Origin of the sequence: Deinococcus aerophilus (genome assembly GCF_014647075.1) — a bacterium.
GTDB lineage: Bacteria > Deinococcota > Deinococci > Deinococcales > Deinococcaceae > Deinococcus > Deinococcus aerophilus.
Genome location: NZ_BMOM01000020.1, coordinates 1 through 56,873 on the forward strand (window position 1 = coordinate 1; position 56,873 = coordinate 56,873).

A 56,873-nucleotide genomic window follows, 5' to 3' on the forward strand; every position below is an offset into this window, starting at 1 on the left:
GTGATCCGAAGATCACGTTTCGCGAATCTGGAGACTCTTCCGGGGGGAAGCGTCCGCTCGCTCGTCCTGTCGGACGATCCTGTCATCATCATCAACACCAGATTTTCATGCGTCCCAGCGAGGCCTTTCGGCTTTTCGCTTTCGCCCCTCTTCTCGGGCGAAGGGAACTATATGCTTCCCCGGCAGTTCTGTCAACACCTGTCGCCCGCATTCCCTGCCGGCCCTGCCAGAACCGCCTCAGCGCCAGCGTTCCGGCAGGCCATAGACCGGCCACAGCGCGTCGACCCGGTCGGCCACCGCCGCGTCCATCTCGATCTTGGGGGGCCAGGGACGGACAAAACCTTCCTCGGGCAACTTGCGTGCGCCGTCCCAGGCAAGCAGAGCGCCGAACTGGACCACGTCCCGTTCCGGGTCAACGTTGTTCAGGACGGTCCACCACACGTCCTGAATGTTCTGGACGTCGGTGTGCTCGTCACAGATCAGCAGATGCCGGATGCCTTCAGCGGCGGGGTGGGCCGCAAAAGCCTGGGCCAATTCGTGTGCCTGACCGGGGCGGGTCTTGTGCAGGGCCACCAGCCAGTAGCCGTCGTCGGTCTGCCGCTGGGCCACCACACCCTCGAAATTGGGCAATTCAGCGGAGGCGTACGGCCTGAACATCTCCTCATGCGCCGGGTCATCAAGCTGAAGGTCCCGGCTGGACTCGGCCCCCCCGGTCTCCTCGGGCTTCTTGGTGGTGGCATCGATGATCAGCTTGCCGCCGTACCCCCAGCCCCGGCTGCTGTGGTCCAGCACGTCGGTGGGTCCGCGCGTGGTCAGGGTGTCGCGCCCCGGCACGGCCCGGACGGCGACCTCCCGCCACACGGCATCAAAGTCGTTGACTGGAACGTTCTCATCCACCACCACGATCACCTTGGCGAACATCATCTGGCCCAGCCCGAACAGCCCGTTGGCCACCTTGTAGGCCTGACCCGGGTACCCCTTCTGGATGCCCACGAATACCAAGTTGTGCGCCACCCCGGCGGGCGGCATGTGGTAATCGACGATCTCGGGCAGGATCAGCTGTGCGGCGGGCAGGAACAGACGCTCGGAGGCCTCGATCAGGTAGGCGTCCTCCATCGGCGGGCGACCCACGATGGTCGCCGGGTACACCGGACTGCGGCGCATGGTCACGGCAGTAACGTGAAACAGCGGGTACAGATCCGGCAGCGTGTAGAAGCCGGTGTGATCGCCGAACGGCCCCTCGGTCACCCAGTCCTCGGCGGGGTCCACATACCCTTCCAGAATGAATTCGGCGTTGGCCGGTACGTCCAGGTCTACCGTGATTCCCTTCGTGACCGGGTAGCGCTGTCCACGCAGATAGCCCGCCAGCGCGAACTCGTCCAGACCCGGGATGGGGGGCAGCGGCGCGGTGGCCGCATAGATCAGGGCGGGGTCTCCGCCAATGGCGACCGCCACCTCCAGCCGTTGCCCGAGCCGCTTGGCCTTCTCCAGATGCCGAGTGCCCGTCTTGTGGCGCTGCCAGTGCATGCCTGTGGTGTTCTTGCCCATCACCTGCATGCGGTACATCCCCATGTTGCGCTCGCCGGTCTCGGGGTCCCGCGTGATCACCAGCGGCAGGGTCACGAAGGGACCGCCGTCCAGCGGCCAGCACTTCAGGATGGGCAGGCGCGAGAGGTCCACTTCATCCCCACGCCACACGACCTCCTGTACCGGGCCGGTCCGGACCCGCCGGGGCGGCAGGTTCATGGCGTCTCGGAGCTTGGTCACGTTGCCCAGCAGGCCAAGCTTGCCACCCCCCCCTTTGAGGTCGATCAGGGCGCGGACCTTGGCGGCGAGGTCGTCCAGATCATCGACTCCCAGGGCCAGGGCGGTGCGCTCCCGGGTGCCCATCAGGCCAATGGCGACCGGAAAGTCGCTGCCCCGCACGTTCTCGAACAGCAGCGCCGGTCCTCCCTTCTTCACCAGACGGTCGGCGATCTCGGTGATTTCCAGATCGTGGCTGACGGGAACGGAGACGCGCAGCAGTTCGCCACGGTCTTCGAGCAGGCGCATAAAACTCTGAATGTCCGGAAAGGCCATGGCTGGAGCATAGGCCGGGAAGCGCGGGGCAACCGTACCGGGGGTTGAGTTGCCGGGCGCAACCATGACGCTTCGCTCAAGACCATTTGAAAGGCAGACCGCACTCTTAGTTGATCTTTTTTGTAAGCTTGGCGCTGATCCGGGCCGGGCCTCCCGTGCCCATCCACCTCCCCCCGCCCCCGTGCCCTTTAAGGAGTTCCATGAAACACCTGTTCCTGATGACCGCCCTGACCCTCGCGGGCAGCAGTCTCGCCGCGACCGCGCCCACCACCCTGAACAAAGGCGTGCTGAAAATTGGTATGGAGGGCACCTATCCGCCGTTTACCTACAAGGACGAGAAGGGCAACCTGACCGGCTTTGATGTGGAGCTCGCCCGCGCGGTGGCCGCCAAACTGGGGCTGAAGCCCGAGTTCGTGCTGACCGAATGGAGCGGCATCCTCGCCGGTTTGCAGGCGAACAAATACGACGTGATCGTCAACCAGGTGGGCATCAACCCCGAGCGGCAGAAGAGCATCGGCTTCAGCGCACCCTACGCATACTCCTCGCCGCAGATCATCGTGAAGAAGACGGGCAGCTTCTCGCCCAAGACGCTCGCCGACCTGAAGGGCAAGCGCGTGGGCGTGGGCCTGGGCAGCAACTTCGAGAAGCAGCTGCGCGAGGCGGGGGGCATCAATGTGGTGACCTATCCCGGGGCACCGGAGTACCTCGCCGATCTCGCCGCCGGACGGCTGGATGCGGCCTTCAACGACCGCCTGCTCGTGGGCTACCTGATCCAGAAAGAAGGGCTGCCAGTGCGCGGCGCGGGCGTGGTAGGCGCTCCTGAGCCGGTGGGCATCGCCGTCAAGAAGACCAATACGGGCCTCAAGGCGGCCATCGACCGGGCGCTGCTGCAACTCAAGGCCGACGGCACCTACGCCCAGCTCAGCCGCAAGTGGTTCGGGCAGGACGTCAGCAAACCCTGAACCCGGTCTGAACGGACCCCGCGCCCCCTCCCTGCACACTGGGGAGGGGGCCGCGCTGCGCCCCACGGCCACGCGTAAGGAGCCCCATGAACACCGAACAATTGCATCTGGTGCTGCAAAGCGCATGGAACGCGCTGCCCACCCTGCTCGCCGCCGCCCCGGTGACGCTGGGCTTCGCGCTGGCGGCCATGCTGCTGGGGCTGCCGCTGGGCTTTGCGGTTGCGCTGGCCCGCCTGTCGGGGGTGGGAGCGCTGCGGGGCGTCAGCAGCGTGTTCGTGTCGTTCATTCGCGGAACGCCGCTGCTTGTCCAGATCTTCGTCATCTATTACGGCCTGCCCAGCCTGGGCATCACGCTCAGTCCGGTGGTGGGCGGGGTGATCGCCCTCACGCTGAATGCCGCAGCCTACCTCTCGGAAACCATCCGGGCCGCCATCCTGAGCATTCCCAGGGGTCAGCGCGAGGCCGCCACCAGTCTGGGCCTCACGGGCGCACAGACCATGCGCCTGATCGTGCTGCCCCAGGCCGCGCGGGTGGCGCTGCCCAGCCTGAGCAACACCCTGATCGGGCTGGTCAAGGACACCTCGCTGGTCTCGGTGATCACGGTGGTGGAACTTCTGCGCTCGGCGCAGCTCGTCATCGCCCGCACCTTTGAGCCCTTCGGTCCCTACCTGACGGCCGCCCTGATGTACTGGGCCATCAGCAGCGCGCTGGAAGTGGTGCAGCGCGGACTGGAACGCCGGTTTTCGCGCGGAACCTGACGCGGGCGCAGACAGGCCCTACCCTGAGTCCATGCCCGCTCCCCAGCCCCGGCCCGCGCCAGCGCCCCTCGACGACGAGCTGAAATCGGCCCGCCTGACCACCCTGGCCCAGCTGGACGCCCTGCTGGACCGGCCCATGATCGTCCTGAGCTTCGCGTGGCTGGGCCTGCTCGTGCTGGACCTGATGCGGGGCCTCCCGCCGCTGCTGCAGGTGGTCAGCAACGTGATCTGGGGGCTGTTCGTGCTGGACTTTCTGCTGTCGGTGACCCTGGCCCCCGACAAGTCCGAGTATTTCCGGCGCAACTGGCTGACCGCCCTGAGCCTGCTGCTGCCGGCGCTGCGCATCCTGCGGGCCTTCCGGGGACTGCGGGCGCTGCGGATCTTGAGGGCCACGCGCGGCACCAACCTGCTGCGGATTCTGACCAGCCTGAACCGGGGCCTGCACACGCTGCGCCGCACCCTGCAGCGCCGGGGGCTGGGATTTGTGGTGGGGGCCACCGCGCTGGTGGCGCTGGCCGGCGCGGCGGGCATGGCCTCGTTTGAGGCGGGCGAGGCCGGAGCGCCCGGCGGCTTCGGGGCGTGGCTGTACTGGGTGGGCATGCTCCTGACCAGCCTGGGCTCGGAGTACTGGCCGGTGACTCCCGAGGGCCGCGCCCTGACCTTCCTGCTCGCGGTGTACGGTTTTGCGGTCTTCGGCTACCTGACGGCGGCGCTGGCCAGCCTGTTTATCGGCGCAGATCAGGCGTATCCGCCCGACGATGACAGCGACGTCAACAACGAGGCCCTGCGGCTGGAGCTGCGCGAGGTGCGCGGCGAGCTCGCGGCGCTGCGCGGTATGTTGGGCGGTGCGTTGGACCGCAGCCGGTGAGCGGGTTTACCCTACGGCCATGACCTCTGCTCCGCCCGACCTGGCCCGGACCTCGCCCGTGGACCGCCTGCGCGCCACACTGCAGCCCACCGAACTGGACGGCTGGCTGATCTACGACTTCCAGGGCCTCAACCCGCACGCGCGGCGGGTGCTGGACCTGCCCGCGGGCGCGTTCCTGACGCGCCGGTTTTTTGTGTACGTGCCGCGCCAGGGCCGGGCGGTGCTGCTGCACAACCACATCGAGGGCGGCACCTGGAGCGAGATCACGCGCGGCTGGGACATTGAGCGCCGGGCCTTCGGCTCGCATCAGGAACTCGACGCCGCGCTGGGAGCGGTGGTCGCCGGACAGCGGGTGGCGATGGAATACAGCCCGGACGGGGCCGTGCCCTATGTCAGCCGGGTGGACGCCGGTACCGTGGAACGGGTGCGGGCGGCGGGAGCCCGCGAAATTACGAGCAGCGCCGACCTGCTGCAGTCCTTTCTGGCGTGGTCGCCGGAGGATCTGACAGCCCACCAGCGCGCCGCCGCCGTCCTTATGCGGGCCAAGGACGACGCCTTCTGGCTGATTCATGAACGCCTGAAGGTGGGCGAGAGCATCAGCGAACTGGAGGTGCAGGCCAAGATCATGGACGCCATCGCGGGAGCGGGCATGTCCGCCGGGCACCCGGTCAACGTGAGCTTCGGGGTGAACGCCGCCGACTCGCACTATGAACCCGGTGGAGACAAGAACGCCGTGCTGCAGCCGGGCCAGTGCGTGTTGATCGACCTGTGGGCGCAGGAACCGGGCCGCCCCTTTGCCGATGTGACCTGGGTGGGCTATGCGGGCGAGCCGTCTGCCGCCTACCTGGAGGCCTGGACGGCGGTCTGCGCGGCGCGGGATACGGCCCTGAAGCTGCTGCAGGAGCGTTTTGACACCGAAGGCTGGGGCCAGTTGCAGGGCTGGGAACCCGACCGGGCTGCGCGGGACGCGATGGGCCCGGTGTGGGGCCCCCACTTCCTGCACCGCACCGGCCACGACCTGGGCGTGCAGATTCACGGCGCGGGCGCCAATCTGGACGACTACGAGACCCGCGACACCCGCCGGCTGACCCTCGGACTGGCCGTGACCGTGGAACCCGGCACCTACCCCGCCGCGCAGGGCTTTGGCATCCGTACCGAGGTGGACGTGTATCTGTCGGCGCAGGGCCCCCACATCACCACCGATCTGCAGCGCCGGCCGTTCGTGCTGGGACAGGGCGAGTGGGCCGCGGTGCGGGCGGCGGGGTACGGGGAGGGATAAGCGGGGTGGCAGGTGGGAACGGGGCGACTTCCTTTTTCTCCGCCCCACCCCTCCCCTTAGCGTTCACACAAGCCTGTTCGTGCGCCCAGCGGTTAGGCTGAGGGTATGGCGAACCTCGGCTCCTCTACGGTCATGCTCACGGGAGCAGGCGGCGCACTTGCGACGGCCATTGCTCAGGAACTCGACGACGCGGGCGCACAGATGGTCCTGGTCGGGCGCGGCGAGGCCCTGGCCCGCGCCGCCGACCGCTTTCCTGCCACCGAGGTGATCGACACCGACCTGTCCGACCCGGCGAGCGTGGCCGAGCTGAAGAAGGTCAAGGTGGACATCCTGGTCCACACGGCGGGTGCGTACACCATGCAGCCGGTGCAGAAGGCGACCACCGACGATCTGCGGGCGATGCTCGACGCCAACCTGCTGACCCTGTTCCACGCTGTTCAGGGCGTGCTGCCGCACATGCTCCGGCAGAAAGACGGCATCATTCTGGGCGTGAGTGCGGCGCAGGCCGCGCGCATGAGCGGCCCCGGCGCGGCGCTGTACACCGCGAGCAAGGCGGCCGTGAGCGCCTACATCTACAGCCTGAACGACGAACTCAAGGCGCGGGGCGTGCGCGGCTGCGTGCTGTACCCGATGGGAGCCATCGACACCCCAGCCAACCGGGACGCCGGCCTCAAGTGGGAGACCATGATTGACGTCCGCGGGCTGGCCAAGAGTGTGGCCCACCTGCTGACCCGCCCCGACCGCGCCCACCTGACCGAGCTGAAGGTGTACCCGGATGTGGAGGAGTAGCCCAGGCCTCTGAGCACTCAGACACAGAGAAGTGGGGCCCTGAAGCTGTTCCTCAGCCCTCCCCCACCCGGGTGAGCACGTAGAACACCCGGTCGCCGTCGGCGGCCAGATCGCCCACCATATAGCCCTGCCCCAGGTAATGGCCCAGCACCTCGCGCAGGGCGAGCCGCCACAACCGCCGCAGGGGATCGTTCATCAGTTCGGCGCGGCGCGGCACCTCGGCAAGCAGCTGCCGCCCCCGCAGGGTCAGGTCCGGCCGGTCCGGTTCCTCGGTGTCGTCGGGCCGCGCTGCCAGCGCCACTTCACCGTGGGGGGCCGGCGGGGGCCGCTCGGCGTGGGGGCGGGTCAGGTCCCACTCGATCATCAGGCGGTCGGCGGGAAAGGCCCGCTCGCGGTCGTCGTCCAGAGCGTACCAGTCGGCGTGATAGCTGATGGCCCGCGCCCCCAGCTTGCCCAGGTTCAGCCGGGCGTTGCGCGCCACCAGGGGATCGAAGGTCCAGGTCATGCGCGCGATGCCCTGGGCGAGCACCCGATCACGCTGGCGCAGCTTGAGGGCCACCGCCAGGCCGCTGCCGCGCCAGTCGGGATGCACCGCGAGCAGGTGCGAGTGGTGCCACAGCCGGCCGCCCACCAGCGCCGGAAACCCGAACGCCAGCCCGTAAGGAACCTCTCCCTGCGGGTCATCCGGGGGCAGTGCCGGATACGCGCCCAGCACCACGCCGCCGCACACCGAGCTGATGCGCATCATGCTGCTGGGCAGCACCTCGCGGTCGGGGTAGCCCCATGCCGCCACCTGCACCGCCTCCAGCGCGCGCATGGCCCACGGATCGGTCACGTCCCGGATCACGTAGGGACGCGCGGGAAGCGTGGAGGGCCGGATGCCCTCCCCCGACCCGGACGGCGCGCTCAAGGGCGGTGCTCCTCCATCACCTCGGCCACACTCTCGATGAATTCGCGGTTGAGGCTGACTCCGGTGCCCGGGCCCTCCGGCACCGGCATCAGGCCGTCTGCGGCCTCCAGCGGCTCATTGATGATGTCGGTGTCCCAGTAGCGGCTGGCGCTGGACGTGTCGCCCGGCAGCGTGAAATTCGGCAGCGTGGAGAGGTGGATGTTGTGCGCGCGCCCCACCCCGCCTTCGAGCATGCCGCCGCACCACACCGGCGCACCGAAAGCCTGCGCCACGTCATGCACCCGGCGGGCCTCGGCGTGGCCGCCCACCCGCGCCACCTTCAGGTTGATGACCCCGCCCGCGCCGATTGCCAGCGCCTTGCGGGCGTCCGCCGCGCTGGCGACGCTCTCATCCAGACACAGCGGGGTCTGCAGGCGGCCCTGCAGCGCCGCGTGGTCCACCAGATCGTCCCAGGCCAGCGGCTGCTCGATGTAGGTGAGGTCAAAGGCGTCCAGCGCCCGCAGCCGCGCCGTGTCGGCCAGCGTGTAGGCGCTGTTGGCATCCACGGTGAGGCGGATGTCCGGAAAGGCCTCGCGGGTGGCCCGCACCGGTTGCAGGTCCCAGCCGGGTTTGATCTTGAGCTTGATGCGCCGGTAGCCCTGCTCGACGTGGCGGCGCACCGCGTCCACCGTGGCGGCCTCGTCGGCCTGAATCCCCAGACTGACGCCGACCTCCACCTGGGTCTTGCGCCCGCCCAGCAGGGTCGCCAGCGGCACCCCCAGCATCCGGGCCCACAGGTCCCACGCGGCCATCTCGACCATGGCGCGTGCCATGCGGTTGCCCCGGAAACTGCCCAGGGCATCGTTCAGTTCCTCGGGATTGGCAAAGGTCTTGCCCAGCACACGCGGCAAGAAGACCTCGCGCAGCAGGCCCAGCGCGCCCGCCACCGTTTCCTCGCGGTACATCGGGGCGACCTCCATGGTCCCCTCCGAGACGCCCTGCACGCCGTCTCCGTGCAGGACCAGCAGCGGCAGGGTGCGCGCGGTCTGCACGCCAAAACTGGTCTCGAAACGGAACCGCAGAGGCAGGCGGACAACCATCAATTCGGCGGCATCAATGCGTAGCATGCCCCCCAGTATGCCGGGTACAGCAGTGTTCAGGCCCTCAGCGGCGCGGCGCGGTCTGGGCAGCCGCTTCCTGCTCCTGCCACACCCGCAGCGCACTCACCGCCAGCACCACCCCCAGCAGCAGCGGCGTTTCACCCAGGATCATCCGAAGGTCCGTGCCGTCGGTGTATCCACCAAAACGGCCCCGGACCTCATCGCCGTAGTGCCGCAGATGGATGTCCAGGCCACGGGTAAAGCCTCCGTACCGGCCCACCACGCTGCCCGGCGTAAAGGCCAGCCGGGCGTCCACACCATCGGTCACGCCTCCCAGGTGCAGGTGCAGTTCCCCGGCCTGGACGCCGGCCCGCACGTCCCAGCCCGTGATGACCCCGCCCAGCCGGCCCCGCAGACCGTCCTCGACCACCTCCATCCTGAGGTCCTGCCCGGTTACAAAACTGCCGATGCGGCCCGTGAGACACTGTCCATCCCACCCGGCACTGAGGTCCAGTCCCCGGCTGACCCCGCCCAGTCGTCCCCGCAACGCGCTTTCCGGTACCACGGTCATGGCACCCAGCGTAGGCCGGGCCCTCTCTCAAGACCCTGACAGGATTCGCCGGAACACGAGGAGACTGCCCGGCATGTGGCCGCCGGGCAGTCTCCTGAACACACCCGGGAAAGAAGTCCCGGAAAGCAGGCTTACAGTTCCAGCAGCATCCGCGCCGGGTCTTCCAGCAGGTTCTTGATCATCACCAGGAACTGCACAGCTTCCTTGCCGTCGATGATGCGGTGGTCGTAACTCAGGGCCAGGTACATCATCGGGGCGATCACGACCTGACCGTTCTGGGCGATGGGCCGCTCGATGATGTTGTGCATGCCCAGGATGGCGCTCTGAGGCGCGTTAATGATAGGCGTGCTCATCATGGAGCCGAAGGTGCCCCCGTTCGTGATGGAAAAGGTGCCGCCGCTCATGTCCTCCATCGTCAGCTTGCCGTTTCTGGCCTTGCCGGCGAAGGCCGCGATCTCCTTCTCGATGGTCGCCAGGCTCATCTGCTCGGTATCGCGCAGAATCGGCACGACCAGACCGCGGTCGCTGGCAACCGCGATGCCGATGTCGTAGAAGCCGTGGTACACGATGTCCTTGCCGTCAATGCTCGCGTTGACCAGCGGGAAGGCCTTGAGGGCCTCGGTGGCGGCACGCACGAACAGGCTCATGAAGCCCAGCTTGACGCCGTGCTTGGCCACGAACTGGTCCTGGTACTTCTTGCGCAGGTCCATGCTCGGCTGCATGTTGACCTCGTTGAAGGTGGTCAGCAGCGCGGCCGTGTTCTGCACTTCCTTGAGGCGCTCGGCGATGCGCGCGCGGATGCGGGTCATGGGAACCCGCTGCTCGGCACGCGGGCCGCTGGGCACCGCGGAGGCGGAGGATGGAGCCGCAGATGCAGGAGCCGCCTGCACGCCGGCCGGAGCCGAGGCCGCCTGGGGGCCCTGGTCCGTGCCGCCGCCCTGGGCCGCCGTTACGGCGTCCTGCTTGGTGATGTTGCCGCGCGGACCGCTGGCCGGAATCTGTGCGGGGTTGAGGTTGTTCTCAGCCACGACCTTGCGAACGGCGGGCGAGAGGTCCTCGCGGCGCGGCGCACCTCCCGTCTGGGCAGCCGGCTGGGTTCCCGCGCTGTCGGGGTGAACGGCGGTGCCGCCCGCGCTCGCCTCGTCAGGAATGGGGCCGCTGGTCTCCTCAGCAGTGGGGGCCGGAGCGCTGCCCGCGTCGCCGAGCACCCCCAGCACTTCCTCGCTGAGAACGGTGTCGCCCTCATTCTTGGCGACGCTCTGAAGGACGCCGTCGGCCTGCGCCGTGACCTCCAACACCACCTTATCGGTCTCGATCTCGGCAAGCACCTCGCCGCGCTTCACGGCCTCGCCGGGCTTTTTGTGCCATGTCAGCAGCGTACCCTCGCTCACCGACTCGGAAAAAACAGGAACTTTAATGTCCGCCATAACGTCCCCTGTTATACCCCTCCGCACCTGTGACCGCACCGGGGACGCCGGAATGGATCAGACCTTGCTCAGGGCCTGGGCCGTGTGGGCCACCTGCTGTCCGTCCTCCAGTTCCACGATGTAGCGCGGATCGTCGCGGCTGGCCCGGTAGGCAAACCCGCTGACCTCGCCGTCCTCGTGCACCACCCACACCACCCGGCCACGCGCCTCGCCGCCGTGGCTGTTCCACTTCACCGCGTCTCCGACCTTGAACGTCATGGGCCTCACCTCGCCCGGCAGCGTGTCATGCCGGGGACCACTTCCCTGTTGACACGGCCACACCATGAAGGAACGCTCTGGAGAGCCGGGGCCTCGAAAACGGCCGACTCAGGCGTCTGCGCCGACCACCTCACTCAGGTGACGCACGCCGTCGCGGGCGAGCAGCGCCGAGAGGCCACGGTTCAGGCCTCGCACCACCCCCGGCCCGCCGTAGATCAGGGCGGTATACAGCTCGATCAGGCTGGCTCCGGCACGGAGCTTGGCGTAGGCGTCCTCGGCACCGAACACCCCGCCGACCCCCACGATGGGCAGGTGGCCTCCGGTCAGGCGGTAGGCCTCCCGCACCAGCGCGGTGGACTTCGCGGCCAGCGGCTGCCCGCTGAGACCGCCCGCCTCCGCGCGGTGGAGACTGCCCAGGCCGCTGCGGTCCAGGGTGGTGTTGCTGATGATCAGACCCTGTGCGCCCGCTCTGCGCACAGCCTCCACGCTCGCCTCGAAGTCGGCGGGGTGCAGGTCGGGCGCGAGCTTGACGAGTACGGGTGGTCGGCGCAGGTGCCGCACCCGGCCCGCCTCGACCTGCTGCGCCACGGCGCGGACAAGTTCCTCCAGGTCGCCGGCAGCCTGCAACGCGCGCAGCCCCGGCGTGTTGGGACTGCTGACATTGACGACAAAGGCGTCGGCCACGTCGCCCAGCGCCTCCACGCAGCGCCGGTAGTCGGCGGCGGCGTCCTCATTCGGCGTGTCCTTGTTCTTGCCAATGTTGACCCACAGCGGCGTGGGGTGGGCGGCCCGCGCCCCCAGGCGGGCGTGCAGGGCCTGGGTGCCCGCATTGTTAAAGCCCATGCGGTTGATCAGCGCGTGGTCCTGCGGCAGCCGGAACAGCCGGGGCCGCTCGTTGCCAGGCTGGGGACGGGGAGTGACGGTTCCGACCTCCAGAAAGCCGAAGCCCAGCGCCGCAAAGGCGGGCAGCGCCACCCCGTTCTTGTCCAGGCCCGCCGCGAGACCCACCGGCCCGTCGTAGCGGTGGCCCCACAGCGTCTGCGTCAGCGCGGGATCGGCGGGCGCGGTCCAGCGCCGGGCCAGCCCCGGCCACGCGGGCACGCGTGAGGCGGCCTCCAGCAGGTTCAGGGTCAGGTGGTGGGCATCCTCCGCCTCCAGGCGAAAGAGCATCGGTTTTAGCACTCGGCGGTACATCGCCCCCAGCATACGGAACCGGGGGCGTGCCTTCTGACCCGCGCGGGCCGGCTTGGGGGACCTATCTGCTCAGACCGGGGGGCCGGCGTAACTCGCTTCCAGCTGCACCAGCCGGGCGTGCTGCTGCCGTTCGCTGTCCACGATCAGGTCAGCCAGGGTGGTGCCGCCCAGCACGTCGCGCAGGGCGGCGTCCACGCGGTGCCACAGGTCCTGGGTGCCGCAGACGTTCTGGCTCTCGCAGGTGTGGTCGTCCTCGACGCACTGCACCGGGGCAATGCTGCCCTCCATGGCGGTGACCACGTCGTACACGTTGATCTCGGCGGCGGCGCGCGACAGACGGTAACCGCCGTGCGCGCCCCGGACGCTGCGGATGAATCCGGCGCGGCGCAGGTTGCTCGCGATCTGCTCCAGGTAGTGCTGGCTGATGCCCTGGCGCTCGGAGACGTCTTTGAGGGGCACGGCGTCACCGCCGCGGCGCCCGATCTCGATCAGGGCGCGCAGGCCGTACTGGGCTTTGGTAGAGACCCACATGCCCTACAGTTTAGCGCTTAATTCCGGGTAAAGTGTAAGGAATTGGGGAGTGGGGGCCTTTCCGGTCCGCCCGGCGCGCAACTTGCCTACAATCGGCGCGTGTCGTCCGCGCTTTCCGTTCCGTCTCCGGCAGACGTTCTGCTGCGCCTGCGGGCGGTGGGGGCCCCTGGCTCCGTGCTGCTGGAATCGCTGGGGCCCGTGACCGGGTATGGACGCTTTTCGTTTCTCAGCGCGTGGCCGCAGCAGGTCCAGCACCACCTGCCCCCGCGCCCCCCCGGCGCAGAGCTGTTTCCGGCGTGGCTGGGCGGGCTGAAATACGAGGCGGCGCGGGATTTTGGTCTGCCGGCCCACCCGCCGCAGGGCGAGGCACAGTGGTGGGGGCTGTACCCGTCGGGCCTGGTGTGGGACCGCGCGGCGGGCACCCTGACGGTGGTGGGCGAGCCACATGCGGACTGGGCTGGACTGCTGGGCAGCGCCGCCCCCACCGCTCCTGTGGCGGAATTGCGGGTGGGTGCTTTCGGCGCGGATGACGTGGACTACCCGGCGGGCGTGCGGGCCCTGCAGGCCCTTATCCGGGCCGGCGAGGTCTATCAGGTCAACCTTTCGCGCGGGGTACGCGCTCCGGCGCACGGCGACCCGCTGGCAGCGTACCTGCGGCTGCGCGAGGTCAATCCCAGCCCGTTCATGGCGTTCGTGGACATGGGCGGCGAGGTGGTGGTGTCGTGCAGTCCCGAGCGGCTGGTGTGCTGGCAGGGTGGGGAGGTCAGCGCCCGGCCCATTGCCGGCACCCGGCGGCGCGGCGACACGGCCGACGAGGACGCAGCGCTGGAAACCGAGTTGCGTGACAGCCCCAAGGAGATCGCCGAGCACCTGATGCTCGTGGACCTGCTGCGCCACGACCTGGGCCGGGTGTCGGCCCCCGGCAGCGTGACGGTCCCCGAACTGATGCTGGTCGAGCGCTACAGCCATGTCATGCATCTGGTCTCGGAGGTGCGGGGCCGGGCGGCGGACCAGCTCACGCTGCCGCAGGTGGTGGCCGCCACCTTCCCCGGCGGCACCATTACGGGCGCACCGAAGGAACGGGTGATGCAGGCCATCTATGACCATGAGCCGGGGCCACGCGGCTGGTATACCGGCGGGGTGGGCATTGTCAGCGGAGCGCGGGTGGACCTCAACATCCTGATCCGCACGGCGGCCTTTACCCGCGCCGGGGCGGGGCCGCAGGACTGGACGGTGGAGGTCCGCGCCGGCGGCGGCACGGTCATCGACGCGGACCCGGCCCACGAGGCCCGTGAGACGGTCCACAAGGCCCAGGCCCTGCTGAGCGTGCTGGCCGGCGCGGCCGGACGCCCCCCCCGGCCACCGGCGCCGCCCACGCCGGGGAGTTTCTGGTCCCCGCCTACCCCGCCCGGCACCCCGGGGACCGGGCTACGGGTGCATCTGCTCGACAACCGCGACTCGTTCACCTGGAATCTGGTGCATGACCTGCGGGCCCTGGGCGCGGCGGTGGAGGTCTATGCGCCCGGTCAGGCGGACGCGCTGCTGCGGCACGCGCCGGACGCCGTCCTGACCGGACCGGGACCAGGAACTCCGGACACCGCGGGCGACCTGCTGCAGGTCACGCGCGAGTGCCTGAGCGGGGGCGTGCCGCTGCTGGGCGTGTGCCTGGGACATCAGGCGCTGGGACAGGTTCTGGGCGGCCGGGTGGAACGCGCCGCACCGGTTCATGGCCGTCCGGAACGTGTGCGCCATGCCGGGACCGGTCTGTTTCAGGACGTGCCGCCCGGGGCGCCGTTCGGGCGCTACCACTCGCTGGTGGTGCGCGGCCTGCCCGCCGGCCACGCCAGCGCGTGGGGCGCGGGCGGCGAGGTCATGGCCCTGGGCGCGCCCGACCGCCCCGCGTGGGGCGTGCAGTTTCACCCCGAGAGCGTGCTGAGTCCGGCTGGCCGTCTGCTGCTGGGCAACTGGCTGCGCCTGAGCCGGGACTGGAGCTCCGGGCACCGCAGCGCGGAGGTGCGCCGGTGAAACCCCTGCCCCCCCACCTCGATGCTCCGGCATGGCTGCACGGGGCCACGGCCTTTACCACCGTCCGCACCCACCGCGGCGCGGCGCGGCTGTGGCCGCAGCATCTGGCGCGGCTGCGGGCCACCTGCGCCTTTCTGGACCTACCCGGTCCAGACCCCGCGCTGCCTCCGCTGGAGCCGTGGTCCTGGGGCCTGCTGCGCGTCACGGTGGCCGGAGGCGGCACCTTCTGGTCCCACCGCCCGTTGCAGCCGGGCCCACGGCCCGCCGGAGGAGTGAACGTCCGCCTGACCGGGGTGCGGGTGCATCCGCAGCTCGCGGCGCACAAGACCGGCAACTACCTGCCCTCCCGGCTCGCGGCGCGGCAGAGCGGAGACGCCTTTGAGGGCTGGCTGCGCGGCGAGGACGACACCCTTGCCGACGGCACCCGGACCTCCCCGTTGCTGGAACTGGACGGCACGCTGGTGCTGCCGGCCGGCGGCCTGCCGGGTGTGACGCGCGCCGCTTTCGTGCAGGGGCTTGGAGTGGCGGACCGGGCGACCGAGCGCCCCGTCCTGCTGGCCGAGCTGAGCCGTGTCACCCGGGCATGGGTGTGCGGCAGCGGTGTGGGCGTCGTACCGGTTCGCCGGATCATGGGCGAGGACTGGACCCGGGACCTGAAGGTATCGTGGCCCGAGACAGAGGCTCCCGCGCTGGTGTGGCCGGACGACCCCACCCGGACACAAGCAAACCCCTAAAGATCACTGACGCCGGACTTCCTGTGAGGAAATCCGGCGCCTTGGCGATCTATAAAATCAGAGAGGCCGGGCCGTCCACCCGGGTACGGGTCTAGTGGCCGTCCTGCCCGAGCCGCTCGCTCTGCAGGCGCCCGCGTCCGCTGACCTCATCGAGCTTGACCGCACCGTGGCGGCGCATCAGGCTCAGGGCCTCGTCGGCACGGGCACTGTTGGGGTCACGGGCGATCACGATCACGTGGCCGCTCTTGAGGCTCGCGTTGAACTTCTCGGCCTGCACCGCCGGCACGCCCATGCGCCGCAACAGCTGAACGTAGTCGCCGTGGTCACTGCCGGCGAGCGCGCCGAACAGGCCGCCCAACGCCAGCCCCCCGATGAAGCCGAACAGCACGCCGTACAGCCCGCCCACCTGATAGATGCGCGTGACCGGGAACAGCAGCAGCAGCAGCCAGATGGGCACGGTCAGGGCCACCCCGGCCAGGGCGCCCACAAGCGCTCCGCGAATCACGCTGGCCGAACCGGCGGGCGCGCCCGCTTCCGGGCTGATGCCGGTGGACTGGGCCAGGTCATCCTCGGCAATGGCGTCATTGAGGGCAAATCCAAGGTGATCACGGTCAAAACCACGGGCCTTGAGGGCCTCCAGGACCACTTGGGCCTGTTTCGGCTCGCGGAAGAGGGCAACGACGCTTTCCATACCCTGTTTTTTACCATGAGAACGCGCCCCCTGGGGAGGGACAAGCGCCTGAAATCCTTTACCTCCCGCCCGGCCGGTCCGCGCCCCAGCGCTGCAGGGCAGGTTCCAGGCGGCCTAATACCCCTGCCGCCTGTGCCCGCGCGCCTCACCCGCCGGGGGTGGGGCCCCTTGCGCGCTGCGGTACGTTTTGCCCCCCCACCCTTCCCTATACTGCGGGGCATGACCGGTGTCGTGGCGCTCAGCACTCCTGATCTGGCCTTTGAGGGCCGTCTGCGGGAGGTGCTGCGGTCCCGGGTGGAATTCATTGAACTGATCGGTGAGGACCTGATCGCGGCGGGAGGCAAACGGACCCGTCCGCTGCTCACCTTCCTGACCGCGCAGCTGCTCGGCGCCGGACCCGGGCAGCCGGGGTGGGCCGACGTGGTGGACCTCGCGGTGTGCGTGGAGCTGCTGCACTCGGCCTCCCTGCTGCACGACGACCTGATCGATGACGCCGACACCCGCCGCGGCCAGCAGGCGGCCTTCCGGCGCTTCGGCAACGTGGTCAGCGTAATGAGCGGCGATTTCATGCTCGCCCGGCTGCTCACCCTGCTCTCGGGCATGAGCGGGGGCGCGGCGCTCACACGGGCCTTCGGCGAGACCGCCAGCGTGGTCTGCGAGGGCGAGGTCCTGCAATTTCAGGTCGCCGCATACCAGGACTACGCGCTGGACCACTACCTCAATGTGATTCACGGCAAGACCGCCGCGCTGACTGAGCTCGCGGCCAGTGCGCCCGCCACCCTGCTGGGCGCAGGCGCGGCGCAGCGGGACGCCCTGCAGGTCTTCGGGCGCGAATACGGCCTGGCCTTTCAGATGCAAGACGATCTGCTGGACCTGGCCGGGGAGGAAGCCGTGATCGGCAAGCCGGTGGGCGGCGACCTGCGCGAGGGCAAAGCGACGTATCCGTCCCTGCTGCTGCTGCAGGGACCGCACGCCGCAGAAGCCCGCGCCATTCTGGAGCGCCGCGCCGGGCAGGCGGGCGACGTGGAGCGGATGCGCGCCCTCGCCGCACAGACCGGCGCCTTTGAGGCGACCCGCCAGGAAATCCGCCGGCGGGCCGGGCTCGCGGTGGCCGCGCTGGAGCATTTCGCGCCCGGCGAAGCGCGCGGCGCTCTGGAAGATCTGGCTGCCCGGGAGATCGAGCGGGCGAGCTGACCCGCATCCCCCAGCGCCGTCCGGCAGACCGGGACGGCGCTTTTCATTTGTGAGGCACGCCGGCCCCCAGAATCCCCACCTGCAGCTGGAATCGCTTCAGGTTTTTCGCCCTGTCGGCGCGGCGTATGCGGGTTGACGCGGCTCCCGGGGCACGTTAGAACGGCACTCGGATTCAGCCTTCGCTGAAGGCGTGGCAACGCAGTTGTCTATGCGTGTATGCTCCGGAAAACACCTGTTTTCTCCGGTCCCCGACCGTGGGGCATCCCCATCCGGCGCACTTCCACTTCCTGACCATTCCCTACTTTCTCGACCATCTCGTTTTTCGCTATCTCGCACCAAGGAGACCCGTATGCGGGCATCAGGACTCAACTGGCAGGGCCTTATGGAGCAGCTTCAGCAGGCGCTGCCGCACTGCGACGTCACCGATCAGTCGCTGGCCTATTTCAAGTATCCCAAACGCACCGTCAGCCTGAATCTGCCCGTGCAGATGGACGACGGTCAGATCCGGGTCTTCCGGGGCTACCGCACCGTCCACAGCACCGCGCGCGGCCCGAGCATGGGCGGCCTGCGCCTGAAAACCGGCCTCAACGCCCACGAATGCGAGGTGCTCGCGGCCATCATGACCCTCAAGGCGGCGGTGGCCGATCTGCCGCTGGGCGGAGCCAAGGGCGGCGTGGACGTTGATCCCACCGGCCTCAGCGCGCACGAGGCCGAGGGACTGGTGCGGCGCTACACCTCCGAGATCGTCGACCTGATCGGCCCCCGCCAGGACATCCTGTCTCCCGACGTGGGCAGCGACGCGCAGATGATGGCGTGGATGATGGACACCTACAACCAGAACACCGACACCACCGTCAACGGCGTGGTGGTTGGCAAGCCGTTGCCGCTGGGCGGCAGCTACGGCAGCAAGGACGCGCGGGGGCGCAGCGCCGCCCTGATCACGGGCCGGGTGCTTCAGGAAGCCGGGCGCGACCTGCACCGCGCTCCGGTGGCCGTCTACGGCTTCGGCGATGTGGGCCGCAAGGCCGCGCAGACCCTGGCCGCGCAGGGGGCCATGGTGATTGCGGTGAGCGATCAGGACGGCGCGACCTTTGCCAGCGGTGGCCTGGACCTCGCCGCCCTGTCCGAGCACCGCGAGACGCTGGGCACCGTTCAGGGCTTTGCCACCGACATCTCGGTGGACGAACTGCTGGAACTGGACGTCGAGGTGCTGATGCTCGCGTACGACTACGGCGCGGTGAATGCCGGCAACGCCCACGCTGTTCGCGCCCGCTATCTGGTCGAGGCCACCAACCGCGCCGTGCTGCCCGAGGCCGAGCGTTTCCTGAAGAACCAGGGCGTGACCGTGCTGCCGGATCTGGTCGCCAGCCTGGGCGGCGTCGTCGTGAACTACCTGGAATGGGTGCAGGACGCGAACAACTTCTTCTGGACCGAAGAAGAGATCGAGGCGGCCATCGACGAGCGGGTGGACGCCGCCGTGGACACGGTGATGGCCTTTATGCGCGAGCACGACGTGGACATGCGCACCGCCGCCTACGCCGTGGCCCTCAACCGCCTGCACAACGCCACCGTGATGCGCGGGGTCTACCCGTGAGCGGGCGGCCCGCCCGGGGCCACGCCCCCCACCCCCTGCCCGCCCGCGTCTCCCACGCCACACCCGCCAAAGGAGCTTTCCTATGACCGCCACCCAGGACCCCGCCCAGCAGAAGAAATACGGCGCCCACGACATTCCCAGCTATCTGGACCCCAACAACATCGGGCCGTACGAGATCTATCTGGAGCAGGTCGAGCGGGTCACGCCGTACCTGGGCAAGCTCGCGTACTGGGTCGAGACCCTCAAGCGGCCCAAACGGATTCTGGTGGTGGACGTGCCGATTCATCTGGACGACGGCACGGTGGCGCACTTCGAGGGCTACCGCGTGCAGCACAACACCTCGCGCGGCCCGGCCAAGGGAGGCGTCCGCTTTCACCAGGACGTGACCCTCAGCGAGGTCATGGCGCTCTCGGCGTGGATGACGGTCAAGAACGCCGCCGTCAACCTGCCCTACGGCGGCGGCAAGGGCGGCGTGCGCATCGATCCCCGCAAGCACAGCACCGGAGAACTCGAGCGCCTGACCCGCCGCTACACCACTGAGATCGGCCTGATCATCGGACCGGAAAAGGACATTCCCGCGCCCGACGTGAACACCAATCCCCAGACCATGGCGTGGATGATGGACACCTATTCCATGAACGTGGGACGCACCTCCACCGGGGTCGTGACCGGCAAGCCCGTCAGCCTGGGCGGGTCCCTGGGCCGCGCCGACGCCACCGGACGTGGCGTGTTCGTGACCGGTGCGGAGGCCATGAGGAAGCTGGGCATGCCGATGGAAGGCGCCAGAATCGCCATTCAGGGCTTCGGCAACGTGGGTGAGGCCGCCGCGCGCATCTTCCACCAGCACGGCGCGAAAATCGTCGCCATTCAGGACGTGACCGGCACCGTCTACAGCGCAGCCGGCCTGGACCCGCACGCGGCCCTGGAGCACCTGCGCCGCACCGGCAAGATCACCGATCTGCCTGGAAGCGAGGAAATCGGGCGCGACGAGTTCTGGAGCGTGGACTGTGACGTGCTGGTCCCGGCCGCGCTGGAAAAGCAGATCACGCTGGAGAATGCCGACCGCATCAAGGCCCGCCTGATTGTGGAGGGAGCGAACGGCCCCACCATTCCCGCCGCCGACGACCTGCTCGCCGAGAAGGGCGTGACCATCGTGCCCGACGTGCTTGCCAATGCCGGGGGCGTGACGGTGAGCTACTTCGAGTGGGTGCAGGATTTCAGTTCGTTCTTCTGGACCGAGGACGAGATCAACCGGCGGCTTGACCGCGTCATGGGCGAGGCCTTCCTGAGCCTGTGGGAGGTCAAGGAGCAGCACGGCGTGACGCTGCGCACCGCCGTGTACATCGTGTCCTGCACGCGGGTGCTCGAGGCGCGGGCGCTGCGCGGTCTGTACCCATAAGGACCGCCCGCATGCGAGGGGGAGGGTCGGCGGCACAGGCCCGCCGACCCTCCCCCCTTGCCTTTCCGCCTCAGTACAGCTTGTCCAGCACGTCGTCCTTCATGACAAAGCTGTTGTCTTTGGTCGGAAACTGACCGCCGCGCACCTCGGCGGCGTAGGCGGCAATCGCCTCGCGCGCCACACGGCCCACCTCGGCGTAGCGCTTGGCGATCTTCTTCTCCTCGCCCTCGTAAACCCCCAGCAGATCGTGAGTGACGAGCACCTGACCGTCGCAGCCCCCGCCCGCCCCGATGCCGATGGTGGGAATGGTCAGCCGCTCGCTGATCAGCCGGGCCAGCCGCGCCGGGATGACCTCCAGCACCACCGCAAAGGCCCCGGCGGCTTCCAGGCCCAGCGCGCCGTCCAGGGTCGCGCGGGCGCTGCCGTCGTCCTTGCCCTGCACCTTCAGGCCGCCCTGGGCGGTCGCGGTCTGGGGCATCAGGCCGACGTGCCCCATCACCGGAACGCCGTTGCGGGTCAGGGTCTGCACCACGCTCAGGATTTCCGGCGAGGCCCCCTCCATCTTGATGGCGTCGGCCCCGGTCTCCTGAATGACGCGCACGGCGTTGCGCATGGCGTCCTGCACGCCGGTGTGGTAGGTGCCGAAGGGGAGGTCCACGACCATGAAGGTGTCGGGAGCGCCGCGCCGCACCGCGCGGGCGTGGTGGATCATGTCGCCCAGCGTGACAGGCGCGGTGCTGTCGTAGCCCAGCACCACGTTGCCCAGAGAGTCTCCCACCAGGATCAGGTCCACCCCGGCGGCCTCGGCGTGGCGGCCACCGGGGTAATCGTAGGCCGTGACCATCACCAGCGGGTGCGGCGGGTGCTGAAGTTCGGGAATGCTGCGCCTCATGGGGGCAGGGTAGCAGCCGCACGCCCCGAACTGCCCCGGCGCCTCTCCTCCCACATGGACGATGGGCCGGCGGTCACGGTCCAGTTCGGCCCGCCGGAGAATCTCGCGGGTCAGCAGGGGCACGGCGCCGCGGCCCCCGATCACGAAACCCAGCGCGGGTTGCAGCGGACTTTCCTCGGCCACCCTGCGTTCGTCTGCGCCCGTTGTTCGGCGCTGGCCCACAGCGCATCCCTGGAACAATGTGCTCAACCGTTGTGACCTATGCTCAGCCCATGCTGATTCTCGAAGGAACGTACCAAGTACAGCCAAACAAACGGCTGATGATTTGCGCCGGAGGAAAGACCCTGCCCACGGGCACGCTGGAAAGTGACATTGAAGCCCTGCAGCGCGTGTGCCGGGACAAGGGGCGCTGCGACGTGCAGATCAATACCCAGCACGGCATCATGCACGGCGTCCTGATCGAGAAAAAGCCCTACAAATTCAGCGCTTGGCATTATGAAGGCCATCTGGCCTTCCCCGCCAAGTCCTGAACCGCTGAGGGTGCAGATCGGCCGCGAGGTGTGCAGCACGTCATGATCCAGCCCCGTGGTCCCGCGCAGCCGCAAGGTCCCGGGAAATCAGAACACGCCGCCCCGTCCCGAACTATCGGAGACGGGGCGGCGTTTGAAGCGGCGTGCCGGAGGAGGCCCGGCCCTAACCCCGGGTCACCACCTCACCCCAGCGCCCCAGCACCAGGTAGATGATCCAACCCGTGACCGCCACATACAGCCACACCGGCACGGTCCAGCGCACCCAGGCGCGATGACGGTTGAAGAAGGGGCGGGCGGCCGGGGCATCGATGTTGTTCAGGGTTCCGGCGTTCCTTAAACCCTTCCAGGCATTCCACAGCGCGACCAGTGCCAACGGCAGGTTGGCGGCCGCCAGGATGATGTGGCTGATCAGCAGGACGAAGTACGGGCCGCGCCACGCCTCCGGCCCCGCGAAGCGCTTCTCGTAGCCCAGGCCCAGGCGGGTGAGGTACAGCACCAGAAAGATGGTGGCCAGCGCACTGGCGGTCAGCATGGCGCGCATGTGCCACTCGCGGTTGCCGCTGCGGATGAAATACACGCCCACGCACAGGGCAATGCCGCTCAGGACAATGGTGATCACTGCCCACTGGTTGATGGTTTCGGCCATATCGCCCGCAGTGTAGGGGGCGGGCGGGGGGCGCATGGCCCGCCTGCGCCTATGCGCCCGCGGCGCTCGGTGACGGGGGGACAATCTTCTGCCCGGTGTGCCCGTTAGAATGCGACGTTAATCGCTGCCGGCGCGTGGAATGCCCACGACGACCGCTGCGGCAAGGGAAGGTGGAGATGAGTGGAACGCTGACGGCCCGGCAGGCGCTGCCCAGCGCGTGGCTGCCCCGGCTGGCCTGGGGAGCGCTGGCCTACAACGTGGCGGTGATCCTGTGGGGCGCGGTGGTGCGCCTCACCGGGGCCGGAGCCGGGTGCGGGGACCACTGGCCGCTGTGCAACGGGGTGGTGGTGCCCCAGAGTCCCACGCTGCACACCATCATCGAGTTCAGCCACCGCCTGACCAGCGGGGTCAGCGGTCTGCTGGCCCTGGGTCTGGTCGCCCTGGCTTTCTCGGTCACGCGCCCCGGCCATCCGGCCCGCTTTGGGGCCGTCCTCAGCCTGGGCCTGATCATTCTGGAAGGGCTGGTCGGCGGCGTCCAGGTGCTGCTCGGACTGACCGCGCAGAGCACCGACCCGGCACGCGGCTTCGTGCAGGGCATACATCTGGCGAACACCTTCGCGCTGCTCGGCGCCCTGCTGCTCACCGCGCTGTGGGCCTCGGGTGGGCCGGCGCTGCGGCTGCGCGGTCAGGGTCAGGCCGGGCTGTGGAGTTCGGTGGGTCTGGGGCTGCTGCTCGTGCTGGGCATGGCAGGCGCGGTCACGGCGCTGGGCGACCTGCTGTTCCTGCCCGCCGACGGCACCCCGCTGGACACGGTGCGGCGCGACTACGCGGCCACCGCCAGCGTGATCGAGAACCTGCGGGTCGTGCACCCTATGCTCGCCGTCCTCACCAGCGCCTTTCTGGTATGGCTGGGCGTGTTCCTGCGCCGCGAACGGCCCTCGGCCGGTGTCACGCGCTGGAGCGTGGTCCTGTGGGGCATGCTCGCGCTGCAGATGGTGGCCGGGTTTGCCAACGTGGCCCTCAAGGCCCCGGCGTGGATGCAGCTCACCCATCTGCTGCTCGCGTGCGGACTGTGGCTCACCACCGTCTTGCTGTGCTACCACGCCCTGACCGGCCTGCGGACCGCGCGCCCTGCCAGCATCAACGGAGTCCAGGCATGACCACAACCCCCCTGAAAGGTACCGTGGCCCGCGCCACCTGGCGCGACTACCTCTCGCTGACCAAACCCAAGGTCATCTCGCTGCTGCTGTGGACCACCCTGACGGCCATGTTCATGGCGGCGCGCGGCTGGCCGGGGCTGTGGCTGCTGCTGGTGGTGGGCGTGGCCGGTTACATGTCGGCCGGCTCGGCGGGCGTCTTCAACATGATCATCGACCGCGACATCGACCACAAGATGGCCCGCACCGCCCAGCGCCCCACCACCAGCGGGCTGATCGGCACCCGTGAGGCCGCCCTCTTCGGCGGCACGCTGCAGGTCCTGTCGTTCATCATGCTGTGGATCTGGGGCTCGCCGCTGGCCGCGTGGCTGAGTCTGGCGGGCTTCCTGACCTACGTGGTCGTGTACACGCAGCTGCTCAAGCGCCACACCTGGCACAACATCGTGCTCGGCGGGGCCGCCGGATGCTTTCCGCCGCTGGTCGGCTGGGCCGCCGTGACCGGCGACCTGAACCTGTTCGCGTGGTTCCTGTTCGCGATCATCTTCTTCTGGACCCCGGTGCACTTCTGGGCGCTGGCGCTGATGATCAAAGACGAGTACCGCGAGGTCGGCATTCCCATGCTGCCGGTGGTTCACGGCGACAAGCTGACGGTCGTGCAGATCGGGCTGTACGCCATCTACACGGTGGTGCTGTCGGTCATGCCGGTCTTCTTCCGCGAGGTCGGCGCAATCTATTTCGTCAGTGCGGCGGCGCTGGGCGGCTGGCTGCTCGTGCTGTCGTGGCGGCTGTACCGCCACATCTTCGCCGGCAACAAGATCGAGCGCCGGGTGGCCGTGCCCCTGTACCTGTACTCGATGCTGTACCTCGCCCTGCTGTTCGTGATGGCGGCGGTGGACCGCATCGTCTTTGCCCACCTGGGCTGAACGCCGCCTGGTCCGGGTTCGGTGAACCGACCGTGAACGGCACGCCGCCCGGCCTCCAAATTCGCCATGGTGCCGTCCATCAGGACACTTGCCTGACCCTCATCTGCTGAGATGGGGGTCATGTCTAACCGTTCGGTAGGGCACCGGCACAGGAAGGCGCGGTGAGGGCCGGCAAGCCGCGCAAATCGCCGCGTCACGGATTAAACTGAAGCCGAGAAGAAAGGAGCGAAGTTGAATACCATGAACCGTCACAGCGGCCAGCGTCTGCACGCCAGAGAGCGACTCCGGCGAGCGCTGACCATGGCCACCGCCGCCGGCCTCGGCACGGCTCTGCTCAGCGGCTGCGGATCGCAGCAGTTCATCACCATGGGGGATCTGGCCTCCGACTACAACAAGGAAATTTTCTGGATGAGCATCTGGGCCATCGCCCTGTCCATCCTGATCTTCGTGGGCGTGTCGTACGCCCTGTTCTACACGGTGGGCAGGTTCCGTGAGGACCGCAACGACGCCGCGCCGCAACAGTTCCACGGCAACAACCGGCTGGAAACCTGGCTGGTGGTCGTGCCGGTCATCATCGTGATGGTGCTGAGCGTGCTCACGGTGCGCAGCATGGCGATCCTCAACCCCGTGCCGGCCGAGGCGACCAAGATCGACGTGCTGGGCCGCCAGTTCTGGTGGAACTTTGCGTACCCGGAAACCAAGGCGGACGCGGGCGGCAACGTGACCAACGGCAACGAGATGATCATGCCCATCGGCGAGCAGGTCGCGCTGACCATCACCAGCGGAGACGTGATCCACGGCTTCTGGGCGCCCAACATCGGCGGCCAGCGCGCCGCCATGCCTGCGACCCTCAGAAGCTGGAACGTCGACATCAACCGCGCGGGCGTGTATCAGGGCAACTGCACCCAGCTGTGCGGAGCCAGCCACGCCAACATGCGCTACAAGGTGGTGGCCTTGGAACCCGAGCGTTATGCCAGCTTCCTGGCCGCCGCCAAGGCCTACCGCGCTCCGGAACCTGCTGCGGGCAGCGCCGAGGCCCGCGGGTACGCCCTGTTCATGCAGGGCAAGCCGGAAACCGGCGCGCTGGCCTGCGCCGCGTGCCACCGCGTTCAGGGCACCCCGGCGGCTGGCGTGGCCGGGCCCGACCTCAGCTTCTTCGGCACCCGCCGGACGCTGGGCGCGGGCATGTGGGAGTTCATGGAGCCGGAAAATCACTGGGAAACGCCGCGCGCCCGCGAGATCCTGCACGAGTGGATCAAGCACAGCCCGCTGGTCAAGCCCGGCAGCCTGATGCCCACCTACGACGGCAGTGAATACCGTGCGAACGGCAAACTGGTGAAGGGCGGCATCCTGACCGACGCCGAGCTTGATGACGTGGCCGCCTACCTGCGCAGCCTGAAGCTGCCGGAAGAGGCCAACTACTGGAGCGGTACGCCGGTCTTCGGCAGCCAGAACACCACGGGAGGAACGCAGTGACCATTCACGCTCCACAACAGCTGCCTGAAACCCACAGCACCCGGCCCAGTGCCTGGGAGGTCCTCAAGGACTACATGATGACCACCGATCACAAGAAGATCGGCACGCTGTACATCGTGACCAGTCTGATCGGATTTGCCCTGGCGGGCCTGCTCGCCGTCGCCCTGCGCCTTCAGCTCGCGGTGCCGGACAACACCTTTCTGGTGGGCAACACCTACAACCAGGTCCTGACCCTGCACGCCGCGCTGATGATCTTCTTCTTCCTGATTCCGATCGGCCTGTTCGGCTTCGGGAACTGGTTCCTGCCGCTGCAGCTGGGCGTGCGCGACGTGGCGCTGCCGCGCGTGAACACCTTTGCGGTGTGGCTGTTCATCTTCAGCCTGATTCTGGTCATCACCGGCCTTGCCAACGGCGGGGCCCCCGGCGTCGGCTGGACCTTCTACTACCCCCTCTCGGTGGACGCCAACCAGACCGGCGTGTCTGTGCTGATGGTCGCCCTGACCCTCAACGGCATCGCCTCGCTGCTGGGCAGCGCCAACTTTGCGGCCACCGTCGTCAACATGCGTGCCCCCGGCATGAGCCTGTGGAAGATGCCCATCTTCTGCTGGGCGATCTTCTCCACCTCCATCCTGCAGCTGATCTCGCTGGGCGGCCTGACGGCGGCGGCGCTGGTCACCTATCTGGAAATCAAGCTGGGCCTGAGCATGTTCAACCCCGGCATCGGCGGCGTGCCGGTGCTGTTCCAGCAGTTCTTCTGGTTCTACTCGCACCCCGCCGTGTACGTGATGCTGCTGCCCTACCTAGGCATTGGCGCCGAGATCGCCTCGACCATGGCGCGCAAACCGCTGTTCGGTTACCGCGTGATGGTGTACTCGCTGCTGGGCATCGTGCTCGTCAGCCTGCTCGTGTGGGTCCACCACATGTTCGCCGTCGGCCTGCCCGAGTCGTGGCAGATCGCCTTCATGATCGCCACCCTGATTGTGGCCGTGCCCACCGGGGTCAAGATCTTCAACCTGATCGGCACGCTGTGGGGCGGGCGGATCATCATGAAATCGCCCACCTACTGGCTGGTCGGCTTCATCTTTAACTTCCTGATCGGCGGCATCACCGGCGTCTCGCTGGGCATGATTCCCTTCGACTATCAGGTCACCATGTCGTACTACGTCGTGGCACACTTTCACAACGTGATGATGTTCGGCACCGCCTTCCTGGCGATGGGCGGCCTGTACTACTGGTGGCCCAAGATGACCGGGCGCTTCATGGACGAAAAGCTGGGCCTGTGGCACTTCTGGCTGTTCATGATCGGCTCGTGGATGACCTTCCTGCCGCAGTACATCCTGGGTCTGCTGGGCATGCCCCGGCGCTACTACACCTACCCGGCCGGCAACTTCGCGTGGACCGAGCTGAACTTCGTCTCCACCCTAGGCGCCCTGACCCTGCTTGCCGGCGGCCTGGTGTGGGCGTGGAACATGTACAAGACCGCCCAGCAGCCGGCGACCGCCTCGCCCAATCCCTGGGGCGGCTTCACGCTGGAATGGACGGCGGCCAGCCCCCCGGCGGCCTACAACTTCGCCCACGACTTCCCCAAGACCTTCCCCACCGAGCGCCCGCTGTACGACTGGGAGAAGAACGGCGACACCCTGACCCCGGTGGACCCCAAGACCATCCACCTGCCGCAGGACAGCATCTGGCCCTTCGTGACCGCGGTCGGCCTGCTGCTGATGGGCTACGGCCTGAGCTTCGGGTGGTTTACCAACTACACGCCGGCCGGCGGCCTGAAGGCGTTCTTTGACGCCACGCCCGGCCACGTGTTTGCCAGCCTGGTGCTGTATGCGAGCATTCCGGTGTTCCTGTGGGGCCTGTTCAAGTGGGCCGGAACGCGCGAATACGCCGTGCCGGTGGACCACCATCACCTGACCAAGTACGACAACGGCTTCATGGGCATGGCGTGGTTCATCATCTCGGAAGTCGGTCTGTTCGGCGTGCTGATCGCCGGGTACGTGTACCTGCGCGTCACGGGTCTGGCCGAGCCGCCCGCGCTGCGTCCCAACGTGTGGCTCGCCGCGCTGAACACCCTGATCCTGGTCAGCAGCTCGTTCGTGATTCACCGCGCCGAGCAGGACAACCACCACGGCAAGCTCACCCGCTTCCGTCTGGGTCTGTTCATTACCCTGCTGCTGGGCGCCCTGTTCATGTTGTTCCAGGTGTACGAGTTCTCGCTGTTCGGCCAGGAAAGTGACTGGAGACAGAACCTGTGGCAGTCGTGCTTCTTCACCATCGTTGGCCTGCACGGTCTGCACATCCTGATCGGCGGCACCGGCGTGGCCCTGCCGTACTACCAGGCCATGACCGGCAAGATGGACAAGCACAACCACGGGTCCATCACGCCCGCCAGCTTGTACTGGCACCTGGTGGACGTGGTGTGGCTGCTGATCGTGGCGATCTTCTACGCCTGGTAAAGCACACCGGCTTCAGAAGTTCAGAGCGGGAGGGGACGCCGATTGCGCGTCCCCTCCCGCCTTTCTGTTTGCCCGGGTGCGCCGTGACCCCGAGTGGCGGGGGACCGGGGGACATGGTGCCCGGCCGCCCTGCTCTAGCCTGCCCGCATGAAGTGGTTGACAGCGGCTTTGCTGGTGGTGGCGGCGATTCTGGGGGGCCTGCTGTATGTCCGGCAGGCCAGCCCCACGGTGACGGGCGGTTTGGCGCTGGACAGCCCACTCACCCTGCCTGCCCTGAAACTGACCGATGACCGGGGGCAGACAACCACACTCGCCGATTCGGACGGCCGGCTGCGGCTGGTGTTCTACGGCTTCGTGCGCTGCCCGGATGTGTGCCCGCCGACCCTGGCGAGCCTGAAAAACAGCTACGACACCCTCACGCCCGAACAGCGGCGGCAGATGCAGGTGCAGTTCATCACGGTGGACCCTGCCTTCGACACCCCCGCGGTCATGCGCGCCTACCTCGACCGCTTTGATCCCGCCTTTACCGGCCTGACCGGTCCGGCCGCCACCATTGACGAAGCGGCCCGGACCATGTTCGTGACCAACGTTCCTCCCCAGCCCATCATGACCATGGACCACAGCGCCCACACCGCTCCCTCCGCCGGGTCGGGGGCCGACAACGCCGCAGCGGTGGGCGCAGGCGCGGATGAGGCCGCCCGCATTCACGGCGATCAGGTCAGTGTGGTGGATGCCCAGGGCCGCTTCGTCCGGGTCTACAGCAACGGCGAGGTCATCGGCGGTGAGTTGCAGCGCGACCTGCCGGGCCTGATCCGGACCTATGGCGGCGCCGGTTGAGTCCCGCGCTCCGTTTCTTTTCCCGAAGAATCAGCATGTATTTCGGAAATAGCGTAATATAAACGGCATGACCGAACCGCTCGACGCCGCCCTGCGTCCCAAAACCCTGGCCGAGTATGTCGGGCAGGAAAAGCTCAAGGACAAGTTCGGGGTGTACCTGCAGGCTGCCCGGGGCCGCCGCGAGGCGCTGGATCACACCCTGCTGTTCGGGCCTCCAGGCCTGGGCAAGACCACGCTGGCACACATCATCGCCGCCGAACTGGGCGTGAACATCCGCGTGACCTCTGGCCCGGCCATCGAGAAGCCCGGGGACCTCGCCGCCATTCTGACGAACAGTCTGGAAGAAGGCGACGTGCTGTTCATTGACGAGATTCACCGCCTGGGCCGCGTGGCCGAGGAACACCTGTATCCGGCCATGGAGGATTTCAAGCTGGACATCGTGCTCGGCCAGGGACCGGCGGCGCGGACCATCGAGCTGCCGCTGCCGCGCTTCACGCTGGTGGGCGCAACGACCCGGCCCGGCCTGATCTCCGCTCCCATGAGAAGCCGGTTTGGCATCATCGAACACCTGGAGTACTACACGGCCGAGGAAATCGCCACCAACCTGCTGCGCGACGCCCGCCTGCTGGGTTTCGGGCTGGAGGAGAACGCCGCGCTGGAAATCGGGGCGCGCAGCCGCGGCACCATGCGCATTGCCAAGAGACTGCTGCGCCGGGTGCGCGATTACGCCGAGGTCGCTGGAGAAAGCGTCATCGAGCTGGAGCGGGCCTACAGCGCGCTGGACAAGCTGGGCCTGGACTCGGCTGGTCTGGACGACCGTGACAAGAAGTACCTGGAAACCCTGATCCACCGTTTTGCGGGCGGTCCGGTGGGGGTAGACACCCTGGCCACCGCCATTTCCGAGGACGCCCTGACCCTGGAAGACGTGTACGAGCCCTACCTGATCCAGCTGGGGTTCATCAAACGCACCCCGCGTGGCCGGGTCGCCACCGCCCACGCCTATGACCACCTGGGCTTGCCGGTGGGCGGCGCGGACGGGGAGCTGGGGCTGTACACCAACTGACGCGCCGCTGTGTACGGCACGGACCGTCACAGATTCTTGCCCCTCCTCTACACTTGTCGGTATGAGCGGCGTTCAGATTCAGGTCTTTGGCCTCAAGAAAAGTGCAGCCACCCGCGCTGCCGAGCGGTTCTTCAAGGAGCGCGGGGTCAAGATTCATTTTGTGGATCTGACGCAACGCCCCATCGCCCGGGGTGAACTGACCCGCTTCGTGCAGAAGTTCGGCCTGAACGCCCTGCTGGATCTGGAGGGCAAGGCCTACGAGCGCAGCAACCTCGCGTACCTGCGGACCACCGAGGAAGGAGTGATTTCCAAGGTGGTCGAAACCCCCGAGCTGCTGCGGCTGCCCCTGGTCCGCGGCGGCAAGGTGCTGACGGTGGGCGAGGACCTTGCCGGCTGGAAAACCATGCTGGAACAGGCCTGACCGGTGTCCCCACTGCCTGAACTGGAAACGCGCCCCTGGGGCCGGTTGCCCGGCGGACCGGACGTTTCCCTCTTCACCCTGCGCACGCCGGGCGGCCTGAGCGTCCGCCTAGGCGAGTACGGCGCGCGCCTGCTGCGGGTGCAGGCCCCGGACCGCCACGGCGCGCTGGGCGACGTGCTGCTCGGTCACCCCGACCTCGCGCCGTACCTGCACGAGCCGGAGGCCCGTTACTTTGGAGCGCTGATCGGGCGGGTCGCCAACCGCATCGCACACGGCACCTTCACACTGGGCGGCGCGGCGCACCGGCTGGCGCGCAACGATCCGCCCCATCACCTGCACGGCGGCCCCGGCGGTTTCCATGCCGTGCGCTGGGTGGGTACACCCTTTTCGGGGAACGGGGAGCGCGGCGTGGAGTTCCGCCGTCTCAGCCCGGACGGCGAGGAAGGCTATCCGGGGGCGCTGCAGGTCACTGCGCGCTACACCCTGACGGACGCCGGCGTACTGGCGTTTGAGGCGTGGGCCACCACGGACCGCCTGACCCCGGTGAACCTCACCACCCACGCCTACTGGAATCTGGCCGACGGCGGCGCGGGCGGCGTGCTGGGCCACACCCTGCAACTGAACAGCGCCCGGTTTCTGGCAGTGGACGGAGGCGGCATCCCTGAGGCCGTGGCCGACGCCGCGGGCACCCCCTTCGACTTCCAGATGGCCCGGGCGCTGGGAAAGGGCATCGAGGCCGACCACCCGCAGCTGCGGCAAGCCGGCGGCTACGACCACCACTTTCTGCTGCCCGGGGCCCCGGCGGACGCTCCCCTGCGCTGGGCCGCGACCCTGCACGATCCGGCCAGTGGCCGCCGCGTGGAGGTCTCGACCACCGAACCCGGCCTGCAGGTGTACACCGGCAACGTGATGGACGGCAGTTTCGTGGGCTGGAACGCCGCGTGCTACGGACAGCACTCAGCGGTGTGTCTGGAACCCCAGCAAGCCCCCGACTCGGTCAATCAGCCCGTGCTGGACGACATCATCTTGCACCCGGGCCAGACATACCACACCCGGACCGAGTGGCGGTTCTCGGCGCAGTAGGCGGTCCCCACAACCCGGCCAGACCCCCTGTCCACGCTTGACACCGCCAGGGTTACCGGTAACTATAAGGGCAGTTCTGCCGCTGTCTCTGTGTTGTCGGCCCCCAGGGGGCCGGCCTTCCCCTCTGCTGCGCCGGGAAGGGGAGCACACGCCCTTTCCCCTCTCCCCACACCACAGGAGCGTACCCCATGCCCGTGACCCTGCAGGACATCGCCGCGCAGGCGGGAGTGAGCAAGATGACCGTGAGCAAGGTGCTCAACGGGCAGCCGGGCATCAGCGAGGCGACCCGGGCGCGGGTGCTGACCACCGCGCAGAAGCTGGGCTACCGCGCCAATGCCGCCGCCCGCACCCTGGCGACCGGGCGCAGCGACACCCTGGGCGTGCTCGTGCCCAGCCTGGGGACCCAGTACGTCTCGGAAGTGGTGCGCGGGGCCGATCACGCCGCCACGGCGCTGGGGCTGGACCTGCTGATCTCGACCACCCAGGAGCGGCCCGGGCGCGAGGGCCACAATGTCTCGCGCCTGAGCGGCGGGCTGGTGGACGCGCTGCTGATCGTGCTGCCCTACGCCCTGCACGACTACGCCCCGGCCCTGCTCGACGCCTCGCTGCCGGTGGTGGTGGTGGGCAACGAATCGCCGGGGCAGCCGCTGGCGCTGGTGGACACCGACCACATGGCCGGGGCGCGCTTAGCCGCCGGACACCTGCTGGACCTGGGCCACCGCCGCATCGCCTTCGTCACGGGACGCCCGGACGTGCAGGCGAGCGCCGAGCGCCTGCGCGGGTACGGGGAGGCGCTGCGCGGCGCCGGCCTGCCCGTGGACGAACGCCTGATTGTGGACGGCGATTACACCCAGCCGGGCGGATTCCACGCCACACGCACGCTGCTGGCGCGGCTGGACGCGGGCGGCCTGCCGCTGCCGACGGCCGTCTTCGCCGCCAACGACGTCTCGGCCTTCGGAGTGATCGAGGCGCTGCGCGACCACGGCCTGCGCGTGCCCGGCGACGTGTCGGTGATCGGCTTCGACGACATTCCGCAGGCCAGTCAGGTCCATCCGCCGCTCACCACCGTGCGTCAGCCGCTGCCCGAGATGGGAGAGGTCGCCGCCCGCATGCTGATCGCGCGGCTACGCGGCGGCCCGGCCCCGCCGCCGCGCACGGTGCTGCCGCCCACACTGGTTCTGCGCGCGAGCACCGCGCCGCGCCGTCCGCACTGACTGTTCCCCACTCTGGAGGTCCACCATGACGAACGCTGCCCATGACGTCCTCTCCCCCACCCCCGACGACCGCTTCACCTTCGGCCTGTGGACCGTCGGTCAGACCGGACGCGACCCCTTCGGCGAGCCGACGCGCGCCGCGCTGAGCGCTCCCTACCTCGTGCGCCAGCTGGCCGGTCTGGGCGCCTACGGCGTCAACCTGCACGACAACGATCTGGTGCCCATCGACGCCACGGCCCGGCAGCGCGACCACCTGGTGCGCGACTTTCAGCAGGCCCTGAACGACACCGGCCTGAAGGTGCCGATGGCGACCACCAACCTGTTCAGCGACCCCGCCTTCAAGGACGGCGCCTTTACCAGCGCCGACGCGCGGGTGCGGGCCTATGCGCTGCAAAAGACCATGCACAGCATGGACCTCGGCCACGAACTGGGTGCCGAAACCTATGTGTTCTGGGGCGGGCGCGAGGGCAGCGAGGTGGACGCCGGAGGCAAGCTGCTCGACGCTCTGGCGTGGTTCCGCGACAGCCTGAATTTTCTGGCCGCCTACAGCGAGGCGCAGGGCTACGGCTACCGCTTTGCGCTGGAACCCAAGCCCAACGAGCCGCGCGGAGACATCTTCTTTCCTACGGCGGGCAGCATGCTCGGCTTCATTCCCACGCTGGAGCGCCCGGACCTCTTCGGCGTCAACCCCGAGTTCGCCCACGACACCATGGCGGGCCTGAACTTCACGCACGCGGTCGCGCAGATCATCGATGCGGGCAAGCTGTTCCACATCGACCTCAACGACCAGAAGATGGGCCGCTTCGACCAGGACCTGCGCTTTGGGGCCGAGAACATCAAGACCGCCTTCTTTCTGGTCAAGCTGCTGGAAGACAGCGGCTACGGCGGTCCCCGGCACTTTGACGCCCACGCCCTGCGCACCGAGGACGAGGCCGGTGTGTGGGCCTTTGCGCGCGGCTGCATGCGCACCTACCTGCTCCTGAAGGAGAAGGTGCGGAAGTTCAACGAGGACCCCGAAATTCAGGCGGCACTGGCAGCCTACCGGGTGGAAGACGCCGAACTCGCCGAACTGACCGGCCGCTTCAGTCCGGAACGGGCCCGGGCGCTGAAGGAACGGGCCTTTGACCGCGAAGCGCTGGGGCGGCGCGGGCCGGGGCTGGAACAGCTCGACCAGCTCACCATGGAGCTGCTGCTGGGCGTACGCGGATGAGCGGGCCGGTCACGCTGGGCGTGGACCTGGGCACCAGCGGCGTGAAGGTGGTCGCGCTGAACGCGGGCGGCAGGGTTGTGGCGCACGCCAGCCGCAGCTACCCGCTGCTCACCCCCCGCCCCGGCTGGACCGAGCAGCGCCCCGCAGACTGGGTGGCGGGGGCGGTCGACGCCCTGCGGGAGGTGGCCGCTCAGCTGACAGAGGGCGGCCACACGCCGCTGGCCCTGGGCCTGAGCGGGCAGATGCACGGAGCGGTCTTTCTGGACGCACGCGGCGACGTGCTGCGCCCCGCGCCGCTGTGGAACGACCAGCGCACCGGCGAGGCGGTGGACGAGATCGAGCGCGCCGTGCCCCGCCCCGACCTGATCGCCCGCACCGGCAACCGCGCCGTGACCGGGTTTCAGCTGCCCAAGGTGCTGTGGCTGCGGCGCGAGGAACCGCAGGTGTTCGCCCGCCTCGCGCGGGTGCTGCTGCCCAAGGATTACCTGGGGTTCGTGCTGACCGGCGTGATGGCCACCGAGCCGTCGGACGCCTCGGGGGTCGGGGCCCTGAACCTGGCCGGCAAGACCTGGGACGGCGAGGTGCTGGGGGCGCTGGGGCTGAGCGCCGGGCTGTTTCCGGATGTCGTGAACTCCTGGGACCGGGTGGGCGGCCTGACGCCGGAACGGGCGCGGGACACCGGCCTGCCCGCCGGATTGCCGGTGGTGGCCGGCGGGGGGGACAACGCCGCCGCCGCCGTCGCGCTGGGGCTGCGGGCGGCGCGGCCCGGCGTGGGCTCGGTGAGCCTGGGCACCAGCGGGGTGCTGTTCGCGCCGCTGGCGGCCCCCACCCCCGATCCCCAGGGCCGCGTCCACCTGTTCGCGCACGCCGACGGCGGCTACCACCTGCTGGGGGTCACGCTGGCGTGTGCCGGGGCGCTGCAGTGGCTGCGCGACCGGCTGGCCCCGGGCACCGACTTTGCACAGCTGCTTGCCGAGGCCGAACACGTGCCCGACGGCGCCGAGGGCGTGACCTTTCTGCCGTATCTGGCCGGAGAGCGCAGTCCGCTGATGGACCCCGGGGTGCGCGGCGCGTGGCTGGGCCTGAGCCTGGCCCACGGCCGGCCACACCTGACCCGCGCCGTGCTGGAAGGCACCGTCTGTGCGCTGGCCGACACCTACCAGGTGATGCGTCCGCTGGCCGCGCTGGAACACCTGCGGGCCACCGGGGGCGGAGCGCGCAGCGACCTGTGGCTGGGACTGCTCAGCGGCGCACTGGGGCTGCCGGTACAGCGCCCCCAAACCGCCGCCGAGGCCGGGGCCGCCGAGGGGGCGGCCATCCTGGCGATGCCCCACGCCGGCCTGCATCCCGACCTGCACGCGGCCATGGACGCCGTGGCTCCCGGCGGTACCCCAGTGCCTGCCCTGGCGGCCGGGACGGCCCTGAGTCAGCACGCCGCCGCCGTGGCCCAGCTGTACCCCGCGCACGCGGCGGTCAGCGCCGTCCAGCTGCCCGGCCTGACCCACCCGGAACGCTGAAGCTGGACCGGGGGCACCTCCCCATTCCCGGGCAACACCGGGCACCTGTGGCCCGGCGCCGTGCCAGACGCCACCCCGTTGACCGTCGGTGACGCGATCTTGACAGCGCTTTCAAAAGCACTTAAGGTGGGCGTGTTCACAAGTCAAAGAAGCTGCAGGCAGACGCCGGGTCTGCCGGGGAGTTGCCCATGTCTGCCACCGTCACGCTGGCCCACGTGGCGCGGGAAGCTGGAGTTTCGCCCAGCACCGTGTCGCGCATTCTCAACGGAACCGCCAATGTCACCCCCGACAAGCGCGCCCGGGTCGAGGCGGTGATTCGCCGCCTGAACTTCGCGCCGAATGTGCAGGCCCAGGCGCTGGCAGCCGGACGCAGCTTCTCGGTGGGGGTGCTGACCCAGGACACCAGCCCCTACTACGGCGAGACCCTGGCCGGCATTGAGCGCGGCCTGGAGGGCAGCCCCTACCACCCGCTGGTCGTCAGCGGGCACTGGGAGGCGGCGCGGGAACAGGAAGCTCTGGACCTGCTGATGCGCCGCCGGGTGGACGCCCTGATCGTGCTCGGCGGCGTGATCGAGGACGCGGCGCTGCAGGCGGTGGCCGCGCGGGTGCCCCTGGTGGCGGTGGGACGGGACGTCAGCGGTCTGTCCGAACGGTGCGTGCTGGTCGACAACCGCGCCGGCATCCGGTTGCTGGTGCGCCACCTGACCGACCTGGGACACCGCGAGATCGCCTTTATCGGGGGACCGGAGGTGCAGCAGGACGCGCTGGAACGCCGTCTGGCCTTTGAGGCCGCCCTGCGCGAATGCGGCCTGGAGCCCCAGGCCGGGCTGATGCGCCCCGGCGACTACACCGAGGCCAGCGGCGAACGGGCCGCCGAGGAACTGTGCCGCTCGGACCTTCCCTTCACGGCGCTGCTGTGCGCCAACGACCAGATGGCCTTCGGCGCGCGGCTGACCCTGTACCGCCTGGGCATCCGCGTACCGCAGGACATCTCGCTCACCGGATTTGACGACCTGTTTGCCGCCCGTTATGCCACGCCGCCGCTGACCACCGTGCGTCAGGCGATTGCCGAACTCGGCCAAGTGGCCGCCGAGGCCGTGCTGCGTCTGCTTGCCGGCGACCACCCCCAACTGCCCCGTTACGTGCCGGAACTGATCGTGCGTGACTCTACCGGACCCGCCCCCCTGCTTTCCCACTGAGGTGATCCGTTTATGTCCTGAGCTGCCCACCCCCGGCCGAGCAGTCCACCATGAGCCCTATTTTGTATCCGATTTGAAAGCGCTTTCACGACCAGGAGGTCACCATGAAGAAAATTGCCACGTTCGCCCTGATTACCGCTCTGCTTGCCGGCACGGCCCACGCTCAGGACAAGGTTACCCTCACGGTGGCCGCCTTCCCCAGCCTCGACAGCGCCATCAAGGCCATCCTGCCCGCGTGGAACAAGAAGTACCCCAACGTGACCATCAAGCTGCAGGCACAGGAGTTCGCCGACCACCACAACGCCATGACCACCGCGCTGGCCACCGGTCAGGGCCTGCCCGACGTGATGGCCGTGGAGGTCGGCTATGTGGGCAAGTTCGCCGAGGGCCGGGGCCTGGAAGACCTCAGCAAGACGCCGTACAACGCCGCGGCCTACAAGAAGCTGTTCACGCCCTTCACGGTGGCGCAGGCCACGAGCAGTGATGGCCGTTTCATCGCCATGCCCACCGACATCGGCCCCGGCACCTTCTTCTATCGCAAGGACGTGCTGGACAAGGCGGGGGTCAAGCCCGAGGCCATGATGAAAAGTTGGGACGACTACATCGCCGCCGGCAAGACCATCAAGGCCAAGACCGGTGCGTACCTGATCAACACCGCCCAGAGCGTCTACGGCGTCGTCAGCCGCACCAACCTCAAGCCCGGCGAGGGCATCTACTTCGACAGCAAGAACACTCTGCTTGTCGGCCCCGACAATGCCCGCTTCCTGCGCGCCTTCACCTTGTCCAAGCAGGTGCGCGACGCCGGCCTGGACGCCAAGATCGGTGAGTGGAGCAACGAGTGGTACGACGCCTTCAAGAAGGGCACGGTCGCCACGCAGTTCAGCGGAGCGTGGCTGCAGGGCGCGCTGCAAAATTGGATGGCTCCCGACACCAAGGGGTTGTGGCGCGTGCAGAACCTGCCCGAGAACTCCTTCGCGTCCTGGGGCGGTTCGTTCTATGCCATCCCCAGCGCCGCCAAGAACAAGCAGTGGGCCTGGGAGTTCATCAAGTTCATGACCCTGGACAAGGGCTCGCAGCTGACGGCCTTCACCGACAACGGCGCCTTCCCGGCGCTGCTCACCGCTCAGAACGACACGGTGTTCAATCAGGTGGTGCCGTTCCTGGGCGGTCAGAAGGCGCGGCTGCTGTGGCGCGACGCGGCCCGCAAGACCCAGCCCATCGACGTGAACAAGTACGACTCGGTGGCCGATCAGATCGTGAACACCGAGCTGACCAACGTGCTGGAACAGGGCAAGGACATCAAGCAGGCCCTGGCCGACGCCCGCGCCCAGATCCTGCGCCGCGCCCGCTGAGCACCGCGGCAACCGCTTGAACCACCGGGGGGAGCGAGCGGGTCGGCTCCCCCCACCACGTTCCGGCACTCCGCGCCAAGGAAGGTGTCATGCAAAAACGTGTCCCCCTCACCACCAGTCCGCCCCGGCCACGCTGGAGCTACGCCCGCTTTCAGCAACACTTCGCGCCGTACATCTTCACCAGCCCCTTTTTCATCCTGTTTCTGATTTTCGGCCTGTTTCCGCTGGGCTTCAGTCTGTTCCTGGCCTTTCACCTGTGGAGTCCCCTGGACGGCCTGGGCAACTGGCAGTACGTGGGCTGGGAAAACTTCCAGCTCGCGCTGGGGGCACGCGACCAGTTCTGGGCCGCCCTCAAGAACACGGTGTTCATCGGGCTGCTCGCGGGCGTGCCGCAGCATCTGGTGGCGCTGCCGCTGGCCTTTGTGATTCATCAGTCCCTGCGCCGCTGGCAGGGAGCCGTGAGCACCGTCCTGTTTCTGCCGTACATCACCAATGCGGTGGCGATCACGATCGTGTTCGGCATGCTGTACAGCGAACGGCTGGGCCTGCTGAACTACCTGATCTCGGGCCTGGGCCTGGACCCGGTCCGCTGGCTGGGCAACCCCAGCATGGTGCCGTACTCGGTGGCCATGGTGGTGTTCTGGCGCTACGTGGGCTGGAATGTGGTGCTGTACCTCAGCGGCCTGCAGGCCATCAGCGAGGACGTCTACGAGGCCGCCACGGTGGACGGCGCTTCCTCGTGGCAGAAGTTCTTCTACATCACGCTGCCGCTGCTGCGCCCCATGATGTTCTACGCCTTTACCCTCACCATCGTGGGCAACATGCAGCTGTTCGAGGAACCGTACATCCTGCTCGGCCAGAGCGGCGGCAGCGGCGGCGCAGGCCTGACCTCGGCCACCCACATCTTTAATGTGGCCTTCCGGGACCTGGACATGGGCTACGCCTCGGCCATGAGCTGGCTGCTGTTCCTGGCGATCTTCGTGCTGAGCATGGTCAACAACTACCTGTTCTCCCGTGGAGGTGGGCGCTCGTGACCACCCAGCCTGCGCCCGCCGCTCCCCAGCGCGTCCAGTCCACCCCACCCTCACGCTCCAACCGCTGGCGGCTGCCGCGCCTGGGCCGCGTGATTCTGTGGGCCTTTGTGGCACTCGCCTGCCTGCTGTCGGTGGCGCCGTTCTACCTGATGTTCGTGTGGGCCTCGCTGCCCGGCGATCAGATCTTCAACGTGCCGCCCCACTTCTGGTTTGGCAACGCCTTCGCCGAGAACATCCAGCGCATGCTGGTCGCCACCGACTACCTGGCGCTGCGCTATTTCTGGAACAGCCTGTACATTGCCACGCTCTCCACGGTCACCACGCTGTTCTTCTGCTCGCTGGCCGGGTACGCCTTCGCCATGTACGACTTCCGGGCCAAGGGCTACCTGTTCGGTTTCATCCTGCTCACCATGCTGATTCCGCCGCTGGTAATGGACATTCCCTCGTTTCTGGTCATGAACAACTTCCTGCACTGGATCGGCGAGCCGCGGGCGCTGTGGGTGCCGGGCATGGCGAATGCCTTCGGCATCTTCCTGATGCGCCAGTACATCGTCTCGGCCCTGCCCAAATCGCTGATCGAGGCCGCGCGGCTCGATGGAGCCACCGAATTCGGCATCTATCTCAGGGTGGTGCTGCCCCTGATTCGTCCGATCCTGGCCACGCTGGGCGTGGTGACTTTCGTGGCCTCGTGGAACAACTTCAAGGGCGCACTGATCATGAAGCTGTCCGACACCACCACGACCACCCTGCCGTTGGCCCTGCGCAAGATCACGGGCGGCGCGACCAACGTGAACGTGGACTGGGGCGCCAACCTGATGCTGGTGCTGCTGACGGTCATTCCGCTGCTCATCGTGTTTCTGTTCGCCAGCCGTCAGGTGATCTCCGGCCTGACCAGCGGCGCGGTCAAGGACTGAGCGTACCGAGCGGGCCTGGCCCGGCGCTCCGCTTCCGCGCCCACCGTGGCCTTTCCTGGGTCGCCCCCTCCTTCACCCACCTTCTCCGCTCGGCTCCGTTTTTGCGGGCCTCCACCCCCCACCGTTGCTTTTTCTTTGTCACCGTTTCTTTGCCAGGAGTAGCCATGACCCAGCCCCATCCGCAAGCCTTTCCTCCCCGTTTTACCTGGGGGGTCGCCACCAGCAGCTATCAGATCGAAGGTGCCGCCCATGAAGACGGCCGATCTCCCAGCATCTGGGACACCTTCTGCGCCGCGCCCGGAAAGGTGAAGGGCGGTGACAACGGCGACGTGGCCTGCGATCACTACCACCGCCTGGACGGTGACCTCGACCTGATCGCCTCGCTGGGTGTCAACGCCTACCGCTTCAGCGTGGCGTGGCCGCGCATCCTTCCGGGCGGGCGCGGCGCCGTCAACCGCGCCGGCCTGGACTTCTACTCGCGTCTGGTGGACGGCCTGCTGGCACGCGGCATCACGCCGTGGCTCACGCTGTACCACTGGGACCTGCCGCAGGTTCTGCAGGACGCCGGCGGCTGGCCCGCGCGCGACACCGCCCTGGCCTTTGGGGAATACGCCGCTATTGTGGCCGCCGAACTGGGCGACCGGGTGGGGCACTTCATCACCATCAACGAGCCGTGGGTGGCCGCCTACCTGGGCCATGGAGCGGGCGTCCACGCACCGGGGCACACCGATCTGGCCGAGAGCTTCGCCGCCTCACACCACCTGCTGCTCGCCCACGGACTGGGCGTGCGGGCGGTGCGGGCAGCTGCGCCGGGCGCCCAGGTGGGCATCACCCTGAATCTGGCAGCGGCGTACCCGGCCACCGACCGCGAGGCCGACCACGCCGCCGCCCATCGCCAGGACGGCTTTGCCAACCGCTGGTATCTGGATCCGGTGTTCGGGCGCGGCTACCCGCAGGACACCGTAAAGCTGCTGGGCAACGCCAGCCCGCAGGCGCAGGAACTCGTGCGGCCCGGCGACCTGGACATCATCGGCACGCCGTCGGACTTTCTGGGCGTCAACATGTACTCGCGCAGCGTCGTGGAGACCGCGCCCGGCGAGGGCTGGCTGGGCGTGCGGCAGCTGCGGCCAGAGGGCAGCGAGTACACCGGCTTTGACTGGGAGGTGGCCCCGCAGAGCCTGAGCGACCTGATGCTGCGCCTGCAGCGCGACTACACCCCGCGCGCCATCTACATCACTGAGAACGGCGCGACCTACCCCGACACCGTCTCGGAAGACGGCACGGTGCATGACGAGGCGCGGACCCGCTATTTCCAGCAACATCTCGCCGCGCTGGAAGTGGCGCTGGCGGGCGGTGCCAAGGTGTCCGGGTATTTCGCGTGGTCCTTGATGGACAACTTCGAGTGGGCCGAGGGCTACGACAAGCGCTTCGGCATCGTGCATGTGGACTTTGACACCCAGGCGCGCACCCTCAAGCAGTCCGGACGCTGGTACCGCGACTTCCTGACCCGCGCCCAGCAGGGTCAGCCCGCATGACCACCCGGCCCCACCCCGTGGATCAGGGACCGACCGTGACCGTCACCAACCCGGTGCTGCGCGGCTTTCACCCCGATCCCAGCATTCTGCGCGTAGGGCAGGATTACTACCTCGCGACGAGCACCTTTCAGTGGTATCCGGGGGTGGCGATCTACCACTCGCGCGATCTGGTGAACTGGCGGCCCGCCGCGCGGCCGCTCTCGCACACGGCGCTGCTGGACATGCGCGGCAACGCCGATTCGGGCGGAATCTGGGCCCCGGCCCTGTCCCACGACGGTCAGCGTTTTCACCTGATCTACACCGACGTCAAGTCGTGGGGAGTGCAGGAGGTTTTCAAGGACAGCCACAACTACCTCGCGACCGCCGAGAGCATTGAGGGTCCGTGGTCCGGGCCGGTGTACCTGAATTCCAGCGGCTTTGACCCCAGCCTGTTTCATGACGTGGACGGCGACGGAGGCAAATGGCTGGTGAATATGGTCTGGGACCACCGCGCCGGACGCAATCCGTTTGCCGGCATTGTGCTGCAACAGTACTGCCCTCAGGAGCGGCGGCTGGTTGGCCCGCGCACGCGGATCTTTGAGGGTACCGCTCTGGGCGTTACCGAGGCGCCGCACCTGTACCGCAAGGACGGCTGGTACTACCTTGTCACGGCGGAGGGCGGCACGAGCTACGAACATGCCGTCACGGTGGCCCGTTCACGCACGCTCACCGGTCCCTACGAGGTGCATCCCGACAACCCGGTCCTGACCGCCGTGGACGCCCCCGCGCTGCCCATTCAGAAATCCGGGCATGCCAGCTTCACCGACACGCCGGACGGTCAGTGGCTGCTCGCCCACCTGTGTGGGCGGCCCCTCACCGAACGGGGCGAGTGCCCGCTGGGCCGCGAGACCGCGCTGCAGGCCGTGGTGTGGGACACAGACGGCTGGCCCCGGCTGTCGGCGGGCGGACACCACCCGCAGCAACACGCCGCCCTGCCCGCGCTGACGCCGCATCCCTGGCCCACCCCGCCCGAGCGCGACACCTTTGCCGGTTCCGAGCTGCGCCCCGAGTGGATGACCCTGCGGGCCCCCGCCAAACTGCAGGGCGTTCAGCTCACCGGCGCGGGCCTGCGCCTGACCGGCCACGAATCGCTGAACAGCCGGCACCGGGTGGCGCTGGTGGGCCGCCGCCTGCAGGCGCTCGACGCCCGCCTGCGCACCGCCCTGCGATTCGACCCCGAGGACTTTCAGCAGATGGCGGGGATATGCGCGTACTACGACACCCGCAACTGGGTGTACCTGCGCCTGAGCCGCGACGAGCGTCTGGGCCGCACCCTGGCGCTGCTGCAGTCCGAGAACGGCGTCTACCGCGAGCTGTTGTCGCAGGAGGTACCCGTGGGCGACGCCCACCCGGTGCAGCTGGGCGTGGTCTACCGGAGCGGACAGTTCTGGTTTGAGTACAGCCTGGGCGGCGCATGGACACAGATCGGCAACCCACTGGATGCGGGCCTGCTGAGCGACGAACACTGCGGCGGCCTGAGCTTCACGGGCACCTTCCTGGCGCTGACCTGCCAGGACCTCAGCGGACGCGGGCTGAGCGCCGAGTTTCAGTGGGCCGAGTACGTGGAGCCGACACCGGCATCCCCTTCGGCCCGCTGACCGCCCCGCCGTGTCTGCCCTGAGGCGGGTCCGCTCTGGACGGCCCGCCCCGATCAGGAGCTGGTGCCGCCCCGAAAAGACGCCACACCTTCGGGGGCCGCCCCGGCGGGCCGCACCCGCACCCGCGTGTTGTGGAAGGTGCTGCCCCCGCCCAGGTCCGTGAGGGTCTGGGCGGTCAGGGTGTTGATGCTCTGGCCGTCCGGCGCCGACAGGCCCCACCACGTGCCCTCCACCACCACCACGCCCGGCTGCGTTGCCCCGGTCACCCGCACGCGGCGCTGCACCCGGCCCACCTCGGATTCCAGCGCGGCGTATTCCCCGTCGCCCAGTCCGGCTGCCTGAGCGTCATCGGGATGCATCAGGAGCTGGGGTTCGCCGCCCTCGGCGCGGTTGAGCTGGGGCAGGTTGCCGTAGGTGCTGTTCAGGAAGTGGTGCGCGGGCGGGGTGAGCAGCCGCAGGGGATAGGCGTCGTTCAGGGCGGCCTGCGCCTCGCGGTGAACCGGCGCGGGCGCCAGCTGCACCCTTCCACTGGGGGTCTCCGCTCCGTGGGCATACGGCAGAAAAGGCGTGGGCAGGTTCAGGCGCACGCTGCCCTCGGCCTTCACCCGCTCCGGGGTGATGCCCGTCAGGTACGGGTGGCCACTGTCCAGCACCGCCTCCAGCAGGTCATCCATGCTCCAGTACACGCTCGGCTCGGTCACGCCCAGGCGGCGGGCCAGCTGCTGAAAGACCCAGGAGTTGGGCCGCGTCTCGCCGGGGGCCTCCAGCTCGGCGGGGTTGTAGCCCAGCCAGTGGTGGCCGTAACTTGTGTACACGTCGGCGTGTTCGGCAAAGGTCGTGGCAGGCAGCACGTAATCGGCGAGTCGGGCCGTCTCGGTCATGGCCTGTTCCAGCACCACCACGAGCAGATCATCGCGCTGCAGGCCGGCACGCACGCCGCCCGAATCCGGGGCCACCACCGCTGGGTTGCAGTTGTAGATCAGCGTGGCGCCCAGCCCGGCGGCGGGCTTCAGGGCGTCCGAGAAGGCGTTCATGTTGATGTGCGGCGTGTCCTCCCGGATCAGATGGGCCGCGCCCAGCTGCGTGCGGTTGAGCTTGAAGGCCCCGCTGCTGCTCAGGACGCAGCCGCCCCCCGGCACGCGCCAGTCGCCGGTCAGCGCCGAGATCAGGGTGACGGCGCGCAGGTTGGTTCCGCCGTATTCGTGGCGGGTCATGCCGTAGCCCACCCGGATGTAGGTGGGCCGGGTGGTACCGATGGCGCGGGCAAGGTCCTGCACGTCCTGCACGCTCAGGCCGGTCGTGGTGGCCGTGCGCTGCGGCGTCCACCCGCGGGTCGCCTCACGCAGCTCCTCGATGCCCTGGGTCGCCTCGGCGATGTAAGCGTCGTCGGTCCAGCCGTGGGCGAACAGCTCGTGCATGACGCCCAGCGCCAGCGCCGCGTCGCTGCCGGGCCGGATCTTGAGGTGCGTGTCGGCATAGGCGGCGGTGCGGTTGCGGTACGGATCCACGCAGATGATCCGGGCGCCGGCCTTGCGCGCCGCCGTCAGCTCGGGCGTCAGATGGCTGTGGGTGCTCAGGCTGTTGATGCCCCACAGCACGATCAATCGGGCGTGGCGCACGTCCGCCGGGTCTACGGCGTAACGCGCGCCGTAGCTCAGGGCCCAGGCCTCGGTGCCGGCGGTGGCACAGATCGTCTCGTCCAGTTCCGGGGTGCCCAGGGCGCGGAAAAAGGCGTGGACGTGCGTTCCCTCCATCAGGCCCATGGTCCCGGCGTAGTTGTAACGCAGGATGCTCTGCGGGCCGCGGGTGTCCAGCAGCGTCCGCAGGCGGGCGGCAATGTCGTCGAGCGCCGTGTCCCAGCCCACGCGCTCGAACATCGGCTCGGCGTCGGTCTTGGGGTTCACGCGCCGCAGCGGATACAGGGGCCGCTCCGGATGGTTGGCCCGCGCCGGGTAATGCACCGTCTTGGCACACGCAAAGCCGCGGGTGTAGGGATGGGCGGCATCTCCCGTGACCTTGAGCATGCGCTCCTGCCCGTCCTCGCCGCGCCCGAGCGTCACCCGCAGGCGGCAGGCATCCGGGCAGTCCAGCGGGCAGGTGAGCAGCACGTCACGTGTGGAGACAGAGGCGGTCATGCGGGAAGTCTACGCGGCGCGGCGCAGTCCGGGGTGGGCCGTTTCTCCTTTCAGAGGGCAGGGCGACGGACCGGCTCCTGCGCCCGCTACGTCCGCGCGTCGATCTGCTGCACCGCCCAGCTGTTGCCGTCCGGATCCTTGAAGAACACGAAGCCCGCGTGGTTCAGCGCGTCTCCGTCCTGCGCCGGACGCATGCCCGCCGGGCCGATCACCTGAACCGGGCCGACCTTCACGCCGCGTCCCACGAGTTCGGCGTGGGCGGCCCGCACGTCGCGCACCACCAGTTGCAGGCCCCGCAGCGACCCGGGGGCCATGTCGGTCAGGCCGGTCCCGATCACAACCGAGCAACCCGAACCCGGGGGGGTCAACTGCACGGTGCGCCGGGTCTCTCCCATGCGGGTGTCATGGTCCACCACGAAGCCAAGCTGATCGGCATAGAAGGCGCGGGCCCGGTCCACATCGCTGACCGGCACCACCACCACTTCCAGGGTCCAGTTCATTGTTTCTCCTGTGCGCGCCAGCGCCTCATGCAGCGGTCCCCATGCCCCGGCCCCAGAGTGTGCAGGGTCGGCACTTTCCCTTCCGGGCGGGGCGCGAGCGGCGGCACGGCAACGATACCGTGACGATGCTCGGCGGCCCGGAGGGTCATGGAATCCAGATACGGCGGCACGGCGCCGCCCCCTCGTCTGTATCGCCGTCCTCTGCGTCCCCATCCTCTGCGAACTGCTGTTCAGCAGCGGTTCCCGTGGCCGCACACAGTCTGTCTACAGCGGGACCTGCGGCGTCGCCCGGATCTTCACGCCGGGCGTGTTCGGAGGGGTGCAGGCCCTCACCTCCTGCCGACGAAACGCCGCACCCGGAGGGGGGTTCCAGAGCGCCCCAGCCGGTCCAGGCACGACCAGAAGGCGGCTGCTGTGTCCTGCCGGAGTTCGTCGCCACCATCATTCCCTCCATCAGAATGGTTCGGCACGCCTTTTACGCGGCGCGGGCGATCCAGACCGCCGTCCGGATGCTTCAAAGACCACCTTATTTCTCTTACTTATTTAGCTTATAACAGAATAGCTTACCTGACAATGCCCGCTCAGGCCAGTTACCCCCCACCGTCGAGGTCAGGGCCGTCCGATCCCCTGTGCAGGGATTGCGGGGCGGGACCGGCCTGCACCCACGGTGACCCGCAGCCCCGCCCAGTCAGACCGGGTTCGTGCCAGGTGTCGGGTCGTCCCCAGCCGACGCCAGCGCCCGCTCCACGAACCCCGCATGTCGCCGGCGCATCTGCGCCTCAAGGTCGGCGTCCAGGCCCCATTCCCCCAGCCGTCCGCAGGGCCGCAGGGCCGCCCGCAGATCCCAGTACGGCAGGCCGGTCAGGGTTGCTCCCGTGAGCGCTACGTACTCGCGCGTAAAAGCGTTTATCGCCCGCCGCCCCAGAAAGAACAGCAGTTCCAACCGGGCATTCCCTACATCCGAGAGGGCATCGCCCACGGCGGCGTCCTCCCAGTCAATGACCGCGGACACCTGCCCGCCCTGCCACAGGACATTGCCGGGCCAGAAATCGCCGTGCAGGACCACCGGGGTGCAGGGTGGAGCCGAAAGACCGTCCAGCGCTCTCCGAATGCGTCCTTCCGACAGCGCTGTGTCGGGACGGCTCGGGCGGGGGCCCACAGGGGCCAGGGGCGACAGAAAGGCAAACTCAGTGGCGGGCAACCGGTGCAGCCCCGCCAGAAACGCCGCCAGCCCGCGCACGTACCCCCCCCATCGGCGGGCTGAAACTCGGTGACTCCGTCCATGAAGGTGGTGACCAGCACACCGGCCTCGGCATACAGCGGGCGGGGAACCGGCAGACCACCCGCCCCGAGCCTTTCCAGAAGAGCGAACTCCTGCTGGGCCACCCCGGCATTTCCCTGCATGTCCTGTGCGCCGTACTCGCGCACGACCAGACGCGACCCTGGGCTGTCCGGGCTGGACACTTCCAACACCCAGACGCGGGCCGAACTGCCTCCGGTCAGGGGCCGGACCGAGTGCAGGCGGGCTCCAGGCAGCGCCCGGCCCACCAGAGACTGGAAGTCCGTCATCTGACGGTACGCAGGCTCAGTCCCAATCGGGCGCGACGCTCGCCGGGTTAGCAAGACGGGCCGTTTCTCCCTGCTCCAGCGCGGCGATGCGCGACATGTCCTCGTCGGTCAGGTTCAGGTCCTGCGCCCTCAGGTTGCCCGCCAGATGCTCGCGTTTGGTCGACGACGGAATCACCGAGTAGCCCTGCTGCAGGGCCCACGCCAGCGCCACCTGTGCGGGGGTGGTACCGTGCGCGCGGGCGATGTCCTGCAGGACCTCATCCGACATGACCTTGCCCACTGCCAGCGTCATGTACGACGTCAGGTGGATGCCCTCCCGGCGCGCAAAGTCGGCCAGCCTGCGGTTTTGCAGGTAGGGGTGGATCTCCACCTGATTGGTGGCGAGAGGCACGTCGCCCAGAATGTCCCTGGCCTGTTTCAACAGGGCGATGGTGAAGTTGGACACGCCGATCTCGCGGGTCAGCCCCTCGGCGCGGGCTTCTGCCAGGGCACCCAGGTATTCCTGGGCCGACACCTCGCCGCGCGGAGCGGGCCAGTGGATCAGGGTCAGGTCCACCTGATCGAGTTGCAGCTTCTGCACACTCTCGCGCAGGCTGGCAAGCAGCTTTTCACGGCTGTAGTTGTCCGGCTTGATCTTGGTGGTGACGTACAGCTCTTCACGCGGCACTCCGCTCTGCGCGATCACCTCCCCGATCTCGGCCTCATTGCCGTAGCCCTGCGCGGTGTCGATGGCGCGGTAACCCAGCTCCAGCGCGTCGCGGACCGAATCCTTCACAACCTGATCTTTCAGGCGAAACGTACCCAGACCAAAGGGGGGAACAGACATGGTGAAACCTCCGTAGGTCAGGAAGTATGCCGCGCACGGAGAAGGAACTCAAAGCGAGTCCCTTAACGCCGGAAGCCGCGCGCCCGCCCGCCCCGGATGCTGCATGGACAGACCGTTGGCCCCGCCGCGCACGGGATAGACTGCCGGTCATGATTGGAAAAACGTACAAGACGATGCTCGGCGGACGCGAGCTGAGCATCGAGACCGGCAAGCTCGCCAAGCTGGTCAGCGGCAGCGTCACCCTGCGCTACGGCGACACCATGCTGCTGGTGACCGCCCAGGCGCGCGAGGAGAAAAGCACGCTGGACTTCCTGCCCCTGACGGTCGAGTTTGAAGAGCGGCACTACGCGGTGGGTCGGATTCCGGGATCGTTTCACCGCCGCGAGGGCCGCCCCGGCGAGAAGGCCATCCTGGGCGCCCGCATCACCGACCGCCAGATTCGTCCGCTGTTTCCCAAGGGATACCGTCACGAAACCCAGGTGATCATCACGGTGATCAGCGCCGACGGCCAGAACGCGCCGGACGTGCTGGGGCCGGTGGGCGCCTCGGCCGCGCTGTCGCTGAGCGACATTCCCTGGGCCGGCCCGACCGCCTGCGTGCGGGTGGGGCAGATTGACGGCGAGTACGTCATCAACCCCACCGCCGATCAGCTGGGCCGCAGCCGCATGGATCTGGTGGTCGCCGGTACCAAGGATGCCGTGATGATGGTCGAGGCCGGCGCGCAGAACGCCTCTGAGGAAGATCTGGTCGCGGCCATCGAGTTCGCCCACGCCGAGATGCAGGGCGTGATCTCCCTGATTGAAACCATGCGGGCCGAGGTGGGCCAGGAAAAGTTCAACTTCCTGGAAGAAAGCGGCCTGAGCACCGACCTCGTACCGGAACTTGCCGAGAAGGCCCGGGCCGCCGGCCTGCGCGACGCGCTGCTGACCGTCAAGAAAAAGGACCGCGGTGCCCGCACCAAGGCGGTGCGTGACGCCGTCATTGCCGGCTACGAGCCCGACCCCGAGGCCGAGGGGGCAAAAGAGCGCATCACCGCCCTCAAGAATGTCTTCAACAAGGTGGAAAAGCAGGAACTGCGCCGCCTGATTCTGGAAGAGGACCTGCGCGCCGACGGCCGCAACTCCAAGACCGTGCGCCCCATCTGGATCGAGGCGCGGCCCCTGCCCCGCGCCCACGGCAGCGCCATCTTCACGCGCGGCGAGACGCAGGTGCTGGGCGTGACCACGCTGGGCACCGAGCGCGACGAGATTCTGGTGGACGACCTCAGCGCCGAGGACAACGACAAGTTCCTGCTGCACTACAACTTCCCGCCGTACTCCACGGGCGAGGTCAAGCGCATGGGCGGGCAGTCGCGCCGTGAGATCGGCCACGGCAACCTCGCCAAGCGGGCCATCCGCGCGGTTTTGCCCTCCTTCGAGGAGTTTCCCTACGTGATCCGCATCGTGGGCGAGGTGCTGGAGTCCAATGGTTCGAGCAGCATGGCGACCGTGTGCGCCGGAACGCTGTCGCTGATGGACGCGGGCGTGCCGATCAAGGCCCCGGTGGCGGGCGTGGCGATGGGGCTGGTCATGGAGGGCGAGAAGTACCGCGTCCTGACCGACATCCTGGGCCTGGAAGACGCGCTGGGCGACATGGACTTCAAGGTCTGCGGCACCGCCGAGGGCGTCACGGCCCTGCAGATGGACATCAAGGTGGGGGGCATCACGCCGCAGATCATGCGTGAAGCGCTGGCCCAGGCCCGCGACGGCCGCCTGCACATCCTGGGCAAGATGGCCGAGGTGCTCAGCGCGCCGCGCGCCGAACTGTCGCCCACCGCGCCGCGCATCATCTCCATCAAGATCAACCCCGAGTTGATCGGCAAGGTGATCGGGCCCGGCGGCAAGCAGGTGCGCGAACTGGAAGCCATGGGCGCCCAGGTCACCATCGAGGAAGACGGCACCGTCCGCATCTTCAGCGCCGAGTCGGCCTCCGCCGAGGCCGTGCGCGACCGCATCAGCAGCATCACCCGCGAGGCCAAGGCGGGCGAGGAATTCGACGGCACGGTGGTCAAGACCACGCCGTTCGGGGCCTTCGTCAACCTGTACCCCGGTCAGGACGGCATGCTGCACATCTCGCAGATGTCCGAGGAACGTATCAATGCCGTCGAGGACGTGCTGAACGTCGGCGACAAGCTGCGCGTGAAGATCGTCAACGTGGACGACCGCGGCAAGATCGACCTGATCCGCCCCGAACTCGAGGGCAAGATTGCCCCGCGCGAACCCCGCGCTCCGCGCCCCGGCGGCGACCGGGGTGGACGTCCGCCGCGCCGCGACTGAGTTTCTTCCTCCCAGATCATTCACCCTAAAAAGAAGGCCGCCCGACAACCGGGCGGCCTTCTTTCTGGCTTTGCGGGGTGGACCCCTCAGTTCAGCGGAGCAATCTCGTTGTACGGAACCGCGTCACCGGGATCGGCGCTGGGATCGTATGGGTCCTGCGCCGACCCGGAATCGGCGGGTGGAGCGTTGTACAGGTCTTCGGGCGGCGCGTCGATGGTGGGATCCGGCAGCGGATCAACGGGCGGCACGTCCTCCATCTGGTCCTCAGGCGGAAGCGGCTCGGGCTCGGCGGGAAAATCTTGCACCTCTGGAACAGGGTCCGGCAGGGGCTCTTCCGGGGGCGAGGGGTCGGGCTCCGGCGCACTCTGCTGCACGGCGGGCTGCTCCACCGGACGGCTGCGGCGGAAGAATCCTCCGTTGCCATTGCCACTGCCGTCGCGGGCGGTGGGTTCGTCGTCGGCCTGCGCCACGCGGAAGGCCATCTCCACCTGCCGCACCACGCGGTAGGTGATGCCCTCAGGTTCCTGGAAGCTCCGGACCGGCTGGCCCGTCAGCGCGCCGGACACGGCCTGCTGCCACACCGGCGTGGGAATCTCGCCGCTGTAGGCCCAGCCCGGCAGCGGTCCGCCCTCCTGCCGGCCTACCCACACGGCCCCGGCCACGGTGGGGGTCACGCCCGCGAACCACAGGTCCTTGACGTCGTTGGTGGTGCCGGTCTTGCCGCCCACCGGCCAGCCGGGAATCTGCGCGCGGGTCGCCAGTCCGCCCTGGTAACTCGTCAGGTCGTTGACCACGCCGCGGATCATGTCCAGGCCCAGCCACGCGGTCTGCGCGTCCCAGACCCGCTTGCCTACCGGGGCGGGGCGTTCGTACAGCACCTGCCCGCGCGCGTCCTCCACACGGCGGACCAGACTGGGCACGTAATACAGCCCACCGTTGGCGAAGGGAGCGTACGCGGCGGCCATCTGCAGCGGGCTGGCCTCCAGCGTGCCGATGCTCAGCGACAGCCCGGCCTCGGGCGGCGGGGTCAGGCCGAGTTGCCGCAGCTTGTCCTCGAAGGTGGGCACCCCCAGTTCCTGCGCAATGCGCACGGTGGGCAGGTTCAGGCTGTGGTCCAGCGCGTAGCGCATGGTGACGTAGCGCCCGGTCCAGCGCCCGTCGTAGTTTTGCGGTTGGTAGGAGGTCCCCACCAGCGGCGAGTCCAGCACCGTGTCGCTCTGCTTCCAGCCCTGCTGCAGGGCCAGGGTGTACAGCAGCGGCTTGATGGAACTGCCCACCTGCCGCCGGGCCTGCAGCGCGTTGTCCCAGTCGCTGGGCCGCCCGCCGGTGAGCTTCTGCCCCACCAGGGCCAGCACCTCGCCGTTCTGCGGACTGACCAGCGCGATGCCCAGGGTGGCGCCGTCGGGCAGGCTGGCGTTTAAGCTGGCGCGTTCGGCGGCCTGCTGCGCCGCAACGCTCATGCCGGTCATGATCTTGCCCCCGCCGTACAGCGCCTTGCGGCCAATCCGGGGCAGCAGTTCCTTTTCCACCGCCTGCAGGTAGTACTGCGAGGCGTAGCGGCCCGTGCCCTGCGCGGCCTCTGCCACATTCATGTTGTCCTGCAGACGGCCCGGATTTTCCAGCACGGCGCTGCGCAGCGTGCCGTCGGCGTTCCAGCCGATGCGCCAGCCGGCCGGGTAGATGGGCGTTTTCCACGCGGCGTCCGCCTCGGCCTGCGTGACGCGCCCGTCTTCCACCATGCGCGAGAGCAGGTCCCTCATCAGCGGGCGGAAGGCGGCAAACTGCTTGTAGCGGCGGTTGGGCGCGGGAATGATCGTTGCCAGGTACACGCTCTCGGCCAGGTTCAGGTCCGAGGCAGGCTTGCCGAAGTACGCCCGCGCCGCCGTGCCCGCCCCCACGATGTCGTCGCGGCCCCCGTCGCCCCAGTAGATGATGTTGAGGTAGGCACTCAGGATGCGGTCCTTGTCGTAGTTGCGGTCCAGCTGATACGCGAGCAGCGCTTCCTTGAACTTGCGCTCGGCCGTGCGCGCGCTCTGGAGGTCGGCGAGCAGCGTGTTCTTCACCACCTGCTGGGTGATGCTCGACCCACCTTCCAGATCGTTTTGCAGCAGCCCCTTGAGCAGCCCCCGCGTGATGCCGATGTAATCCACGCCGTGATGCTCGTAGAAGCGGCGGTCCTCGCTGGTGATCACCGCCTTTTGCAGCCACGGGCTGATCTGGCCGAGCTTGAGCAGGTTGCGGTTGGTGCCGCCCGCGCTGCTCAGGCTGGGGGTCAGCGTGCCGATCAGCGTGTTCTGACGGTCGTACACGCGGGTCTGGCCGCTGAATTCCAGCACGTCCAGATCGGTCACGCTGGGCAGGTCGCGCCCCCAGATCCACCACAGGGCCGCCACACCCGCCACCGCCAGCAGCAGCAGCGTCAGCAGCCCCAGGCTCACTCCCCGCAAGAACCTCATCCCCGCCACTCTACCCGGCGCGGGCCGGAGCCGCCCAAACAGGGGTCACGGTCTGGACCGGGAGACAGGGGGCTCATCGCGCCGCAGTCTGCTCTGACTCGCCGCCCGGGGCGTCCGCCATAAGCATGAGCCGGGCGCTAGCATGACCGGCGAACGATCATGACGCCGCACACCACCCCTCCTTCCCCGTCTGCCGACCTCTCCCGCCTGTTCCGGCCAGTGGTGAGGGCCGCCGGACAGGCCATCACCGAGTACCAGATGATCGAGGACGGCGACCGCGTGATGGTCTGCCTGAGCGGCGGCAAGGACAGCTACACACTGCTGGATGTGCTGCTGCACCTGCAAAAGCGGGCGCCGGTGCGCTTTGATCTCGTGGCGGTCAACCTGGACCAGGGCCAGCCGGGGTTCCCCAAACACGTGCTGCCCGACTATCTGGGGGCTCTGGGCGTGGAGCACAGCATTCTGGAGCGCGACACCCACAGCGTGGTCCAGGCCAAGACCCGGCCCGGCCAGACCACCTGCGCGCTGTGCAGCCGCCTGCGCCGGGGCCACCTGTACGCGCACGCCCGGCGGCTGGGAGCCACGAAGATCGCGCTGGGCCACCACCGTGAGGACCTGCTGGAAACGCTGTTCATGAACATGTTCTTCGGCGCCCGGCTCAAGGCCATGGCCCCGCGCCTGACCAGCGACGACGGCAGCAACGTGGTGATTCGTCCGCTGGCCTACGTCGCCGAGGCAGACATCGTGCGTTACGCCAACGCCCGCGCCTTTCCGATCATTCCGTGCACACTGTGCGGCGCTCAGCCCAACCTCCAGCGCGAGGTGGTGGGCCGCATGCTCGCCGACTGGGAGCGTGAGCATCCAGGCCGCCTGAACAACATCCTGCGCTCGCTGGGCCGCGTGACCCCCAGTCACCTGCTGGACCGCGACCTCTTCGACTTCGCCGGGACCGGGGCGGGCGGAGACACGGCCTTTGATAGAGAGGACTTCGCGGAGCGGGAATTTCTGGTGGAGCTAGAAGGCCTGCCGGTGCTGGACTAGCGCGGCAATCCTCACGCCTTCTACTGCCCCTCCAGCACCTCGGCCGCCGCCCGTTCCCCACTCTCGACCGCGCCGTCCATGTAGTTCATCCACACCCGGGCGGTTTCGGCGCCCGCCCAGTGAATCCGGCCCACCGGGGCGCGCAACGCCTCGCCGTGGCCGGTCCACACGCCGGGGCCGAACAGCGCGCCGTAACAGCCGCCGCTGAAGGGTTCGGCGGTCCAGTCGCGCTGCACGGTCTCGGTGGGGGTCAGGGCCTCATCCCCGAACAGGCGGGCCAGGCTGTGCAGGGCGGCCTCCCGGCGCTCGGCCTCGCCCATGTCCATCAGGCCGCGGGCCTCACTTCCCTCGATAAAGCCCAGCAGCACGCCCGGCGACCCCTGCGGCGGGCTGTTGTCAAAGGTCACCGTGACCGGCCCGGTATCGCTGATCGCCATGCCGCTCAGTCCCTGCCCACGCCAGAAGGGCCGCTCATAGACGGCCATGAACTTGATCACCGTGCCCATCGGCAGCCTCTGCTGCAACTGTGCGCGGCGGGCGGGCAGCGGGGGGGCGAAGGGCAGCCCGGAGAGCAGCGTGGGCGGCACAGCGATGATGACGCGCCCGGCACGGTGCGCTCCGGCCGGGGTGTGCAGCGTGACGCCCTCCTTGTCCTGCTCGACGCGGGCCACCGGGGAGTCCAGTCTCACGTCCTCCAGGTCGTCGGCCAGCCGCTGCGCGATTCCGCCCGCGCCGCCCAGCACCCGGTCCTGCAGGGCGTGGCCGCGCGTCAGGGTGTGGCCGTTGATGCCGCCGCCGTGCGCCGTATAGGCCAGGGCGTGCAGCAGGCTCAGCTCGGCGGGGTCGGCGCTGAAGACTGCCCCGGCGTACAGCCGCATCAGCGCACGGACCTGCGGCGTGCAGGCGTTCTTGCCGATCCAGGTGTCGAAGGTCTGCGCGTCCAGCTCGGCAGCGTCCGGGGCGGTCCAGGGAGCCTCCAGCGGAATGGTCCGCGCCAGCGCCTCGAATCTGTGGGACAGCAGCGCGTAGTCGGCCAGCACCAGCGGCGGCAGCGGAGGAATCAGGCCCCGGTAGCGCAGCAGCCTGCCGCCAATCAGCGCCAGATTCTGCCCCTCATCATGGGTCGGGTACACCTCCAGCCCCAACTCCCGGATCAGGGCCATCACATGCGGCTGGTTGGGCCCGACCCACTGCCCGCCCATGTCCACGCTCAGGCCGGTAGCGGGCAAGCGCAGCGTGTGCGTGCGCCCGCCGACCCGCTCCCGGGCTTCCAGCACCCGCACCCGCCGCCCCGCCCCACTCAGCCGCCGCGCCGCCGTCAACCCCGCCAGTCCCGCTCCCACCACGATGACGTCCGGGTTCACGCTGTCTGGAATCATGAATCAGGGTAGCAAGTGCGGGCCGCAAGACAGGGAAACACGTATGGGGGGAGGCCGTGCGCGGAGCCCGCTGCCTCCCCCTGCCCATCGGCCGGCCTCCACCTGTCTACCCTTTCCCCCGGCCCTGCCTCCACCCTCCCCTATGCTCCCCCCATGAGCGCGTCGCGAATTCCAAGCGGGTCAGGGAAGCTCACCTGACAGCCGCCGCGCTGCCCGTGAAGCCTCCCCCGCCCACGCTGCGGGGGCTTTTTTGTTTCACTCCCCGGAGGCCCCACCCATGACCCAGACCCAGGACTTCACCCCCGGAACCATGGACGCGATGGACGTGCTGCGGCTGGCCCTCACCGGCAAGGTGTACGGCGCGGCCATCGAGACGCCCATCAGCGAGGCGCCCGGCCTCAGCGAACGGACCGGCAACCGCGTGCTGCTCAAGCGCGAGGATCAGCAGCCCATCTTTTCTTTCAAGCTGCGCGGGGCGTACAACAAGATGGCCCAGCTCACGGCGGTGGAGCGAGAACGCGGCGTGATCTGCGCCTCGGCGGGCAACCACGCGCAGGGGGTGGCCTTTGCGGCGCAGAAATTGGGGCTGCGGGCGGTGATCGTGATGCCCGCGACGACCCCCGAGATCAAGGTGCAGGCGTGCCGGGCACGCGGGGCCGAGGTGGTGCTGTACGGCGACAGTTTCAGCGACGCGGAATCCCACGCCTACGGACTGCAAAAGGAGCGGGGGCTGACCTTCGTGCATCCCTACGACGATCCGCTGGTGCTCGCCGGCCAGGCCACGGTGGCGCTGGAACTGCTGCGGCAGGTGGCAACGGAGGGCGGGTACACCGTGTTCGTGCCGGTGGGCGGCGGCGGATTGATCGCGGGCGTGGCGAGCGTGATCAAGGCGCTGCGCCCCGACGTGCGGGTGGTGGGCGTGGAACCCGACGACAGCGACGCGATGTACCAGAGCCTGCAGGCGGGTGCGCGGGTGCGGCTGGACTCGGTGGGCATCTTTGTGGACGGGGTGGCCGTCAAGCAGGTGGGGGCCTACACCTTCGACCTGACGCGGCGCTACGTGGACGACTGGGTGCGGGTGGACACCGACGGAGTGTGTGCGGCCATCAAGGACGTGTTCGACGACACGCGGGCCGTGATGGAGCCGGCCGGGGCGCTGGCGGTGGCCGGCCTCAAGAAGTACGCCGCCGAGCATGGGCTGCGGGACGAGA

48 protein-coding genes (1 of these 48 running past the window's edge) are annotated in these 56,873 nt (G+C 68.6%); 31 read left to right on the top strand and 17 right to left on the bottom strand.

Translation table 11 applies throughout. From position 1 onward, the window contains the following. Positions 1 to 237 precede the first annotated feature (237 nt). Positions 238 to 2,079 carry a menaquinone biosynthesis decarboxylase gene (locus tag IEY21_RS11835; RefSeq protein WP_188904555.1) on the bottom strand — a complete coding sequence of 614 codons (1,842 nt, stop codon included), beginning with the start codon at positions 2,077 to 2,079 and terminating at the stop codon, positions 238 to 240. 200 nt (positions 2,080 to 2,279) lie between these two features. Between IEY21_RS11835 and IEY21_RS11840 the strand changes: the two genes are divergently transcribed. From IEY21_RS11840 to IEY21_RS11860, 5 genes are all read left to right on the top strand, one after another. After that, the gene (locus tag IEY21_RS11840; RefSeq protein ID WP_188904556.1) at positions 2,280 to 3,041 is read left to right on the top strand and encodes a transporter substrate-binding domain-containing protein; all 762 of its coding nucleotides are present in this window, start codon (positions 2,280 to 2,282) and stop codon (positions 3,039 to 3,041) included. Positions 3,042 to 3,127: 86 nt separating this feature from the next. Further along, a complete protein-coding gene (locus tag IEY21_RS11845; protein ID WP_188904557.1) occupies positions 3,128 to 3,799 on the top strand; it encodes an amino acid ABC transporter permease in 672 nt (223 codons plus the stop codon). Between the two features lie 31 nt (positions 3,800 to 3,830). After that, positions 3,831 to 4,667, top strand: a complete 837-nt coding sequence (locus tag IEY21_RS11850) for an ion transporter (RefSeq protein WP_229753065.1) — start codon at positions 3,831 to 3,833, stop codon at positions 4,665 to 4,667. A gap of 19 nt (positions 4,668 to 4,686) precedes the next feature. Next, complete coding sequence (locus IEY21_RS11855; RefSeq protein ID WP_188904558.1) at positions 4,687 to 5,946, top strand: M24 family metallopeptidase; 1,260 nt, start codon at positions 4,687 to 4,689, stop codon at positions 5,944 to 5,946. Positions 5,947 to 6,051: 105 nt separating this feature from the next. Next, positions 6,052 to 6,735 (top strand): SDR family oxidoreductase, encoded by a 684-nt coding sequence (locus tag IEY21_RS11860; protein ID WP_188904559.1) that lies wholly within the window; start codon positions 6,052 to 6,054, stop codon positions 6,733 to 6,735. Positions 6,736 to 6,787: 52 nt separating this feature from the next. Here the strand turns inward: IEY21_RS11860 and IEY21_RS11865 are convergent, their stop codons facing one another. From IEY21_RS11865 to IEY21_RS11895, 7 genes are all read right to left on the bottom strand, one after another. After that, entirely contained in the window at positions 6,788 to 7,552 is a 765-nt protein-coding gene (locus tag IEY21_RS11865; protein ID WP_188904607.1) for an acyl-CoA acyltransferase, read from the bottom strand. Positions 7,553 to 7,641: 89 nt separating this feature from the next. Next, positions 7,642 to 8,751 (bottom strand): o-succinylbenzoate synthase, encoded by a 1,110-nt coding sequence (menC, locus tag IEY21_RS11870; RefSeq protein ID WP_188904560.1) that lies wholly within the window; start codon positions 8,749 to 8,751, stop codon positions 7,642 to 7,644. Positions 8,752 to 8,788: 37 nt separating this feature from the next. Beyond that, positions 8,789 to 9,295 carry a hypothetical protein gene (locus tag IEY21_RS11875; protein WP_188904561.1) on the bottom strand — a complete coding sequence of 169 codons (507 nt, stop codon included), beginning with the start codon at positions 9,293 to 9,295 and terminating at the stop codon, positions 8,789 to 8,791. 131 nt (positions 9,296 to 9,426) lie between these two features. Next, complete coding sequence (gene odhB / locus IEY21_RS11880) at positions 9,427 to 10,722, bottom strand: 2-oxoglutarate dehydrogenase complex dihydrolipoyllysine-residue succinyltransferase (RefSeq protein ID WP_188904562.1); 1,296 nt, start codon at positions 10,720 to 10,722, stop codon at positions 9,427 to 9,429. A 57-nt stretch (positions 10,723 to 10,779) separates the two neighbouring features. After that, the gene (locus tag IEY21_RS11885) at positions 10,780 to 10,980 is read right to left on the bottom strand and encodes a hypervirulence associated TUDOR domain-containing protein (protein WP_188904563.1); all 201 of its coding nucleotides are present in this window, start codon (positions 10,978 to 10,980) and stop codon (positions 10,780 to 10,782) included. Between the two features lie 108 nt (positions 10,981 to 11,088). After that, a complete protein-coding gene (locus IEY21_RS11890) occupies positions 11,089 to 12,174 on the bottom strand; it encodes a quinone-dependent dihydroorotate dehydrogenase (RefSeq protein WP_188904564.1) in 1,086 nt (361 codons plus the stop codon). A 69-nt stretch (positions 12,175 to 12,243) separates the two neighbouring features. Continuing rightward, a complete protein-coding gene (locus IEY21_RS11895; RefSeq protein ID WP_188904565.1) occupies positions 12,244 to 12,705 on the bottom strand; it encodes an RrF2 family transcriptional regulator in 462 nt (153 codons plus the stop codon). Between the two features lie 99 nt (positions 12,706 to 12,804). Here IEY21_RS11895 and IEY21_RS11900 point away from each other — a divergent pair, with 99 nt between their 5' ends. Next, complete coding sequence (locus IEY21_RS11900; RefSeq protein ID WP_188904566.1) at positions 12,805 to 14,730, top strand: chorismate-binding protein; 1,926 nt, start codon at positions 12,805 to 12,807, stop codon at positions 14,728 to 14,730. After that, the gene (locus IEY21_RS11905; protein WP_188904567.1) at positions 14,727 to 15,464 is read left to right on the top strand and encodes an aminotransferase class IV; all 738 of its coding nucleotides are present in this window, start codon (positions 14,727 to 14,729) and stop codon (positions 15,462 to 15,464) included. Before IEY21_RS11900 ends, IEY21_RS11905 begins: the two co-directional genes overlap by 4 nt. 91 nt (positions 15,465 to 15,555) lie before the next feature. On the opposite strand, the gene IEY21_RS11910 is transcribed toward IEY21_RS11905, so the two are convergent. Further along, positions 15,556 to 16,155 (bottom strand): hypothetical protein, encoded by a 600-nt coding sequence (locus tag IEY21_RS11910; protein ID WP_188904568.1) that lies wholly within the window; start codon positions 16,153 to 16,155, stop codon positions 15,556 to 15,558. Between the two features lie 219 nt (positions 16,156 to 16,374). Here IEY21_RS11910 and IEY21_RS11915 point away from each other — a divergent pair, with 219 nt between their 5' ends. From IEY21_RS11915 to IEY21_RS11925, 3 genes are all read left to right on the top strand, one after another. Further along, complete coding sequence (locus IEY21_RS11915) at positions 16,375 to 17,349, top strand: polyprenyl synthetase family protein (RefSeq protein WP_188904569.1); 975 nt, start codon at positions 16,375 to 16,377, stop codon at positions 17,347 to 17,349. A 349-nt stretch (positions 17,350 to 17,698) separates the two neighbouring features. Next, positions 17,699 to 18,943, top strand: coding sequence for a Glu/Leu/Phe/Val family dehydrogenase (locus IEY21_RS11920; protein ID WP_188904570.1), 1,245 nt, complete (start codon positions 17,699 to 17,701; stop codon positions 18,941 to 18,943). An 82-nt stretch (positions 18,944 to 19,025) separates the two neighbouring features. After that, positions 19,026 to 20,342 (top strand): Glu/Leu/Phe/Val family dehydrogenase, encoded by a 1,317-nt coding sequence (locus IEY21_RS11925; RefSeq protein ID WP_188904571.1) that lies wholly within the window; start codon positions 19,026 to 19,028, stop codon positions 20,340 to 20,342. Positions 20,343 to 20,412: 70 nt separating this feature from the next. On the opposite strand, the gene panB is transcribed toward IEY21_RS11925, so the two are convergent. Further along, a complete protein-coding gene (gene panB / locus IEY21_RS11930) occupies positions 20,413 to 21,234 on the bottom strand; it encodes a 3-methyl-2-oxobutanoate hydroxymethyltransferase (RefSeq protein WP_188904608.1) in 822 nt (273 codons plus the stop codon). 272 nt (positions 21,235 to 21,506) lie between these two features. Here panB and IEY21_RS11935 point away from each other — a divergent pair, with 272 nt between their 5' ends. Then, the gene (locus tag IEY21_RS11935; protein ID WP_188904572.1) at positions 21,507 to 21,764 is read left to right on the top strand and encodes a hypothetical protein; all 258 of its coding nucleotides are present in this window, start codon (positions 21,507 to 21,509) and stop codon (positions 21,762 to 21,764) included. A 163-nt stretch (positions 21,765 to 21,927) separates the two neighbouring features. Here IEY21_RS11935 and IEY21_RS11940 read toward each other — a convergent pair whose 3' ends face one another. Further along, positions 21,928 to 22,410 carry a DUF420 domain-containing protein gene (locus IEY21_RS11940; RefSeq protein WP_188904573.1) on the bottom strand — a complete coding sequence of 161 codons (483 nt, stop codon included), beginning with the start codon at positions 22,408 to 22,410 and terminating at the stop codon, positions 21,928 to 21,930. Between the two features lie 176 nt (positions 22,411 to 22,586). Here IEY21_RS11940 and IEY21_RS11945 point away from each other — a divergent pair, with 176 nt between their 5' ends. The 17 genes from IEY21_RS11945 to IEY21_RS12025 all read left to right on the top strand — a co-directional run bounded on the left by IEY21_RS11945 (position 22,587) and on the right by IEY21_RS12025 (position 43,441). Then, positions 22,587 to 23,570 (top strand): COX15/CtaA family protein, encoded by a 984-nt coding sequence (locus IEY21_RS11945; RefSeq protein ID WP_188904574.1) that lies wholly within the window; start codon positions 22,587 to 22,589, stop codon positions 23,568 to 23,570. Next, a complete protein-coding gene (locus IEY21_RS11950) occupies positions 23,567 to 24,490 on the top strand; it encodes a heme o synthase (protein ID WP_188904575.1) in 924 nt (307 codons plus the stop codon). The genes IEY21_RS11945 and IEY21_RS11950 overlap by 4 nt, the downstream gene beginning before the upstream one ends. Positions 24,491 to 24,730: 240 nt before the next feature. Then, positions 24,731 to 25,966: a cytochrome c oxidase subunit II gene (gene coxB / locus IEY21_RS11955; protein WP_188904576.1), complete on the top strand. Its 1,236-nt coding sequence runs from the start codon at positions 24,731 to 24,733 to the stop codon at positions 25,964 to 25,966. Then, positions 25,963 to 28,425 carry a cbb3-type cytochrome c oxidase subunit I gene (locus IEY21_RS11960; protein WP_188904577.1) on the top strand — a complete coding sequence of 821 codons (2,463 nt, stop codon included), beginning with the start codon at positions 25,963 to 25,965 and terminating at the stop codon, positions 28,423 to 28,425. Before coxB ends, IEY21_RS11960 begins: the two co-directional genes overlap by 4 nt. A 147-nt stretch (positions 28,426 to 28,572) precedes the next feature. Further along, the gene (locus tag IEY21_RS11965) at positions 28,573 to 29,262 is read left to right on the top strand and encodes an SCO family protein (protein WP_188904578.1); all 690 of its coding nucleotides are present in this window, start codon (positions 28,573 to 28,575) and stop codon (positions 29,260 to 29,262) included. Between the two features lie 67 nt (positions 29,263 to 29,329). Further along, positions 29,330 to 30,325, top strand: coding sequence for a Holliday junction branch migration DNA helicase RuvB (gene ruvB, locus IEY21_RS11970; protein ID WP_188904579.1), 996 nt, complete (start codon positions 29,330 to 29,332; stop codon positions 30,323 to 30,325). Between the two features lie 61 nt (positions 30,326 to 30,386). After that, entirely contained in the window at positions 30,387 to 30,746 is a 360-nt protein-coding gene (locus IEY21_RS11975) for an ArsC/Spx/MgsR family protein (protein ID WP_188904580.1), read from the top strand. Positions 30,747 to 30,749: 3 nt separating this feature from the next. Then, on the top strand, positions 30,750 to 31,829 hold the full coding sequence (locus tag IEY21_RS11980) for an aldose epimerase family protein (RefSeq protein WP_188904581.1): 1,080 nt from the start codon (positions 30,750 to 30,752) through the stop codon (positions 31,827 to 31,829). 188 nt (positions 31,830 to 32,017) lie between these two features. Next, positions 32,018 to 33,043 (top strand): LacI family DNA-binding transcriptional regulator, encoded by a 1,026-nt coding sequence (locus IEY21_RS11985; protein WP_188904582.1) that lies wholly within the window; start codon positions 32,018 to 32,020, stop codon positions 33,041 to 33,043. A gap of 25 nt (positions 33,044 to 33,068) precedes the next feature. Further along, positions 33,069 to 34,253: a xylose isomerase gene (gene xylA, locus IEY21_RS11990; protein WP_188904583.1), complete on the top strand. Its 1,185-nt coding sequence runs from the start codon at positions 33,069 to 33,071 to the stop codon at positions 34,251 to 34,253. Further along, positions 34,250 to 35,770 (top strand): xylulokinase, encoded by a 1,521-nt coding sequence (gene xylB, locus IEY21_RS11995; RefSeq protein ID WP_188904584.1) that lies wholly within the window; start codon positions 34,250 to 34,252, stop codon positions 35,768 to 35,770. The genes xylA and xylB overlap by 4 nt, the downstream gene beginning before the upstream one ends. Positions 35,771 to 35,958: 188 nt before the next feature. Continuing rightward, positions 35,959 to 36,969, top strand: a complete 1,011-nt coding sequence (locus IEY21_RS12000) for a LacI family DNA-binding transcriptional regulator (protein ID WP_188904585.1) — start codon at positions 35,959 to 35,961, stop codon at positions 36,967 to 36,969. Positions 36,970 to 37,073: 104 nt separating this feature from the next. Further along, positions 37,074 to 38,321 (top strand): ABC transporter substrate-binding protein, encoded by a 1,248-nt coding sequence (locus IEY21_RS12005; RefSeq protein WP_188904586.1) that lies wholly within the window; start codon positions 37,074 to 37,076, stop codon positions 38,319 to 38,321. An 89-nt stretch (positions 38,322 to 38,410) separates the two neighbouring features. Then, positions 38,411 to 39,355 (top strand): carbohydrate ABC transporter permease, encoded by a 945-nt coding sequence (locus tag IEY21_RS12010; RefSeq protein WP_188904587.1) that lies wholly within the window; start codon positions 38,411 to 38,413, stop codon positions 39,353 to 39,355. Continuing rightward, positions 39,352 to 40,269 (top strand): carbohydrate ABC transporter permease, encoded by a 918-nt coding sequence (locus tag IEY21_RS12015; protein WP_188904588.1) that lies wholly within the window; start codon positions 39,352 to 39,354, stop codon positions 40,267 to 40,269. Before IEY21_RS12010 ends, IEY21_RS12015 begins: the two co-directional genes overlap by 4 nt. A gap of 164 nt (positions 40,270 to 40,433) precedes the next feature. Beyond that, on the top strand, positions 40,434 to 41,804 hold the full coding sequence (locus tag IEY21_RS12020; protein WP_188904589.1) for a GH1 family beta-glucosidase: 1,371 nt from the start codon (positions 40,434 to 40,436) through the stop codon (positions 41,802 to 41,804). Further along, positions 41,801 to 43,441 (top strand): glycoside hydrolase family 43 protein, encoded by a 1,641-nt coding sequence (locus IEY21_RS12025; protein ID WP_188904590.1) that lies wholly within the window; start codon positions 41,801 to 41,803, stop codon positions 43,439 to 43,441. The genes IEY21_RS12020 and IEY21_RS12025 overlap by 4 nt, the downstream gene beginning before the upstream one ends. Before the next feature lie 53 nt (positions 43,442 to 43,494). Here the strand turns inward: IEY21_RS12025 and IEY21_RS12030 are convergent, their stop codons facing one another. From IEY21_RS12030 to dkgB, 4 genes are all read right to left on the bottom strand, one after another. Beyond that, entirely contained in the window at positions 43,495 to 45,576 is a 2,082-nt protein-coding gene (locus IEY21_RS12030; RefSeq protein WP_188904591.1) for a molybdopterin oxidoreductase family protein, read from the bottom strand. 86 nt (positions 45,577 to 45,662) lie between these two features. Continuing rightward, positions 45,663 to 46,076, bottom strand: a complete 414-nt coding sequence (locus IEY21_RS12035) for a glyoxalase superfamily protein (protein WP_188904592.1) — start codon at positions 46,074 to 46,076, stop codon at positions 45,663 to 45,665. Between the two features lie 688 nt (positions 46,077 to 46,764). Then, positions 46,765 to 47,553 carry a phosphotransferase family protein gene (locus IEY21_RS12040; protein WP_268237799.1) on the bottom strand — a complete coding sequence of 263 codons (789 nt, stop codon included), beginning with the start codon at positions 47,551 to 47,553 and terminating at the stop codon, positions 46,765 to 46,767. A gap of 108 nt (positions 47,554 to 47,661) precedes the next feature. After that, a complete protein-coding gene (dkgB, locus tag IEY21_RS12045) occupies positions 47,662 to 48,471 on the bottom strand; it encodes a 2,5-didehydrogluconate reductase DkgB (RefSeq protein WP_188904594.1) in 810 nt (269 codons plus the stop codon). 149 nt (positions 48,472 to 48,620) lie between these two features. Here dkgB and pnp point away from each other — a divergent pair, with 149 nt between their 5' ends. After that, positions 48,621 to 50,786 (top strand): polyribonucleotide nucleotidyltransferase, encoded by a 2,166-nt coding sequence (gene pnp, locus IEY21_RS12050; RefSeq protein WP_188904595.1) that lies wholly within the window; start codon positions 48,621 to 48,623, stop codon positions 50,784 to 50,786. An 86-nt stretch (positions 50,787 to 50,872) separates the two neighbouring features. On the opposite strand, the gene IEY21_RS12055 is transcribed toward pnp, so the two are convergent. Next, on the bottom strand, positions 50,873 to 53,242 hold the full coding sequence (locus IEY21_RS12055; RefSeq protein WP_188904596.1) for a transglycosylase domain-containing protein: 2,370 nt from the start codon (positions 53,240 to 53,242) through the stop codon (positions 50,873 to 50,875). 159 nt (positions 53,243 to 53,401) lie between these two features. Here IEY21_RS12055 and ttcA point away from each other — a divergent pair, with 159 nt between their 5' ends. After that, on the top strand, positions 53,402 to 54,283 hold the full coding sequence (ttcA, locus tag IEY21_RS12060) for a tRNA 2-thiocytidine(32) synthetase TtcA (protein ID WP_188904597.1): 882 nt from the start codon (positions 53,402 to 53,404) through the stop codon (positions 54,281 to 54,283). Positions 54,284 to 54,303: 20 nt separating this feature from the next. Here the strand turns inward: ttcA and IEY21_RS12065 are convergent, their stop codons facing one another. Next, complete coding sequence (locus tag IEY21_RS12065; protein WP_188904598.1) at positions 54,304 to 55,662, bottom strand: flavin monoamine oxidase family protein; 1,359 nt, start codon at positions 55,660 to 55,662, stop codon at positions 54,304 to 54,306. A 277-nt stretch (positions 55,663 to 55,939) separates the two neighbouring features. Here IEY21_RS12065 and ilvA point away from each other — a divergent pair, with 277 nt between their 5' ends. Next, positions 55,940 to 56,873: the 5' portion of a threonine ammonia-lyase, biosynthetic gene (ilvA, locus tag IEY21_RS12070; protein WP_188904599.1), read on the top strand. It continues 617 nt past the right edge of the window; 934 of the gene's 1,551 nt are visible here — the first part of the coding sequence; it begins with the start codon at positions 55,940 to 55,942; its stop codon lies beyond the right edge, outside the window.

What these genes read in the sequence shown, in the direction of transcription:
- IEY21_RS11965 (WP_188904578.1), top strand. Translation starts at nt 28,573, where the DNA reads ATGAAGTGGTTGACAGCGGCTTTGCTGGTGGTGGCGGCGATTCTGGGG.
- IEY21_RS12000 (WP_188904585.1), top strand. Translation starts at nt 35,959, where the DNA reads ATGTCTGCCACCGTCACGCTGGCCCACGTGGCGCGGGAAGCTGGAGTT.
- IEY21_RS11950 (WP_188904575.1), top strand. Translation starts at nt 23,567, where the DNA reads ATGACCACAACCCCCCTGAAAGGTACCGTGGCCCGCGCCACCTGGCGC.
- IEY21_RS12055 (WP_188904596.1), bottom strand. Translation starts at nt 53,242, where the DNA reads ATGAGGTTCTTGCGGGGAGTGAGCCTGGGGCTGCTGACGCTGCTGCTG.
- IEY21_RS11985 (WP_188904582.1), top strand. Translation starts at nt 32,018, where the DNA reads ATGCCCGTGACCCTGCAGGACATCGCCGCGCAGGCGGGAGTGAGCAAG.
- IEY21_RS11860 (WP_188904559.1), top strand. Translation starts at nt 6,052, where the DNA reads ATGGCGAACCTCGGCTCCTCTACGGTCATGCTCACGGGAGCAGGCGGC.
- pnp (WP_188904595.1), top strand. Translation starts at nt 48,621, where the DNA reads ATGATTGGAAAAACGTACAAGACGATGCTCGGCGGACGCGAGCTGAGC.
- IEY21_RS12065 (WP_188904598.1), bottom strand. Translation starts at nt 55,662, where the DNA reads ATGATTCCAGACAGCGTGAACCCGGACGTCATCGTGGTGGGAGCGGGA.
- IEY21_RS11835 (WP_188904555.1), bottom strand. Translation starts at nt 2,079, where the DNA reads ATGGCCTTTCCGGACATTCAGAGTTTTATGCGCCTGCTCGAAGACCGT.
- IEY21_RS12035 (WP_188904592.1), bottom strand. Translation starts at nt 46,076, where the DNA reads ATGAACTGGACCCTGGAAGTGGTGGTGGTGCCGGTCAGCGATGTGGAC.
- IEY21_RS12025 (WP_188904590.1), top strand. Translation starts at nt 41,801, where the DNA reads ATGACCACCCGGCCCCACCCCGTGGATCAGGGACCGACCGTGACCGTC.
- IEY21_RS11910 (WP_188904568.1), bottom strand. Translation starts at nt 16,155, where the DNA reads ATGGAAAGCGTCGTTGCCCTCTTCCGCGAGCCGAAACAGGCCCAAGTG.
- IEY21_RS11855 (WP_188904558.1), top strand. Translation starts at nt 4,687, where the DNA reads ATGACCTCTGCTCCGCCCGACCTGGCCCGGACCTCGCCCGTGGACCGC.
- IEY21_RS11915 (WP_188904569.1), top strand. Translation starts at nt 16,375, where the DNA reads ATGACCGGTGTCGTGGCGCTCAGCACTCCTGATCTGGCCTTTGAGGGC.
- xylA (WP_188904583.1), top strand. Translation starts at nt 33,069, where the DNA reads ATGACGAACGCTGCCCATGACGTCCTCTCCCCCACCCCCGACGACCGC.
- IEY21_RS11865 (WP_188904607.1), bottom strand. Translation starts at nt 7,552, where the DNA reads ATGCGCGCGCTGGAGGCGGTGCAGGTGGCGGCATGGGGCTACCCCGAC.
- menC (WP_188904560.1), bottom strand. Translation starts at nt 8,751, where the DNA reads ATGCTACGCATTGATGCCGCCGAATTGATGGTTGTCCGCCTGCCTCTG.
- IEY21_RS11845 (WP_188904557.1), top strand. Translation starts at nt 3,128, where the DNA reads ATGAACACCGAACAATTGCATCTGGTGCTGCAAAGCGCATGGAACGCG.
- IEY21_RS12010 (WP_188904587.1), top strand. Translation starts at nt 38,411, where the DNA reads ATGCAAAAACGTGTCCCCCTCACCACCAGTCCGCCCCGGCCACGCTGG.
- dkgB (WP_188904594.1), bottom strand. Translation starts at nt 48,471, where the DNA reads ATGTCTGTTCCCCCCTTTGGTCTGGGTACGTTTCGCCTGAAAGATCAG.
- IEY21_RS11945 (WP_188904574.1), top strand. Translation starts at nt 22,587, where the DNA reads ATGAGTGGAACGCTGACGGCCCGGCAGGCGCTGCCCAGCGCGTGGCTG.
- IEY21_RS11840 (WP_188904556.1), top strand. Translation starts at nt 2,280, where the DNA reads ATGAAACACCTGTTCCTGATGACCGCCCTGACCCTCGCGGGCAGCAGT.
- IEY21_RS12030 (WP_188904591.1), bottom strand. Translation starts at nt 45,576, where the DNA reads ATGACCGCCTCTGTCTCCACACGTGACGTGCTGCTCACCTGCCCGCTG.
- IEY21_RS11975 (WP_188904580.1), top strand. Translation starts at nt 30,387, where the DNA reads ATGAGCGGCGTTCAGATTCAGGTCTTTGGCCTCAAGAAAAGTGCAGCC.
- IEY21_RS11875 (WP_188904561.1), bottom strand. Translation starts at nt 9,295, where the DNA reads ATGACCGTGGTACCGGAAAGCGCGTTGCGGGGACGACTGGGCGGGGTC.
- IEY21_RS11890 (WP_188904564.1), bottom strand. Translation starts at nt 12,174, where the DNA reads ATGTACCGCCGAGTGCTAAAACCGATGCTCTTTCGCCTGGAGGCGGAG.
- IEY21_RS11850 (WP_229753065.1), top strand. Translation starts at nt 3,831, where the DNA reads ATGCCCGCTCCCCAGCCCCGGCCCGCGCCAGCGCCCCTCGACGACGAG.
- IEY21_RS11895 (WP_188904565.1), bottom strand. Translation starts at nt 12,705, where the DNA reads ATGTGGGTCTCTACCAAAGCCCAGTACGGCCTGCGCGCCCTGATCGAG.
- IEY21_RS12020 (WP_188904589.1), top strand. Translation starts at nt 40,434, where the DNA reads ATGACCCAGCCCCATCCGCAAGCCTTTCCTCCCCGTTTTACCTGGGGG.
- ruvB (WP_188904579.1), top strand. Translation starts at nt 29,330, where the DNA reads ATGACCGAACCGCTCGACGCCGCCCTGCGTCCCAAAACCCTGGCCGAG.
- odhB (WP_188904562.1), bottom strand. Translation starts at nt 10,722, where the DNA reads ATGGCGGACATTAAAGTTCCTGTTTTTTCCGAGTCGGTGAGCGAGGGT.
- IEY21_RS11925 (WP_188904571.1), top strand. Translation starts at nt 19,026, where the DNA reads ATGACCGCCACCCAGGACCCCGCCCAGCAGAAGAAATACGGCGCCCAC.
- IEY21_RS11940 (WP_188904573.1), bottom strand. Translation starts at nt 22,410, where the DNA reads ATGGCCGAAACCATCAACCAGTGGGCAGTGATCACCATTGTCCTGAGC.
- IEY21_RS12005 (WP_188904586.1), top strand. Translation starts at nt 37,074, where the DNA reads ATGAAGAAAATTGCCACGTTCGCCCTGATTACCGCTCTGCTTGCCGGC.
- ttcA (WP_188904597.1), top strand. Translation starts at nt 53,402, where the DNA reads ATGACGCCGCACACCACCCCTCCTTCCCCGTCTGCCGACCTCTCCCGC.
- IEY21_RS11935 (WP_188904572.1), top strand. Translation starts at nt 21,507, where the DNA reads ATGCTGATTCTCGAAGGAACGTACCAAGTACAGCCAAACAAACGGCTG.
- IEY21_RS11885 (WP_188904563.1), bottom strand. Translation starts at nt 10,980, where the DNA reads ATGACGTTCAAGGTCGGAGACGCGGTGAAGTGGAACAGCCACGGCGGC.
- coxB (WP_188904576.1), top strand. Translation starts at nt 24,731, where the DNA reads ATGAACCGTCACAGCGGCCAGCGTCTGCACGCCAGAGAGCGACTCCGG.
- xylB (WP_188904584.1), top strand. Translation starts at nt 34,250, where the DNA reads ATGAGCGGGCCGGTCACGCTGGGCGTGGACCTGGGCACCAGCGGCGTG.
- IEY21_RS11920 (WP_188904570.1), top strand. Translation starts at nt 17,699, where the DNA reads ATGCGGGCATCAGGACTCAACTGGCAGGGCCTTATGGAGCAGCTTCAG.
- panB (WP_188904608.1), bottom strand. Translation starts at nt 21,234, where the DNA reads ATGAGGCGCAGCATTCCCGAACTTCAGCACCCGCCGCACCCGCTGGTG.